54 protein-coding genes (2 of these 54 running past the window's edge) are annotated in these 57293 nt (G+C 62.0%); 31 read left to right on the top strand and 23 right to left on the bottom strand.

The genetic code is table 11. The features are described 5' to 3' along the window. From C8C89_RS05790 to C8C89_RS05745, 10 genes are all read left to right on the top strand, one after another. Positions 1 to 1420, top strand: the 3' portion of a protein-coding gene (locus C8C89_RS05790; RefSeq protein WP_133989114.1) for a DUF4080 domain-containing protein. 101 nt of this gene lie to the left of the window's left edge; the window shows 1420 of its 1521 coding nt (coding positions 102–1521); its start codon lies beyond the left edge, outside the window; its stop codon occupies positions 1418 to 1420. A gap of 57 nt (positions 1421 to 1477) precedes the next feature. Further along, positions 1478 to 2611, top strand: coding sequence for an ABC transporter permease (locus C8C89_RS05785; protein ID WP_101483110.1), 1134 nt, complete (start codon positions 1478 to 1480; stop codon positions 2609 to 2611). After that, a complete protein-coding gene (locus C8C89_RS05780) occupies positions 2611 to 3510 on the top strand; it encodes an ATP-binding cassette domain-containing protein (protein ID WP_101483111.1) in 900 nt (299 codons plus the stop codon). The genes C8C89_RS05785 and C8C89_RS05780 overlap by 1 nt, the downstream gene beginning before the upstream one ends. Then, a complete protein-coding gene (locus C8C89_RS05775) occupies positions 3510 to 4469 on the top strand; it encodes an MlaD family protein (protein WP_101483112.1) in 960 nt (319 codons plus the stop codon). The genes C8C89_RS05780 and C8C89_RS05775 overlap by 1 nt, the downstream gene beginning before the upstream one ends. Positions 4470 to 4481: 12 nt before the next feature. Continuing rightward, entirely contained in the window at positions 4482 to 5096 is a 615-nt protein-coding gene (locus C8C89_RS05770) for an ABC-type transport auxiliary lipoprotein family protein (protein WP_133989113.1), read from the top strand. A 10-nt stretch (positions 5097 to 5106) separates the two neighbouring features. Further along, positions 5107 to 6294, top strand: a complete 1188-nt coding sequence (locus tag C8C89_RS05765; RefSeq protein WP_133989112.1) for a VanZ family protein — start codon at positions 5107 to 5109, stop codon at positions 6292 to 6294. Positions 6295 to 6334: 40 nt separating this feature from the next. Continuing rightward, the gene (locus C8C89_RS05760; protein ID WP_101484774.1) at positions 6335 to 6652 is read left to right on the top strand and encodes a ferredoxin; all 318 of its coding nucleotides are present in this window, start codon (positions 6335 to 6337) and stop codon (positions 6650 to 6652) included. Positions 6653 to 6687: 35 nt separating this feature from the next. Then, entirely contained in the window at positions 6688 to 7341 is a 654-nt protein-coding gene (locus C8C89_RS05755) for an alpha/beta hydrolase (RefSeq protein ID WP_133989111.1), read from the top strand. Positions 7342 to 7454: 113 nt separating this feature from the next. Then, complete coding sequence (locus tag C8C89_RS05750; protein WP_101483115.1) at positions 7455 to 8600, top strand: D-alanyl-D-alanine carboxypeptidase family protein; 1146 nt, start codon at positions 7455 to 7457, stop codon at positions 8598 to 8600. Between the two features lie 314 nt (positions 8601 to 8914). Further along, on the top strand, positions 8915 to 9844 hold the full coding sequence (locus C8C89_RS05745; RefSeq protein ID WP_133989110.1) for an aldo/keto reductase: 930 nt from the start codon (positions 8915 to 8917) through the stop codon (positions 9842 to 9844). 3 nt (positions 9845 to 9847) lie between these two features. On the opposite strand, the gene pssA is transcribed toward C8C89_RS05745, so the two are convergent. Continuing rightward, positions 9848 to 10618, bottom strand: coding sequence for a CDP-diacylglycerol--serine O-phosphatidyltransferase (pssA, locus tag C8C89_RS05740; protein ID WP_166674855.1), 771 nt, complete (start codon positions 10616 to 10618; stop codon positions 9848 to 9850). Positions 10619 to 10856: 238 nt separating this feature from the next. On the opposite strand from pssA, the gene C8C89_RS05735 reads away from it, so the two are divergent. Next, positions 10857 to 11807, top strand: a complete 951-nt coding sequence (locus C8C89_RS05735) for a CAP domain-containing protein (RefSeq protein WP_306821371.1) — start codon at positions 10857 to 10859, stop codon at positions 11805 to 11807. 108 nt (positions 11808 to 11915) lie between these two features. Beyond that, the gene (locus tag C8C89_RS05730; RefSeq protein WP_133989109.1) at positions 11916 to 12551 is read left to right on the top strand and encodes an Hpt domain-containing protein; all 636 of its coding nucleotides are present in this window, start codon (positions 11916 to 11918) and stop codon (positions 12549 to 12551) included. 9 nt (positions 12552 to 12560) lie between these two features. Here the strand turns inward: C8C89_RS05730 and C8C89_RS05725 are convergent, their stop codons facing one another. The 7 genes from C8C89_RS05725 to rpmH form a co-directional block, all read right to left on the bottom strand. Continuing rightward, the gene (locus C8C89_RS05725; RefSeq protein WP_133989108.1) at positions 12561 to 12758 is read right to left on the bottom strand and encodes a hypothetical protein; all 198 of its coding nucleotides are present in this window, start codon (positions 12756 to 12758) and stop codon (positions 12561 to 12563) included. Between the two features lie 92 nt (positions 12759 to 12850). Beyond that, positions 12851 to 13156, bottom strand: coding sequence for a hypothetical protein (locus C8C89_RS05720; protein WP_133989107.1), 306 nt, complete (start codon positions 13154 to 13156; stop codon positions 12851 to 12853). Positions 13157 to 13165: 9 nt separating this feature from the next. Next, positions 13166 to 14545 carry a tRNA uridine-5-carboxymethylaminomethyl(34) synthesis GTPase MnmE gene (gene mnmE / locus C8C89_RS05715; protein WP_101483120.1) on the bottom strand — a complete coding sequence of 460 codons (1380 nt, stop codon included), beginning with the start codon at positions 14543 to 14545 and terminating at the stop codon, positions 13166 to 13168. Between the two features lie 163 nt (positions 14546 to 14708). Then, positions 14709 to 16445, bottom strand: coding sequence for a membrane protein insertase YidC (yidC, locus tag C8C89_RS05710; protein WP_133989106.1), 1737 nt, complete (start codon positions 16443 to 16445; stop codon positions 14709 to 14711). Positions 16446 to 16456: 11 nt separating this feature from the next. Then, a complete protein-coding gene (gene yidD, locus C8C89_RS05705; protein ID WP_101483122.1) occupies positions 16457 to 16717 on the bottom strand; it encodes a membrane protein insertion efficiency factor YidD in 261 nt (86 codons plus the stop codon). Further along, positions 16714 to 17151 carry a ribonuclease P protein component gene (rnpA, locus tag C8C89_RS05700; RefSeq protein WP_101483123.1) on the bottom strand — a complete coding sequence of 146 codons (438 nt, stop codon included), beginning with the start codon at positions 17149 to 17151 and terminating at the stop codon, positions 16714 to 16716. Before rnpA ends, yidD begins: the two co-directional genes overlap by 4 nt. 23 nt (positions 17152 to 17174) lie before the next feature. After that, positions 17175 to 17309: a 50S ribosomal protein L34 gene (gene rpmH / locus C8C89_RS05695; protein WP_010401996.1), complete on the bottom strand. Its 135-nt coding sequence runs from the start codon at positions 17307 to 17309 to the stop codon at positions 17175 to 17177. Between the two features lie 636 nt (positions 17310 to 17945). Between rpmH and dnaA the strand changes: the two genes are divergently transcribed. From dnaA to C8C89_RS05670, 5 genes are all read left to right on the top strand, one after another. Next, a complete protein-coding gene (gene dnaA, locus C8C89_RS05690; RefSeq protein WP_034781304.1) occupies positions 17946 to 19340 on the top strand; it encodes a chromosomal replication initiator protein DnaA in 1395 nt (464 codons plus the stop codon). Positions 19341 to 19489: 149 nt separating this feature from the next. Next, positions 19490 to 20596, top strand: a complete 1107-nt coding sequence (gene dnaN / locus C8C89_RS05685; RefSeq protein WP_034754341.1) for a DNA polymerase III subunit beta — start codon at positions 19490 to 19492, stop codon at positions 20594 to 20596. A 153-nt stretch (positions 20597 to 20749) separates the two neighbouring features. Beyond that, positions 20750 to 23248 (top strand): DNA topoisomerase (ATP-hydrolyzing) subunit B, encoded by a 2499-nt coding sequence (gene gyrB, locus C8C89_RS05680; RefSeq protein WP_133989105.1) that lies wholly within the window; start codon positions 20750 to 20752, stop codon positions 23246 to 23248. 145 nt (positions 23249 to 23393) lie between these two features. Then, a complete protein-coding gene (locus C8C89_RS05675) occupies positions 23394 to 24314 on the top strand; it encodes a bifunctional helix-turn-helix transcriptional regulator/GNAT family N-acetyltransferase (protein WP_133989104.1) in 921 nt (306 codons plus the stop codon). A 206-nt stretch (positions 24315 to 24520) separates the two neighbouring features. Then, positions 24521 to 25582 carry a GGDEF domain-containing protein gene (locus C8C89_RS05670; protein WP_101483140.1) on the top strand — a complete coding sequence of 354 codons (1062 nt, stop codon included), beginning with the start codon at positions 24521 to 24523 and terminating at the stop codon, positions 25580 to 25582. Here C8C89_RS05670 and C8C89_RS05665 read toward each other — a convergent pair. Beyond that, complete coding sequence (locus C8C89_RS05665; protein WP_101483141.1) at positions 25561 to 25932, bottom strand: hypothetical protein; 372 nt, start codon at positions 25930 to 25932, stop codon at positions 25561 to 25563. The two genes, C8C89_RS05670 and C8C89_RS05665, sit on opposite strands and share 22 nt — an antisense overlap. Positions 25933 to 26055: 123 nt before the next feature. Here C8C89_RS05665 and C8C89_RS05660 point away from each other — a divergent pair, with 123 nt between their 5' ends. Both C8C89_RS05660 and C8C89_RS05655 read left to right on the top strand, forming a co-directional pair. Continuing rightward, positions 26056 to 27072, top strand: a complete 1017-nt coding sequence (locus tag C8C89_RS05660) for a hypothetical protein (protein WP_133989103.1) — start codon at positions 26056 to 26058, stop codon at positions 27070 to 27072. 169 nt (positions 27073 to 27241) lie between these two features. Then, the gene (locus C8C89_RS05655) at positions 27242 to 28393 is read left to right on the top strand and encodes an AI-2E family transporter (RefSeq protein ID WP_101483143.1); all 1152 of its coding nucleotides are present in this window, start codon (positions 27242 to 27244) and stop codon (positions 28391 to 28393) included. Position 28394: 1 nt separating this feature from the next. Here the strand turns inward: C8C89_RS05655 and C8C89_RS05650 are convergent, their stop codons facing one another. The 3 genes from C8C89_RS05650 to C8C89_RS05640 all read right to left on the bottom strand — a co-directional run bounded on the left by C8C89_RS05650 (position 28395) and on the right by C8C89_RS05640 (position 33059). Next, positions 28395 to 30128: a methyl-accepting chemotaxis protein gene (locus tag C8C89_RS05650; protein ID WP_101483144.1), complete on the bottom strand. Its 1734-nt coding sequence runs from the start codon at positions 30126 to 30128 to the stop codon at positions 28395 to 28397. A 338-nt stretch (positions 30129 to 30466) separates the two neighbouring features. After that, positions 30467 to 32101, bottom strand: coding sequence for a hypothetical protein (locus tag C8C89_RS05645; RefSeq protein ID WP_166674674.1), 1635 nt, complete (start codon positions 32099 to 32101; stop codon positions 30467 to 30469). A gap of 40 nt (positions 32102 to 32141) precedes the next feature. Then, entirely contained in the window at positions 32142 to 33059 is a 918-nt protein-coding gene (locus C8C89_RS05640; RefSeq protein ID WP_101483146.1) for a DMT family transporter, read from the bottom strand. A 103-nt stretch (positions 33060 to 33162) separates the two neighbouring features. Between C8C89_RS05640 and C8C89_RS05635 the strand changes: the two genes are divergently transcribed. The 3 genes from C8C89_RS05635 (at position 33163) to C8C89_RS05625 (ending at position 35244) form a co-directional block, all read left to right on the top strand. Beyond that, the gene (locus tag C8C89_RS05635; protein ID WP_133989101.1) at positions 33163 to 33951 is read left to right on the top strand and encodes a helix-turn-helix transcriptional regulator; all 789 of its coding nucleotides are present in this window, start codon (positions 33163 to 33165) and stop codon (positions 33949 to 33951) included. A gap of 116 nt (positions 33952 to 34067) precedes the next feature. Further along, on the top strand, positions 34068 to 34667 hold the full coding sequence (locus C8C89_RS05630) for a MarC family protein (RefSeq protein ID WP_101483148.1): 600 nt from the start codon (positions 34068 to 34070) through the stop codon (positions 34665 to 34667). 31 nt (positions 34668 to 34698) lie between these two features. Continuing rightward, a complete protein-coding gene (locus C8C89_RS05625; protein WP_133989100.1) occupies positions 34699 to 35244 on the top strand; it encodes a DinB family protein in 546 nt (181 codons plus the stop codon). Here the strand turns inward: C8C89_RS05625 and C8C89_RS05620 are convergent. Both C8C89_RS05620 and C8C89_RS05615 read right to left on the bottom strand, forming a co-directional pair. Next, positions 35209 to 36399 carry an MFS transporter gene (locus C8C89_RS05620; protein ID WP_133989099.1) on the bottom strand — a complete coding sequence of 397 codons (1191 nt, stop codon included), beginning with the start codon at positions 36397 to 36399 and terminating at the stop codon, positions 35209 to 35211. The two genes, C8C89_RS05625 and C8C89_RS05620, sit on opposite strands and share 36 nt — an antisense overlap. Then, positions 36396 to 37577, bottom strand: coding sequence for a serine hydrolase domain-containing protein (locus C8C89_RS05615; RefSeq protein ID WP_133989098.1), 1182 nt, complete (start codon positions 37575 to 37577; stop codon positions 36396 to 36398). The genes C8C89_RS05620 and C8C89_RS05615 overlap by 4 nt, the downstream gene beginning before the upstream one ends. 119 nt (positions 37578 to 37696) lie before the next feature. Here C8C89_RS05615 and C8C89_RS05610 point away from each other — a divergent pair, with 119 nt between their 5' ends. Continuing rightward, positions 37697 to 38587 (top strand): LysR family transcriptional regulator, encoded by an 891-nt coding sequence (locus C8C89_RS05610; protein ID WP_101483152.1) that lies wholly within the window; start codon positions 37697 to 37699, stop codon positions 38585 to 38587. Between the two features lie 232 nt (positions 38588 to 38819). Next, a complete protein-coding gene (locus C8C89_RS05605) occupies positions 38820 to 40526 on the top strand; it encodes a methyl-accepting chemotaxis protein (protein ID WP_133989097.1) in 1707 nt (568 codons plus the stop codon). A gap of 6 nt (positions 40527 to 40532) precedes the next feature. Here the strand turns inward: C8C89_RS05605 and C8C89_RS05600 are convergent, their stop codons facing one another. Genes C8C89_RS05600 through C8C89_RS05585 form a run of 4 tightly spaced genes read right to left on the bottom strand, consistent with a single transcriptional unit; the run spans position 40533 to position 45806 of the window. After that, the gene (locus C8C89_RS05600) at positions 40533 to 42623 is read right to left on the bottom strand and encodes a prolyl oligopeptidase family serine peptidase (protein ID WP_101483154.1); all 2091 of its coding nucleotides are present in this window, start codon (positions 42621 to 42623) and stop codon (positions 40533 to 40535) included. After that, a complete protein-coding gene (locus C8C89_RS05595) occupies positions 42620 to 44449 on the bottom strand; it encodes a hypothetical protein (protein ID WP_133989096.1) in 1830 nt (609 codons plus the stop codon). The genes C8C89_RS05600 and C8C89_RS05595 overlap by 4 nt, the downstream gene beginning before the upstream one ends. 13 nt (positions 44450 to 44462) lie before the next feature. Continuing rightward, on the bottom strand, positions 44463 to 45386 hold the full coding sequence (locus C8C89_RS05590) for an ABC transporter ATP-binding protein (protein WP_101483156.1): 924 nt from the start codon (positions 45384 to 45386) through the stop codon (positions 44463 to 44465). Between the two features lie 9 nt (positions 45387 to 45395). Continuing rightward, entirely contained in the window at positions 45396 to 45806 is a 411-nt protein-coding gene (locus C8C89_RS05585; protein ID WP_208327674.1) for a GntR family transcriptional regulator, read from the bottom strand. A 213-nt stretch (positions 45807 to 46019) separates the two neighbouring features. Between C8C89_RS05585 and C8C89_RS05580 the strand changes: the two genes are divergently transcribed. Continuing rightward, on the top strand, positions 46020 to 49358 hold the full coding sequence (locus tag C8C89_RS05580) for an AAA domain-containing protein (protein WP_243857906.1): 3339 nt from the start codon (positions 46020 to 46022) through the stop codon (positions 49356 to 49358). Here the strand turns inward: C8C89_RS05580 and C8C89_RS05575 are convergent. Continuing rightward, positions 49355 to 50755: a heavy metal sensor histidine kinase gene (locus C8C89_RS05575; RefSeq protein ID WP_101483159.1), complete on the bottom strand. Its 1401-nt coding sequence runs from the start codon at positions 50753 to 50755 to the stop codon at positions 49355 to 49357. The genes C8C89_RS05580 and C8C89_RS05575 overlap by 4 nt on opposite strands. After that, positions 50752 to 51462 (bottom strand): heavy metal response regulator transcription factor, encoded by a 711-nt coding sequence (locus C8C89_RS05570; RefSeq protein WP_101483160.1) that lies wholly within the window; start codon positions 51460 to 51462, stop codon positions 50752 to 50754. Before C8C89_RS05570 ends, C8C89_RS05575 begins: the two co-directional genes overlap by 4 nt. A gap of 138 nt (positions 51463 to 51600) precedes the next feature. On the opposite strand from C8C89_RS05570, the gene C8C89_RS05565 reads away from it, so the two are divergent. Both C8C89_RS05565 and uraH read left to right on the top strand, forming a co-directional pair. Further along, a complete protein-coding gene (locus tag C8C89_RS05565; RefSeq protein ID WP_133989094.1) occupies positions 51601 to 52095 on the top strand; it encodes a heme-binding protein in 495 nt (164 codons plus the stop codon). A gap of 11 nt (positions 52096 to 52106) precedes the next feature. Then, positions 52107 to 52517, top strand: coding sequence for a hydroxyisourate hydrolase (uraH, locus tag C8C89_RS05560; RefSeq protein WP_133989093.1), 411 nt, complete (start codon positions 52107 to 52109; stop codon positions 52515 to 52517). Positions 52518 to 52531: 14 nt separating this feature from the next. On the opposite strand, the gene C8C89_RS05555 is transcribed toward uraH, so the two are convergent. Next, complete coding sequence (locus C8C89_RS05555) at positions 52532 to 53230, bottom strand: glutathione binding-like protein (protein ID WP_133989092.1); 699 nt, start codon at positions 53228 to 53230, stop codon at positions 52532 to 52534. Between the two features lie 191 nt (positions 53231 to 53421). Here C8C89_RS05555 and C8C89_RS05550 point away from each other — a divergent pair, with 191 nt between their 5' ends. Further along, positions 53422 to 53847: a hypothetical protein gene (locus C8C89_RS05550; protein WP_133989091.1), complete on the top strand. Its 426-nt coding sequence runs from the start codon at positions 53422 to 53424 to the stop codon at positions 53845 to 53847. 1 nt (position 53848) lies between these two features. On the opposite strand, the gene C8C89_RS05545 is transcribed toward C8C89_RS05550, so the two are convergent. Further along, positions 53849 to 55495 (bottom strand): methyl-accepting chemotaxis protein, encoded by a 1647-nt coding sequence (locus C8C89_RS05545; RefSeq protein ID WP_133989090.1) that lies wholly within the window; start codon positions 55493 to 55495, stop codon positions 53849 to 53851. A gap of 290 nt (positions 55496 to 55785) precedes the next feature. On the opposite strand from C8C89_RS05545, the gene C8C89_RS05540 reads away from it, so the two are divergent. Together C8C89_RS05540 and C8C89_RS05535 are read left to right on the top strand one after the other, a co-directional pair. Further along, positions 55786 to 56214, top strand: a complete 429-nt coding sequence (locus C8C89_RS05540) for an EamA family transporter (protein ID WP_133989089.1) — start codon at positions 55786 to 55788, stop codon at positions 56212 to 56214. Positions 56215 to 56287: 73 nt separating this feature from the next. After that, entirely contained in the window at positions 56288 to 56653 is a 366-nt protein-coding gene (locus C8C89_RS05535) for a hypothetical protein (protein ID WP_071075066.1), read from the top strand. A gap of 41 nt (positions 56654 to 56694) precedes the next feature. Here C8C89_RS05535 and C8C89_RS05530 read toward each other — a convergent pair whose 3' ends face one another. Beyond that, positions 56695 to 57120: a hypothetical protein gene (locus C8C89_RS05530; RefSeq protein WP_133989088.1), complete on the bottom strand. Its 426-nt coding sequence runs from the start codon at positions 57118 to 57120 to the stop codon at positions 56695 to 56697. Between the two features lie 171 nt (positions 57121 to 57291). On the opposite strand from C8C89_RS05530, the gene C8C89_RS05525 reads away from it, so the two are divergent. After that, on the top strand, positions 57292 to 57293 hold a 2-nt sliver of the coding sequence (locus C8C89_RS05525) for a helix-turn-helix transcriptional regulator (protein ID WP_133989087.1). The gene runs 835 nt beyond the window's last position; a 2-nt sliver of its 837-nt coding sequence is all that appears in the window; the start codon is cut by the window's right edge — 2 of its three bases fall inside, at positions 57292 to 57293; its stop codon lies off the right edge, out of view.

The following is a 57293-nucleotide window of genomic DNA, read 5'->3' as shown; positions in this document are numbered from 1 at the left end:
ACTGCAGGAATTCGTCATTGGCGCCAAGACTACAGAACTGGTCGAGCGCATCCTGACGAACAAGCCGCGCATCATCGGTTTTGGCGTGTATATATGGAACGTCGAGGAAACGACGAAACTGGTGGCCATGCTCAAGCGCGTGGCGCCCGAGGTCATCATCGTGCTGGGCGGGCCGGAAGTGTCGCATGAGGCGGGCGAGCAGGAAATCGTCCGGCTGGCCGATTACCTGATCACGGGCTGGGGCGACGTCACCTTCCCCAAACTGTGCGGCGAGATTCTCAACGGGCCGAAACCACTGATGAAGATCCATGCCGGCGTGCAAGCCCCGCTGGCCGAACTGCAACTGCCCTACTCCTTATATACAGACGACGATATCCGCCACCGCACGATTTACGTGGAGGCGTCGCGCGGCTGCCCGTTCAAATGCGAGTTTTGCCTGTCGGCGCTGGACAAGACGGCCTGGCCCTTCGCCCTGGAAAACTTCCTGGCCGAGATGGAATCACTGCACGCGCGCGGTGCCCGCCTGTTCAAGTTCGTCGACCGCACCTTCAACCTGAACATCAAGACCAGCTTGAAGATCATGCAGTTCTTTCTTGACAAGATCGAAGCCAATCCGGACGATCCCATCTACGCCCACTTCGAGCTGGTGCCCGACCATTTGCCCGATGCCTTGAAAGAAGGCATCAGCAAGTTCCCGCCCGGCGCCTTGCAGTTCGAAATCGGCATCCAGAGTTTCAATCCGGACGTACAATCGCTGGTCAGCCGCAAGCAGGATAATCAAAAGGCGGCCGATAACATCCGCTGGCTTTGCGAAGAATCAAACGCCCACTTGCACGTGGACTTGATTGCCGGTTTGCCGGGCGAGGATGAAGCGAGCTTTGCGGCCGGCTTCAACAAGCTGGTGGCCTTGAAACCGCATGAAATCCAGTTCGGCATCTTGAAACGGCTGCGCGGCACGCCCATCATCCGCCATACGGAAAACTACGGCATGGTGTTCGACCCGCACCCGCCCTACACTATCCTGGCAAACAAACAGCTCGACTTCATGAGCATGCAGCGCCTCGTGCGCTTCGCCCGCTACTGGGACCTGGTGGCCAACTCGGGCCGCTTCGCCAATACGGTGCAGTGGATGCTGGGCGATGCGCCATTTGACAACTTCATGGACTTTTCGAACTGGCTTTACGCCCACACGGACGCCACCCACCGCATCGCCATGGAGCGCCTGGCCAAGCTGGTGGCGCAATGGCTGCAGACGCGCGGCATGAGCGCGGTCGAGGCCAATGCCCTCGTGGCCAGCGACTATGCGGGCGGCGCGCAGGCGCCCACGCATGCCAAACCAAGCGAAGTGAGCGCTAGCAGCACCAAGGTACGCCCGGACGTAGCCTTGCCGCTGCGCCAGGCGCGCCACCTGGCGTACTGAGACGGCGGCGATTGAACATCTGTGGCGGTCCGCGCCATTCTCCCTTAAACTGGCACGATGCCGACTGTACAATCGCCGAAACTGACCCTCTCCCAGACCAGCTCCCAACAGGGAGCCCTAGTCACTGCCAGCGGCACCTGGCAGGTGCATGCGCTGGCGCATGACAATGCCATCAAGGCCATCGACGCCCAGCTCAAGCCCCTGCAGGACGACGCCAATGCGCACTGGGACCTGTCGCAGATCGACAGCATGGACCATATCGGCGCCCAGCTGTTCTGGAATGCCTGGGGCAAGCGGCGCCCCGCGCAGCTGACCCTGGCGCCATCGCTGGAAGAGTTTTTCCGGCGCATCGAAGAGACGGGCCCCCTGGAAACACCGCCATCGCGCGCCAACCGCCTCACGCCCGTGATGAAGCTGGGCATGGCCATTTTGCTGTTTTTCGAACATTTAAAGGGGTTTATTGCCCTCGTGGGCCAGGTAACGCAGGATATCGGCCGCTTTGCGCGCCATCCCATGCGTGGACCATGGCGTGAAATTTCCGCCAACATCTTCCATGCGGGCTTCCAGGCGCTGGGTATCACGGCGCTCGTGGGCTTTCTGATCGGCGTGGTGCTGTCCTATCTGTCGGCGCAGCAGCTGCGCGCCTTTGGCGGCGACATTTATCTGGTCAACCTGCTGGGCATGAGCGTCATCCGCGAACTGGGGCCCTTGTTGGCCGCCATTCTCGTGGCGGGCCGCTCGGGCTCATCCATCACGGCCCAGCTGGGCGTCATGCGCGTCACGGAAGAGCTCGACGCCATGCTGGTGATGGGCATTTCGCACGGTTTTCGCCTGATTATGCCAAAAGTGCTGGCCCTGGCCATTTCCATGCCCCTGCTCGTCATCTGGACGGACACGGCCGCGCTGATCGGCGGCATGGTGGCGGCCAAGGTGGAATTAAACTTGTCGGCGCGCTACTTCATCCAGAAGCTGCCGGATGCCGTGCCGCTGGCCAATTACATGATCGGCCTGGGCAAGGGCGTCATCTTCGGCATGCTGATCGCCCTCGTCTCATGCCATTTCGGCCTGCGCATCAAGGCCAATACGGAAAGCCTGGGGCATGGCACTACCACCGCCGTCGTCACGGCCATCACCGTGGTGATCCTGGCTGACGCCGTGTTTGCCATCGTCTTCAATGGAGTGGGATATTGATGGCGGACAACGATAACGCTTGCAAGGCGAGCGAGGGCAACGAGGGCCAGTTCAACCTGCACGGCAGCGCTCCCGTGGTGGAAATCACCAACTTGTGGACCAAGTTCGGCCGCACCGTCGTGCACCAGGACTTGAACCTGGAAATCGAACGGGGCGAAATCCTCTCCATCGTGGGCGGCTCCGGCACGGGCAAGACGGTGCTGTTGCGCCAGATGCTGGGCCTGGAACATCCAGCACGGGGATGCGTCAAAGTCTTTGGCGAGGATATCAACAAGGCCAGCTCGGACCAGCTGCAGCAATTGCGCAACCACTGGGGCATGCTGTTCCAGCAAGGCGCGTTGTATTCGGCCCTGACCGTGTTCGACAACGTGGCGCAGCCCATGCGCGAATTGCGTGTGCTGCCCGAAGCGCTGGTGCGCGACGCGGTACTATTAAAGATGAATATGGTGGGCCTGGGCCCGGAACATGCGCTGAAAATGCCATCGGATCTCTCGGGCGGCATGATCAAGCGCGTGGCCCTGGCGCGCGCCCTGGCGCTGGAACCAAAGCTGCTGTTCCTCGACGAACCGACGGCGGGCCTGGACCCGGACTTGTCGGAAAGTTTTGTATCCCTGATCCAGTCGCTGCACCGCGAACTGGGTTTGACGGTGGTGATGGTCACGCATGACCTCGATACCCTGTTTGCCCTGTCCACGCGCATCGCCGTGCTGGCGGAAAAACACGTGATTGCCATCGGTCCCACGCGCGAGGTAATCGAAGTCGACCATCCGTTCATCAAGCAATTTTTCCTCGGCGACCGCGGCAAGCGCGCACTGGCCGTCCTCGATGAAAAACAGGCGGCGGACAAGGCGGCGCAGCCAGGCGCTGACGCCGGCACAGACAAGAAAGCGGAGAAGTAATGGAAAACAGATCACATGCCCTGATGACGGGATTTTTTACACTGACCTTGCTGGTGGCCGCCATTTTGTTCGGCGTCTGGTTCAACCGCGACCGCGTGGAGCGCGTCCCCTACCTGCTCGCCACCACACTGTCCGTGCCGGGCCTCAACCCACAGGCGACCGTCCGCTACCGGGGCCTGGAGGTGGGCAAGGTCGACGCCATCGATTTCGACACGCAAAAGGCGGGACAAATCCTCGTGCACATCAGCGTGGCGCCCGACACCCCCGTCACCAACACCACCTTTGCCAGCCTGGGCTACCAGGGCGTGACGGGCATCGCCTACATCCAGCTCGACGATGAACACGTGGGTTCGACACTGCTGGGTACCAGCAAGGACAAGCCTTCGCTGATTCCCTTGCGCGCCGGCTTGCTCGACCAGCTGGAAAAGCGCGGCAAGCGCATCCTCGACCAGGCCGAGCAGATCACCAACAAGGTCAACAACCTGCTCAGCCCCGACAACCAGGCGGCCATGCTGGGCGCCTTCAATGAAGTGGGCAAGGCGGCCAAGGCCTTTGGCGCCATTCCGCAGCAACTGGAGCCGACCCTGACGCAATTGCCGCAGTTGACGGAACAAACACGCCAGACCTTGACGGCCGTCAGTACGGCTAGCAAGAACGTGTCGGACTTGACTGCCACCTGGAAAAAACTCGGTCACGACATCCAGGCGCCCGGCGGCGTGCTCGACAAGGTCAATGGCACGGTCGATCGGGTTGGCAATTCGGTGGAAACGGTGGCCAATGGCGTATCGCTGGAAGTGCTGCCGCAGGTAATCGAGTTGAGCGGCGAGGCGCGCTCCTCGATGCGCGCCCTGAAAACCACCATGAGCACGCTCAATGAACAGCCGCAGAGCATCTTGTTCGGCGCCCCAGATATCCCGCCCGGCCCGGGCGAGCCCGGTTTTTCGGCACCGGGCAAATAAGGAGAACACAGCATGCATATCCCACGCAATGTCACCGCGCTAGCCCTGGCGGCCATATTCCTGCTGGGCGGTTGCGCCAGCCGCGGCCCCGTCCCCACGTTCTACGATTTCGGCCCGGCAGCGCCGCTGGCGGCCGCGCAAGCGGCTGCGCCAGCCATCCCCGTGCTGGTGATCGCCGACGCCAACGGCCCCTCCTGGCTGGACAGCCAGCGCATGTATTACCGCTTGCTGTACGCCGATGCACAGCAATCGCGTCCGTACGCCTACAACCGCTGGAACACGCCGCCGTTGCAACTGCTGAGCCAGCGCCTGAAAACCCGCGTGGCGCAAAGCGGCGTGAAAGTGCTGTCGACCACGGACGCGGCCGCCGGCATGCCCCTGCTGCGCATCGATGTCGATGACTTTTCGCAAAACTTCGATACGCAAACGCAAAGCAGCGGCCACGTCTCGCTGCGCGCCTCGCTGTTCCGCGGCCACCGCCTGATCGACCAGAAGACCTTCAGCCGCAGCGGCCCGGCCGGCAGTGCCGACGCGCAAGGTGGCGCGCAGGCGCTGGCGGCAGCATCGGACGCCATCGCCTCCGACCTGCTGGTCTGGCTGGGCACGCTGACCATCCCGAAAGAATGACCGTAACAGAATGACCGCCTCCGCAGCCCCTGCCAGCCCGCCAGCGCCACTGCCGCCCGTACGCTCGTCGCCCGTCTCGCGCGCGACCCTGCTCGCCTACGTCTTCCTGATCGTCTACGCCAGCTGGTTCCCGTTCACGGGCTGGCACAGCAATGGCCTGTCACCCCTAACCTTCCTGGAAAACACGCGCATGCCCCGTTACTGGACGGGCTTTGACGTGGGCGTCAACGTCGTCGGCTACATCCCGCTGGGCGCCCTGATCGTGTATTCGCTGTTTCCAAGGATGACTGGTTTCTTTGCCGTCGTCATCGCCAGCCTGTGCGGCATGTTGATTTCCGGCAGCATGGAAGCCGTGCAAACCTATTTGCCCAGCCGCGTGTCGTCGAATCTCGATTTTTATACGAACTCGGCCGGCTGCCTTATCGGTTCCATCATCGGCGCCTTGACGGCGCGTAAACTGCTCGACCATAGCCATTTGCTGCGCCTGCGCCAGCGCTGGTTTGCCCAGCACGCCAGCCAGGGCCTGGTGCTGGTGGCCCTGTGGCCGCTGGCACAAATCTACCCGCAAGGCTATCTGTTCGGCCTGGGCCAGCTGCTGCCCATCCTGTCGGACTGGCTTTCCAGCCTGATGGGCATGGAGATCGACCTGGCATCCTACCTGCGTCCCGACGTGATATTGACGGTTGAGCAATATTGGCTATCGGAAACCATCATCACGGCTTGCGGCATGACGGGCGCCGTGCTCACCTTGCTGTGCCTGCTGCGCCGCGCCGCGCCCCGTGCCGTGCTGATGCTGACCCTGATCACCGCCGCATTGATCGTGCGCTCGATGGCCAGCGCGCTGCTGTTTTCGCCGGAAAACGCCTTCGTCTGGATCACGCCGGGTGCCCAGGGTGGTTTTTTGATCGGCCTGATCATGCTGGGCGGCCTGGCGTTCGCTCCCCACGTGGCGCAGCGCCGCATCGCGGCCGCCACCTTGCTGCTGAGCCTGGTGATGGTGAACACGACACCGATCAACCCGTATTTCATGTCCACATTGCAGGGCTGGGTACAAGGAAAATTCCTGAACTTTAATGGTGCGGCGCAATTCCTGGCCCTGCTGTGGCCTTTCATGGCCCTGTGGTTCCTGTGTCTGCCCTCGCACCGCCTGAACCGGCAGGACGATGCGCAGCGCCACCGTCGCGAAGACCACCCATAAGCGCTATCATGGCGCATTGATGAATCAGCAGGAGCATAGTATGAGCGACGCACCGTATTTTGAACGCCACGTTTTTTTCTGCATGAACAAACGTGAAGACGGCCGCAACAGTTGCGGCGACCATGGCGCGGAAGCGGCGCAAAAGCATTGCAAGCGCCGCATCAAGGAACTCGACATGAATGGCGCGGGCAAGATCCGCATCAACCAGGCCGGCTGCATGGACCGCTGCGAAGAAGGCCCGGTGCTGGTCATCTACCCGGAAGCGACCTGGTACACCTATGTCGACACCAGCGATATCGACGAAATCATCGATACCCACCTGGTGGGCGGCAAGATCGTCGATCGCCTCAAGATTTAATGCCAATTTAAGAGAATGCCACCAGTATGAGCATCATGAACAGAAACTCGGAAAAATTTACCCTCGCCGGCCATGCAGGCAGCATGGAAGGCTTGCTCGATTTCCCGGCAGACACCCCCCGCGGCATCGCCCTCGTTGCCCATCCGCACCCGCTGTACGGCGGCACGATGGATAACAAGGTCACGCAAACCCTGGCGCGCGCCTTTGTCGCCCTCGGTTACGTGGTGGCGCGCATCAACTTCCGCGGTGTGGGCGCATCGGAAGGCGCACACGACCATGGCGTGGGCGAAACGGACGACATGCAATTGCTGTATGAACACATGCGCAGCCTGTACCCGGGCCTGCCCGTGGCCTTGTCCGGCTTTTCCTTCGGCACCTTCGTGCAATCGAAACTGCAGGAACGCCTGGCCGCCGCCGGAACGCCCGTCGAGCGCCTGGCGCTGATCGGTAGCGCTGCCGGCAAGTGGGCCATGGCTGACATTCCCGCCGACACGATTTTGATCCACGGCGAACTGGACGACACGATTCCCCTGTCCGCCGTCTTCGACTGGGCCCGTCCACAAGACATTCCCGTGATCGTGATCCCCGGCGCAGACCACTTTTTCCACCGCAAGCTCAATCACATCAAGAGCCTCGTGATTGCCCTGTGGCATGGTGACAAACCCGCAATCGCAGCAGATGATCATTGAAGTGTGGGCTTACTACCGTCTCCACGGCTATAATTGATCCGTTTTTTCCACGCGGCCATGTGAGCAGCAACAACATGGCCCCCAGCCTTCATCTTTTTCGCAGACCAGCCTCCATGAAAAAACTCTTAGCGGCACTGGCCTCCAGTGTACTTTTCCTATCCGCCGCCTTCGCGCAAACCGTTCCAGCCCCGACCATCGCCGCCAAGTCCTGGCTGTTGCTTGACGCCACCAGTGGCCAGATCATTGCTTCGCAAGATCCGGACGCCCGCATCGAGCCGGCGTCGTTGACCAAGATCATGACGGCTTACCTGACGTTTGCCGCCATCCGCGAAAAGAAACTGGCGCTGGACCAAAAAGTGAATGTCTCCGTGCGCGCCTGGAAAGTCGATTCGAGCAGCTCGAAGATGTTCATCGACCCGGCCACGCCCGTATCGATCGACGACTTGCTGCATGGCCTGATGATTCAATCGGGTAACGACGCCGCCGTGGCGCTGGCTGAAGCCGTTGCCGGCGATGAAGGCACCTTCGTCGTGCTGATGAACCGCGAAGCGCAGCGCATGGGCCTGAAAAACACGCGTTTTGCCAATCCACATGGCTTGCCTAGCCCGGAAAACTATTCCACGGCGCAAGACCTGTCCGTGCTGGCCCAGCGCGTGATCGCCGACTATCCGGAATTCTACAAGATCGATTCCGTAAAAAGCTTTACCTACAACAAGATCACCCAGCCTAACCGCAACCGCCTGCTGTGGCTGGACCCAACCGTGGACGGCATGAAGACGGGCCACACGGAAGCGGCCGGCTATTGCATGATCGCGTCCGCCCGCCGTCCAGGCGGCACCGGCGAGCGCCGCCTGATCTCCGTGGTGCTGGGCACCACATCCGACCAGTCGCGTACGCAGGAAAGCCAGAAGCTGCTGAACTGGGGCTTCCAGAACTTCGATACGGTCAAGCTGTACTCGAAGGGCCAGGCCGTGGCCACGCCGGAAGTGTGGAAGGGCTCGAAAGGCACCGTGAAAATCGGTTTCGCCCGCGACGTGCTCGTCACCGTGCCAAAAGGCATGGCTGCCAAGATGAAACCTGTGCTGGAACGCAAGGACCCGCTGGTCGCGCCACTGGCTGAAAACGCCCCGGTCGGCAAGCTGAAAATGATGGTTGAGGACAAGGTCCTGCTGGAACTGCCTGTCGTGGCACTGGAAACCATCAACCAGGCCACGATCTTCGGCCGCGCCTGGGATTCGATGCGTCTCTGGATGAAATAAGTCATTCTCCAGCCCATGAAAAATGCCCGCAGCTTATGCGGGCATTTTTTTCGTCCATTAACTGTACGCGATGCCCGTCGGCTTCAGGAGCAGGCTTGATGCGCTCCGAACGCAAGCCATACCGAGTGGGCGCCCGTGCAAGGCGAGCGTGGAGCAGCAGATGCGCTACCGGCGCTGGCGTACCGGTTGCAACTGAGCGGCCAGCTCGACCTTGCCCTGCAGGAGCGTTGCGGTCGCTTCATCCGCAGCATGCTATAGATTAGCTGGCTATAATCGTGGCGAGTCCTTCAACGCCACCATCAGAAAGTCAGCCCATGAGCCAAGTTTTTTCCCCCGCCAGCATGCAAGCACCGCGCAGCCGTTTAAGCAGCAACGGTCCCGAACTGTCGCGCATCGTCGCCGGCATGTGGCGCATCGGCGAGTGGAATATGTCGGCGCAGCAGCGCCTGACCTTCATCGAGCAATGCCTGGACCTGGGCGTGTCGAGTTTCGACCACGCCGATATCTATGGCGATTACAGCGCCGAAGGCTTGTTTGGCGAGGCGCTGGCCCTGCAGCCAGGCTTGCGTGACAAAATGGAGCTGGTCAGCAAGTGCGGCATCAAGCTGCTCTCGCCGCATCGTCCCGGTCACGCCATCCAGCATTACGACACGAGCGCGGCCCACATCACCAGTTCCGTGGAACACAGCTTGCGCCAGTTGCAGACGGACCGCCTGGACTTGCTGCTGATCCACCGTCCCGATCCGCTGATGGATTTCGACGAGATCGCCGGCGCGTTCACCCAGCTACGGCAGGCAGGCAAGGTGCTGCACTTTGGCGTGTCGAACTTCAGCCGCCACCAGTTCGAGTGCCTGCACCGGCGCTTCCCGCTGGTGACGAACCAGGTGGAATTTTCACCGCTGCACGTGGCGCCCCTGTTCGACGAAACATTCGATGGCTTGCAGGACGTGGGAGTGGCGCCGATGATCTGGTCGCCGCTGGCCGGCGGGCGTTTGTTCCAGAGTGGCGATGCGAATGTGGAGAACTTGCGCAATGTCATCAAGCAGATCGCCGACCAGCTGCAGCGTCCGTTTGCCAGCGTGGTGTTTGCCTGGATCATGCAACTGCCATGCCGCCCCCTGCCGCTGACGGGCTCGGGCCGCATCGAAGCCGTGGGCGTGGCCGTGGAAGGCACGCAGTTCACGCTCAGCCGCAGCGACTGGTTCGCCATCCTGCGTGCCGCGCGCGGGCACGAGGTTGCCTAAAATTTAGTCAATTTCATCGGGATCATTAAAGACTTGCGGCAACGCAATGCCGCGCCAGCCCAAGTACCACCCCAGGTTCAGGGCCAGGGTGGCGGCGATGTAGACGGCGAAGAACAGCGCGAAGAAGCTGGTCTTCAGCCACACCAGCAGGGCGACGGCGACGATCAGCACCAGCAGCGCGGCCAGGCTTTTCTTTTGCTTGGAGCTGGGGAAACGCAAGGTCGACACCATCAGGCTGCCCACGCCCACCAGCAGCAGCATCAGCAGATAGCTGTGCAGCATGGAATCGATGGGTGCCGGCCAGGCCACCACCACGGCCGCCACGCAGGCGGCACCGGCCGTGATCGGCATGCCGACAAAATACAGGGGGTCGGTACGCCCGACATTCACATTGAAGCGCGCCAGGCGCATGGCCCCGCAGGCAACAAAGAAGAAGCTGGCCATGCCGCCAAAGCGCAGCAGCAGCGGGTCGTGCACGCCCATCTGCACAAAGCCATAGCAGTACAACAAGACGGCCGGGGCGCAGCCGAAATTCATCACGTCTGCGATGGAATCGAGCTGCACGCCAAACTGCGAACTGGTGTTCGTCAGGCGCGCCACATAGCCGTCGAGGGCATCAAACACGCCGGCCAGCACCAGCAGCGCCGCAGCCAGGCGGTAGGCATCCGCGTCGCCCACCGGGGCGTTATCGACGGAAATGACGATGCTGGCAAAGCCGCAGGCTATCGACAGCAAAGTCACCATGCTGGGCAAGGCGTATTTGGCGCGCTGCAGGCGCGACTTGGGCAAGGTGTTCAAATTATGGGCAATCAAAGTAGCGGGAATGAGGCAATGCAGCGGCAAACGCTGCGCTGCGCTCATTCTACCCTGCGCAGCCGCGGGAGCGTCCCCGCACGAGCGCGCGACATATCTTTTCATGGATGCTCTACGGCGTATCAAAATGCCTTAGAATCGTTTCACAGGGCAGCACGCCGGCCCCCACCTCTATCCGCCTACCTATACAGGAGTCAACTTGATTGTCTCGTCACTGCGTTGGAAACACTGGATACCCGCCCTGCTGAGCGCAGCCCTGTTGAGCGCCTGCGGCGGAGGCGATAGCGGCGGAAATACGTCGCTGAGCACCTCGACCGCCGCCGGACAGCTGGTACAGGAGCCGGGCGCTCCCGCCCTCAGCAACAATATTGCCACCGATGGCTTCAACTGGTTCAACTACCGGCGCAGCCAGATCGGCCTGTCACCACTGGTGCGCAATGGCTTGATCGACAGCGCCGCCCAGGGCCATTCCAACTATCTCAATCTCAACAATACAGTGGCGCACGAGCAAGTGCAGGGCAAGCCCGGCTTTACCGGCGTCACACTGGGCAATCGCCTGGCCAAGGCTGGCTACGTCGTCACGTTGCTGCAGGGCGAAGTCATCGCTGGCGCGAGCAACACGTCCGGGTTTTATCTGGCCGAAGAACTGGTGACGGCCATCTATCACCGCTTCGTCATTTTCGAACCGCTCTTCCGGGAAGGCGGCGCGGGTGCGGCTGTCAGTGGCGCCGGTTACGCGTATTTCACCACCGACCTGGCAAGCAACCGCAACTATGGTGCCGGGCTGGCGGCGACGCAAATCGTCACCTATCCATTTGACCGGCAGCAAAAGGTGGCCGTCAGTTTTTCCAGCGATAACGAGGAGCCCGATCCCGTACCGAACCAGGATGTGGTCGGCTACCCGATCAGCGTGCACGCCAATTACGGCACGCCCGTCAGCGTGACGGCGTTCAGCGTGCGCCAGCGCGGTGCCGGCACGGACCTGGCGGTGCGCCAGCTCACGAGCGGCAGCGACGCGCATACACCGGTCTCGGCCGCATCCATCATTCCGCTGGCACCCTTGGCCGGGAACACCACCTATGACGTGAGTTTCATCGGCAAAGTCAATGGCGCGGACGTCACGTACAACTGGTCATTCAGCACGCGCTAGCCTGGCATCGCATGGCAAGCGGGCGCAGTGTTGAGCACGGCAGGATGTAAAATAGCGGCTCCTGCTCTACTGACAGTGAATAGTTTTAGGGCTCTCTGCACACCAGGCATGCTGAAACCACACGCCACTTGCGATGATGATGCCGCCGTAGCGGCATCCGACATGGTTCGTATTCTCGACGTCGAGAACGGACTGGGTCGCATCATGGGCGACCGCATCCTGTATCTGAAAATCCTGCGCCGCTTCCTGCATGACCACGGCACCACGCCGTGCCAGATCCGCGCCGAATTCGAGACCGGAAACTATGCCTCCGCGCGCCTGAAGGCGCATACCCTGAAAGGCGCCGCCGGCATGATCGGTGCGCGCCACGTGCACGGCCTGGCGACAACCCTGGAGTCGGCACTACGTGCCCAGGCGCCCGACCTGGCCCAGCAGATGCAGCAGCTGGAACTGGCGCAGGATCAATTGCTCGGTGCCGTCAGCAGCATGCTGGGCACGCCGGAGACAACCCACACGGCGGCGCAGGACGTGGCGCCCGACCCGGCCGCGCCCGCCATCCAGCTGCTGCTGGCGCGCCTGGCCAGCCATCTGCGCGAAGGCGATGGCGCGGCCATCGACATCCTGGAAAACTCGGCCAGCCTGCTGGCTGCCAGCCTGGGCGTGCACGTCTATCAGGAAGTGGCGGCCGCTGCGCATGAGTTCGACTTCGATGGCGCCCTGGCGGCGCTGCTGCGGCGCCGCTAGCCTCCACGCTCAAGGGTGGCATTGCGCCTCTTCCGCGTAAGCCATGCCGCAATGCTTGCCGCAAAAGCGGCGCACGGCATCGATCGGCTTGTCGCAGTACCAGCAAGCGCCTTTTGGCGGCAAGGTGGCGATCAATTCCGGCATGGCAGGTAACGCCACCATCACCTCCCCCTCGCGTTCCACGACCTCCGGCTGTGTGCTGTCCATGGCGCTTCCTTTCCTGGCGGCACTTCAAGGCCGCTCAGCAAGATTACGTCAGCGCAGTTTGGACTTCATGATAATTCTCAACGGGGCAGATGCTAGCTAGACTTTCGGAAACTGCGCACCGCGTCATTGGCATTGTCGGCAATGACTTTTTGCAGCTTCGGCTGTCCCGCATACTTGGCAGACAGCCGTTTCCACTGTCGCTGCGCCTGGCCGCACGATTGCTCGATGGCTTGGGTGATCTCGCGTTGGCGCGCCTTGTCGTTATCATCCCATTCGCCGGCAAAGTGCTCGCACATCTGGGCGTTCTCGACGAACTGCGCCACGTCCTTCGGCAACTTTTCCTGCGCACCAGCCAGCAGGGGCAGACAACTGAACAGCAGAACCAGCACCAGCTTCATCGAACCTCCTTATTTGCCGATGCAGAAACGGCTGAAGATCACGCCCAGCAAATCGTCAGGTGAAAACTCGCCCGTGATGCTCGACAGCTGCACCTGCGCCAGGCGCAGCTCTTCGGCAAACAAATCCAGCGACTGGTCATCCTGCGCCGCGTGCGCGGCAGCGATGTTCAAGTGCTTGCCGGCCGACTTGAGCGCGATCAAATGGCGTTCACGCGCCAGATACAGCGATTCGCCCGTCTGCTGCCAGCCGGCGATGCGCAGCAGCTCGGCGCGCAGCAAGTCGATACCGATGTGTTCGTGTGCCGACAGATACACGTGCGTGGCATCCGGCAAGGCATCGACGCTGGGCTTGTGGCCGGACAGGTCAATCTTGTTCCACACGCGCACCACGGGCACGCCTTCGGGGAAGGCGGCGACGATGGTTTCATCTGCCTGGGTGGGGCCGTGATCTGCGTCCAGCAGGTGCAAAATCACGTCGGCCTTGCCGATCTCGCCCCAGGTGCGCTCGATGCCGATGCGCTCGACGGCGTCGATGGTGTCGCCCGCGCTGCGGATGCCGGCCGTGTCGATGATGTTGAGCGGAATGCCTTCGATCTGGATGGTTTCGCTGACCTTGTCGCGCGTGGTGCCGGCAATCGGCGTCACAATCGCCACGTCGGCGCCCGCCAGCGCGTTCAACAGCGATGACTTGCCCACGTTGGGCTGGCCCGCCAGCACGACATTGAGACCTTCGCGCAGCAGCGCGCCCTGCGCCGCCTGCGCAAACACTTTATTCAGCGCTTCGATGACGGCTTTCAACTGACCGCGCGCATTCGATTTTTCCAGGAAATCGATCTCTTCTTCCGGGAAATCCAGGGTCGCCTCGACCAGCATGCGCAAGCCCGTCACCTGTTCTACCAGCGCGTGTATCGTATTCGAGAATGCGCCCGACAGCGATTGCGAGGCGGACTTGGCGGCCGCTTCCGTGGAAGCGTCGATCAGGTCGGCCACGGCTTCGGCTTGCGCCAGATCAAGCTTGTCATTCAAAAAGGCACGGCGCGTGAATTCGCCGGGTTCGGCCAGGCGCAAGCCGTTGTCCCGGCCCGCCTCCAGCACGCGCGCCAGCAGCAGCTGCAACACGATTGGACCGCCATGGCCCTGCAATTCCAGCACATCTTCGCCCGTGTAGGAGTGCGGGCCCTTGAAGTGGATGGCGATGCCCTGGTCAATGATGCTGCCGTCGCTTTCCGTAAATGGCAGGTAGGTGGCATGGCGCGGTTTCAGTTGCTGCGCACCGAACAGGGCCGTCATCAAAGGAGCGAGGTTTTTGCCGGAGGCGCGTACCACGCCGATGCCGCCGCGTCCTGGTGCGGTGGCGATGGCGGCGATAGGGGAAGAGTCAAGTTTCATGGGGATATTGTAGATTATTCGGGGAAGCTGTACGCAAAGGAATAATGGCGAAGCGACGACGCTTGTGGCGCCGATTCCTCAGCGGAAGGCTGGGGTCAGACCCAAAGGGTCTGACCCCAAAAAAAAGCCCGCGCGAGGCGGGCTTTCTGTTCGCTGGCCGGGATTACTTGGCGGCAGGCGCGTATTTCTTGGTGATCACCCATTGCTGGCCAATCGACAGGACGTTGTTGACGACCCAGTAGAGTACCAAGCCCGACGGGAAGAAGAAGAACATCACCGAGAATGCCAGTGGCATGAACAGCATCATCTTCGCTTGCATCGGATCGGCCGGCGCCGGGTTCAGCTTGGTCGTGATGAACATCGAGATCGCGTACAGCACGGGCAGGATGCACCATGGGTCATGCTGGGCCAGGTCGGTGATCCAGCCTATCCATGGCGCGCCGCGGATTTCCACGGACGCGTTCAGTACCCAGTACAGAGCGATAAAGACGGGCATCTGGATCAGGATCGGCAGGCAGCCGCCCAGCGGATTGATTTTTTCCGTCTTGTACAGCTCCATCGTGGCCTGGTTCATCTTTTGCGGATCGCCTTTGAAGCGTTCGCGGATGGCTTGCATCTTCGGCGTGACCAGTTTCATCTTCGCCATGCTGCGATAGCCGGCAGCCGACAGCGGGAAGAACAGCAGCTTGATCAGGATCGTGAAGGCGATGATGGTCCAGCCCCAGTTGCCCAGCACGCTGTGGATCTGTTCCATGACCCAGAACATCGGCTTGGCGATGATGGTCAGCCAGCCGTAATCCTTGACCAGTTCCAGGCCAGGCGAGACGTTTTCCAGCAGGTGCGCGATTTGCGGACCCGAGTACAGCTTGCTGTCCATGCTGGCCGAAGCGCCTGGCGCCAGGGTAGGCAGTGGCAGTACATTGCCGATGGCGTACAGGTTGGTGCCGACCTTCTTCGTGAAGATGTCGCGCTTGGCGTTCTCAGGCGGAACGAAAGCGGACACGAAGAAGTGTTGCGAAATCGCAAACCAGCCGCCAGTCGCCGTGGCCGGATGCAGGCCCTTCATGGCATTGTCGTTGCCCTTCTTCTCGTCTTCCACGGCCGCTTTTTCGATTTTCTCGAACGTCAGCTTCTGGTACTTGTCTTGCGGCGTGTACAGGGTCGGACCCGTGAAGCTGCTGTTGAAGAACGAGTCACCGACCGGCTTGTTGCCGTCATGCGTCAGTTGCAGATACAGCTGCGGCGTGACAGGTGCCGCGCCCACGTTGGACACGTCGTGGCGCACGTCGATGACGTATTCGCCGCGCTTGAAGGTAAACGTCTTGGTCAGCTTGACGCCGCCTTCGACCGCTTCCATTACCAGTTGCACTTGCTTGCCGTCACCGATGGTGCGCACGCCAGGCTGCACGGTGAAACCGCTCGCATGGGTAGGGAAAGGACCGCCGACCAGGCCCGATTGCGCCAGGTAGGTATGGTTCGCGCCTTCGTCGAACAGCACTTCGTTTTGCTTGCCGTCATCGGGCTGGCACCATTTGAACAGGCCGAAGCAGCCGCCAAACCAGCCCGGATTGCCCGCGCCCTTGAATTTCAGCAATTCCAGACGCTTGACCTGGCCGCCCAGGGTGTCGATGTCGACCTTGATGACGTCGGTGGTGATGCTAATCACTTCGCGCTTGAACGCGGCGGGATCGACAGCCTCACCCGACAGGGCAGGCACGCCTGCGGCAGCCGATGCAGCCAGGGCATCCGTCTTGGCAGGGGTCGCAGGCGCCTTGGCGGTTTGTTCCGTGTTCGCGGAGAACATCGACGGCTTGCCGTTCGAGATCATCCATTCGTTCCAGAGAATTACCAGCGAGACGGAAAACACGATCCACAGGATGGTACGTTTATTGATATCCATTAGGGTATTTGTCAGGAGTGGTTGCAACCGCAAGCGGTCGTTGAAGATTGTTTGCAATCGGCCGGCGGCACCGGGTCGACGCCCCCATCATTCCAGGGGTGGCAACGGCACAGGCGCTTGGCAGCCAGCAGGCTGCCCTTGGCCGTACCGTGCACGCGCAGCGCTTCCATCGCGTAATGCGAACAACTTGGATAGAAACGGCAATTCTGTCCCAGCATGGGGCTGATCAGCAACTGATAAGCGCGCAGCAGGAACAGCAGCAGGGTTTTCATGGCGCGGATGGTGGTGGCGCAGCAACAGAACGGGCCTGGGCGGCGATTTGCGCCGCAAACAGGCGGCTCAATTCCTCACGCAGCTCAGCTTTGAGCTGGCTCGTGGTGGCCGGGCCATCCTTGCTGTTGACGGCGCGCGACAAACGCACCACGCAGTCGACCGGCGGCATCGCGCTGTTGCGAAACAGCTCGCGCGTGACGCGCTTGATCGTGTTGCGGGTCGCCGCGCGCGGCGCGAAACGCTTCGCCACAACGACGCCCAGCCGCGCATGCGGCAATTGATTGTGTCGGGTGTACAGCACAAAATGCGCTGTTTTTTGCGAAGGGCGCAAACGAAAAACGGATGAAAATTCATCCGTTTTAACGATACGCCGAAAGCGCGCGAAGTCGTGTGAACCTTCGCGTTGATTGCCGACTGGAGTACAGCTAGCCACGCGATCAGCTGTCAACGACAAGCCTAGACGGCCAGACGTTTGCGGCCCTTTGCGCGACGTGCGTTGAGCACATCACGGCCACCACGGGTAGCCATACGAGCGCGGAAGCCGTGCGTACGCTTGCGGCGAACGACGGAAGGTTGGTAAGTACGTTTCATGTTGGTCTCGCTAAAAACAAAAAAAATGCAAAATCGGGTCTGACGTCCCGTCAGTTTTTGGTGCCAATGACAATCGCGCACTTATGCCAAGGCACAAGCTGGCCAATCTCATCGCCCGCTTGAACGCGCACCAAATCTACTACGCGGAGCGATTTGCGGCCTCCGGTGCTCACTGTGCCTTCGCACAGTTGCGCGCCTCAGCCACAACTCATCACCGCTCGCTACGATTTGGTACTGCGTCGTTAATCCACGCTTAGTCCATATTGTCGTTCCAAATGAATAAACACGGAATACGGGCGGGGAACCCTGAATTATTCAGCATATGCCCCCCTCTTGTCAAGGATTGCCGTGATCGCCCGAAAATTTACGCGCCGCGCCCCATCTTCCGGCAAGGCCCCGCCACAGGCCGCGCCAGCACTGCCTGAGACGGGATAACCGGGGGATAAGTCGCCTCTTATACACACGGCGCCCCACCCCGCCACAGAAAAATAACAGCCGTGCCTGTGGATAACTTTGGCAGTCGGGAGTAGAATAGCGCGTTACGTGTGGCGAGCCCTCGCGCGACGCCGGCCTTGCAACACGGTGAACGCAGGGCAGAATCGATACGCCCTCCCACACCTTTTCACATAGACATACATGGATAATTTCTGGCAGGCCTGTTCCGCGCAGTTGGAACTGGAGCTGACACCGCAACAATTCAGTGCGTGGATCAAACCGCTTATCCCTCTCGATTACGAAGAGGGCAAGCTGCGCATTGCTGCGCCCAATCGCTTCAAGCTCGATTGGGTCAAGACCCAGTTCGCCAGCCGCATCACTGCGCTGGCCATACAGTACTTCGAAGCGCCCACGGAAGTGCAGTTCGTGCTGGACCCGCGCCTGGCCCTGCCGAAGAAGCCCGTCACCGCCAGCACTCCGGCCAGCGATCCGAATGGCGGCGCGCCCAGCGCGCGCGCCGCGGAGCCGCAGCCCAGCGTGCCGGAACTGAGCATCGGCGCGGCACCGCGCCGCGAGCAGAGCCGCATCAACACCGACCTGACCTTCGACAGCTTCGTGACCGGCAAGGCCAACCAGTTGGCGCGCGCCGCCGCCATCCAGGTGGCGAACAATCCGGGCGTGTCCTATAACCCGCTGTTCTTCTACGGCGGCGTCGGTCTGGGTAAAACCCACTTGATCCACGCTATCGGCAACCAGGTGATGGCCGACAATCCTGGCGCGAAGATACGCTACATCCACGCGGAACAGTACGTTCGCGACGTAGTGACCGCTTACCAGCGCAAAGGTTTCGACGACTTCAAGCACTACTATCACTCGCTCGACATGCTGCTGATCGATGATATTCAATTCTTTGGCGGCAAGAGCCGCACGCAGGAAGAGTTTTTCTATGCGTTCGAGGCATTAATTGCCGCAAAGAAACAGATCATCATCACCTCGGATACCTATCCGAAGGAAATCACGGGCATGGACGACCGCCTGATCTCGCGCTTCGACTCGGGCCTGACGGTGGCTATCGAACCGCCGGAACTGGAAATGCGCGTGGCGATTTTGCTGAAAAAAGCCAAGCAGGAAGGCGTGACCTTCTCCGACGACGTGGCCTTCTTTGTCGCCAAGCACCTGCGCTCGAACGTGCGCGAGCTCGAAGGCGCGCTGCGCAAAATTCTTGCGTACTCGCGTTTCCATGGCAAGGACATCACGATCGATATCGTCAAGGAAGCCCTGAAGGACTTGCTGTCGGTGCAGAACCGCCAGATTTCCGTGGAAAACATCCAGAAAACAGTGGCCGACTTCTTCAATATCAAGGTCGCCGACATGTATTCGAAGCGCCGGCCCGCAAATATCGCCCGGCCGCGCCAGATCGCCATGTACCTGGCCAAGGAATTGACACAGAAGAGCCTGCCGGAAATCGGCGAACTGTTCGGCGGCCGCGACCACACCACGGTGCTGCATGCCGTGCGCAAGATCGCGCTGGACCGCACCAAAAACCCGGAATGCAACCACGAATTGCATGTGCTGGAGCAAACGTTGAAGGGCTAAGCACCATTTGGCAAGACTGGCTCAAAACGTGCTTTACCCTTATTATCTGGGAGGGCACCGCAGCCGGTCTGTCGGGGCTCCTTATGGCAACAATTGTTAAATTAATACGTTAAACGTCGTACTGTTCAACCTATACATTGAGGATAAATATGCAATTGGTCAAAACCACCCGAGATACCCTTCTCCGGCCACTGCAGATCGTGAGCGGTATTGTCGAGCGTCGGCACACTATGCCGATTCTGGCCAATATCCTCATCCGCAAAGACGGTGAAAATGTCTCCTTCCTGTCGACCGACACCGAAGTGCAGATCACTACGCACGCGGAAATCGGTTCCGGTGCGGACGTTACCGGCACCACTGTGGCCGCGCGCAAGCTGCTGGACATTTTGCGCGCCCTGCCCGAATCGGGCGACGTCACGATGACCCTGCTGAACAAGCGCCTGACCGTGCAAACGGGCAAGTCGCGCTTCGCCCTGCAAACCCTGGCGGCGGAAGAGTTTCCAACCGTGCAACAGGCGGAAAGCTATAACGCCTCCGTCACCCTGCCCCAGAAAACGCTGAAGCACCTGTTCAATATGGTGCATTTCTCGATGGCGCAGCAAGACATCCGCTATTACCTGAACGGCTTGCTGCTGGTTCTGGATGGCAATAATGTCATCGCCGTCGCCACCGATGGCCACCGCCTGGCGTTTTGCCAGGTCGCCACCGAGCAGACGTTTGCGCGCCAGGAAGTGATTATTCCGCGCAAGACCATCATCGAACTGCAGCGCCTGCTGGAAGAGAACGATGAGCCGGTGCAGCTGGACATCGCCGCCAACCAGGTGAAACTGACCTTTGCCGACATCGAGCTGATCTCGAAGCTGGTGGAAGGCAAGTTCCCCGACTACACGCGCGTGATTCCAAAAGGCTACAAAAACGACTTCACCATCGGCCGCGATGAACTGCTGCGTTCGCTGCAGCGTGCCGCCATCATGACCAGCGACAAGTTCAAGGGCGTGCGCTGCATCATCACCCCGGGCAGCATGAAGATCAGCTCGACCAATGCGGACCAGGAAGAAGCCGTCGAAGAGCTGGAAATCGACTACGGCGGCGACTCCGTCGACATCGGCTTCAACGTGACGTACCTGCTGGACGTGTTGAACAACCTGAAATGCGAATACGTCAACATCGCGCTGGGCGACTCGAACTCGTCCGCCCTGATCTCCATCCCGGACAATGCCGACTTCAAGTATGTCGTCATGCCGATGCGGATCTAAAGACCACAGCCGTGACGTAGGTCGGATTAGCGCAGCGTAATCCGACATGCTGAATCGCCGTCTGTCGGGTTACGCCGTTCCGGCTAACCCGACCTACGGTCATCAGCCAGCAGCCCCGAATCAATCAGCAATCGTTATTTGAGAAAGCAGTCCATGTCCGAGAATCCACAAGACACCCCGATCCAGGCCAAAACGGAAGAATACGGCGCCTCCTCCATCCAGATCCTGGAAGGCCTGGAAGCCGTGCGCAAACGCCCGGGCATGTACATTGGCGACACCTCGGACGGCACCGGCTTGCACCATCTGGTATTCGAAGTGCTGGACAACTCCATCGATGAATCGCTGGCCGGCCACTGCACGGATATCCACGTCACCATCCACAGCGACAATTCGATCTCGATCACCGACAATGGCCGCGGCGTGCCGACCGGCCTGAAAATGGACGACAAGCACGATCCGAAGCGTTCGGCGGCGGAAATCGTCATGACCGAGCTGCACGCGGGCGGCAAGTTCGACCAGAACTCGTACAAAGTCTCGGGCGGCTTGCACGGCGTGGGCGTATCTTGCGTCAATGGCCTGTCGAAACTGCTGAAACTGACCATCCGCCGCGATGGCAAAGTGCATCACATGGAATTCGTGCGCGGCGTGCCGCAAGACCGCCAGATCGTCATGGTGGGCGACATCGCCACCTCGCCGATCAAGGTCATCGGCGAAACGGACAAGCGCGGCACCGACGTGCATTTCTGGGCCGACGAAGAGATTTTCACGCACGTGGAATTCCACTATGAAATCCTGGCCAAGCGCATCCGCGAACTGTCCTTCCTGAACAATGGCGTCAAGATCAAATTGTCGGACCAGCGCACGGGCAAGGAAGAAATCTTCGCCTTCGAAGGCGGCACGCGCGGTTTCGTCGAGTACATCAACAAGGCCAAATCGGTCTTGCACCCGACCATTTTCCAGGCCACGGGCGAGCGTTTGTCGGACCAGGGCACGAACATTTCGGTCGACGTATCGATGCAGTGGAACGATGCCTACAACGAACAAGTGCTGTGCTTTACGAATAACATCCCGCAACGCGACGGCGGTACCCACCTGACGGGCTTGCGCGCGGCCATGACCCGCGTGATCAACAAATACATCGATGAACACGAGTTCGCCAAAAAGGCGAAAGTGGAAATCAGCGGCGACGACATGCGCGAAGGCCTGACCTGCGTCTTGTCCGTGAAAGTACCGGAACCGAAATTCTCGTCGCAGACGAAAGACAAGCTGGTATCAAGCGAAGTGCGCGGCCCCGTCGAAGAAATCGTCGCCAAGACCCTGGCCGACTACCTGCAAGAAAAACCGAACGACGCCAAGATCATTTGCGGCAAGATCGTCGAAGCAGCGCGCGCCCGCGAAGCGGCCCGCAAGGCCCGCGACTTGACGCGCCGCAAAGGCATCATGGACGGCCTGGGCCTGTCGGCCAAGCTGGCCGACTGCCAGGAAAAAGACCCCGCCCTGTGCGAACTGTACATCGTCGAGGGTGACTCGGCAGGTGGCTCGGCAAAACAAGGACGCGACCGCAAGTTCCAGGCCATTTTGCCGCTGCGCGGTAAAGTGCTGAACGTGGAAAAAGCCCGTTTCGAGAAAATGCTGTCGTCCGAGCAGATCACCACCCTGATCGCCACGCTCGGCACCTCGATCGGACCGGACGAATTCAACGTCGAAAAACTGCGCTACCACCGCATCATCATCATGACCGATGCGGACGTCGACGGCGCCCACATCCGTACCCTGCTGCTGACCCTGTTCTACCGCCAGATGCCGCAACTGGTCGAACGCGGCCACATCTACATCGCGCAACCGCCGCTGTACAAAGTGAAATCGGGCCGCGACGAGCGCTATCTGAAAGATGACGCCGAAGAAGCGAGCTACATGATGACGGTGGCGCTGAACACGGCCGTGCTGGTGCCGCGCACTGGCGCGGATGGCATTTCCGGCGAGACGCTGACGGAACTGGTGCGCAAGTTCAACCTGTCGAACACCATCATGACGCGTCTGACGCGCGTCATCGACCGTGCCGCCCTGACGGCCATCATGACGGGCGTGCAGCTGGACCTGTCGACCCTGGACCTGGCGGAAACTTCCGCACTGGCCCTGCAGACGGCCATCAACGATAGCGCAGTGAAAGTGCACGTGCGTTCCGACGACTTGTCGGAAAAACACATGCTGCGCATCGAGCGCATGCACCACGGCAACGTCAAAGTCAGCGCCATCGACGCCGACTTCGTGCAAGGCCCGGACTACGCCGTACTGAGCAGCGGCGCCGCCACCTTCGAAGGCTTGATCGGCGAAGGCGCTTTTGTCCGCCGCGGCGAAGGCGAGCGCGTCAAGGAAATCGCCGTGGTCGACTTCCACCAAGCCATGCAATGGCTGCGCGACGAAGCCGAACGCACCGTCTCGAAACAGCGCTACAAGGGTCTGGGCGAAATGAATCCTGACCAGCTGTGGGAAACCACGATGGACCCAACCGTGCGCCGCCTGCTGAAAGTGCAGATCGAAGACGCGATTGCTGCGGATCAGATCTTCACGACCTTGATGGGCGACGACGTGGAACCACGCCGCGCCTTCATCGAAAACAACGCGCTGCGCGCGGGCAATATCGACGTGTAAGCCAGCTTGCCTGGTTTCCGTGACTGCCAAGGCGGCCCCTTTCAGGGCCGCTTTTTTTATGCGCGCCAGCATCCTGCCGCCACATTGACATACTTGCTAAAAGCAAGCAATAATCTGCCATAAGCAAGAAAATGGGAGGTGTCACATGCAGGCGGATCAACTCAGCGAGCGCACGGAGATGGTGCGTCGTTTCAACCGTTTCTATACACGCCAGATTGGCGTACTGCATGAACACTTGCTGGACAGCGCGTTTTCGCTGACGGAGGTGCGCATCCTGTATGAACTGGCGCATCGTGAGCAACTGACCAGCGCGGACTTGTGCCGCGAGCTGGGCTTGAACGCCGGCTATCTGAGCCGGGTCATTGCCGGATTCGAAAAGCAGGGGCTGATCGCCAAGACGCGCTCGCCCACGGATGCGCGTGCGGTGCAATTACAGCTGACCGAACAGGGGCAACACACGCTCGCGCCCCTGGTCGATGCCTCGCGGCGCGAAGTGGCCGCCATGCTGGAACGCTTGCCAGCGACGGCACAGCAGGAGCTGGTCGCTGCCATGGTACAAATCCAGGGCTTGCTGGGGGAGCCATCGCCCGCTTATATCCTGCGCAATCCCCAGCCGGGCGACATGGGCTGGATCATCCACCGGCAAGCCGTGCTCTATGCGCAGGAATATGGCTGGAACAACGAGTACGAGGCACTCGCCGCCGACATCGTCGCAAAATTCGTGCGGGAATTCGACCCGGCCCATGAACGCTGCTGGATCGCCGAGAAGGACGGCAAGGTGATCGGTTCCGTCTTCATCGTGCGCCAGGACGACACGACTGCCAAGCTGCGCCTGCTGTACGTCGATCCCTGCGCGCGCGGTCTGGGCATCGGCAGCCGCCTGGTCGATGAATGCCTGCGCTTCAGCCGCCAAGCGGGCTACACGCACATGGTGTTGTGGACCAACAGCATCCTCACCGGTGCGCGGCGCATCTACGACAAGGCTGGCTTCCAGTTGCTCGAAGAAGAGGCGCATCACAGCTTTGGCAAGGATTTGCTCGGCCAGGTGCTGGCGCGCGAGTTGTAAGCAGGCGCTTGCCGGCCCTTTGCATGAAAGCAACTGTGGCGGCGCCAGGACAGTGGCTGCCAATTTCATCGCCCGTATCACCAATCCCCCCAAGAAAACAGTACACTAGTTCCTGAGCGTAACTACTTTTGTACGCGCTCCAAGCCGCCTGCCGTTGCCGGGAGGCGTCCCTGCCGCAAGGCGTGTTGTCTGCCTGGACAAATGCAATGTTCACTTCGCGCAGCCTGTCTCCTGCCTTCTATTACCTGTTCTTTTCAGGAGAACCGGAGCAGCAGCAGCGCTTTTTCAAGGAACTGCATTTCATTTCGATAGCCATCCTGACGTTTGGCCTGGCTTGCTGGCTGGTCACGTTCAGCCTGACCTTGCCGCGCGCTTCGCTCGATCATGCGCAAGCGGCGCTGGGCGTGACGGGCATGGTGATCGGGCTGGTGTTGACCAAGTATGCGAAGTCGCTGCAAGCGATCATCGTCAGCGGCACCATCAGCGTGCTATTCATCGCTTTCAGCTTTCGCGTGCTGATGCTGGGTACGGAAGATCCCGCTTTCTGGGTATTGCCGCTGGGCGTGATGATCACCCTGACGACGGCGCCCATCTTCAGCGGCATCGCGTATTACCTGGGCGTGTCGCTGTGCGTGTGGGCCATCCTGGGGCTTGGACAGTTTCCCGTGCATGCGGGCCAGGCCGACCAGCATTGGCCGGTGCTGGCCGTCACCATCAGCGTGATCATCGGCCTGGCGCTGAATATTTATTTTCTCGTCTTGCGCATTCACAACTACCGTTCCCAGCGCGAGCTGGCGACGATGGCCTACAAGGATGGATTGACCGGGCTCAACAACCGGCGCATGTTTACGCAAAGCGCCCGCGTCCTGCAGCGCACGGCGCACACGCCCGCGTATTTCCTGATGATCGACATCGACGACTTCAAGCAAATCAACGACGTGTACGGCCATGACGTGGGCGACGAGGTGCTGAAAAAGATCGCCGATGTCATCGCCGGGCTGTCTGGCGAGCACCTGTGCGGCCGCCTGGGCGGCGAGGAATTCGCCATTATTTACCTGGGCGAAAAAAGCGCGGCCTGCGCCTTTGCCGCGCAACTGGTCGACAGCGTCGAGGTGGCTTTCGTGCCGGAACGCAAGGTGTCCGTCAGCATCGGCATGGCGGAACTGATCAAGGAAGCGGACTTGTCGCACAGCTACCGGCGTGCCGATGAATCTTTATACCAGGCCAAGAAAAGCGGCAAGAACCGCTACGTGCTCAACGCCGCCTGATTGTGCGGGGCTGACGGCCTTGCATCGAGCAGCGCCAGCAAAGCTTGTGGCGAAATCTTCCAGGGGTCGCGCTGCTCGGGGTCTACCTCATCCCAGCTGTCCTGGGCGCCGATCTTTAGGATGGTCAAGGGAATGTCCTTGCTTTCAAAGAAGGCCAGCATGCGCCGCATCAAACGGCTCACCTTGGCGTGGTCGTCCATATACAAGGAGCAGGTATAGAAACAGCCCTTCTCTCCCATGCTCAATTTCCTGGCCGCGCCGACACGGGAGTGGAGCACGTACTTGTGCAGGAACTCGGTCACTACCTCATCGTCGACGGGAATACTGCAGGAAATGGTGAGCTTGGCCATGATAAGGGGGACAGTGATTCAATAGCCAAGCTTAGCAGAAAGCGTTTCATTCCTGAAATGCTAAGATCGCGGCGCGCGCATGCCGGCAAGTGGTCCGGCATGGCGTCTCGACAAGGATTGCCATTGAATACCCCAGGAAAAATCACTTTCCGCATGCTGTCGCTGTGCGCCGCCCTGTGCCTGCCGCTTTCCAGCATGGCACAAGCCATTTCTGCCGAGGATGCCGCCTTCGTGGCCGCCACCGTGCCTGTTTCCGTGCCGTCGCCGCCGTTAAGCCTGAACGAGCATCCACAAATCCGCGCCGACGTCTTCAGGCTGCTCGGCTATGCGCGTGGCGACTATACGCAAGGCGATACCTTGATCGCGCTCCAGGTACTCGACAGCATGCGTTCGCTGCATGACATCCAGCGCACCATGCTGCCCGACGGGCGCTCGGTGCTGGCCTCCATCGATGCCAGCACGCACGGTGCATGGCGCGCCGCCATGCTGTTCGACCCGCAACGCAAGCTGTTGGCGCTGGGCCTCGTCAACGGTCATTGCCAGGCCGCCATTGGCGACGCCGCCCCCGCCTGCCTGCCGTCCACGCATGCCGTGCTGACGGTGTTTTTGCCACCGGGCGCGGAGGACGAGATGGCCGCGCCGCTGCTCGTCTGGGCGCGGCAGCTGCCGCCCATGCTGGCAAAGACCACGCCGGAGCAGCGGCAAAGCATTGCTGCGGTGGAATACATCACTACCCGCCCCGACCAGCCCGGCTGGGAACAGCGCGATGTGCCTCCCGGCTTTCCCGCCAGCTTGCTGCATCTGCTGCTGCCGAATGCGGAATTGAACAGCAGTTCCAGCGGCGGCAAACTCATCGCACCGGCAGGCCTGGCCGGTTTGCCCATGCGCACGCCCACGGAAGCGGCGGAGGCGGGCGACGAGCCCATGCCCGATGCCAGCATCACCCTGCGCAGCTATGCCGATTTCCACTGGGTGCTCAACACCTACGCCAAACTGGCCAAGGGCGCGCAAGTGAAGGGGCATGACGACAAGGTGGTGTTGACCGGCAGCGATACGAGCGGCCGCTACACGGTGACCTTGCGCGAACAGGGCAAGAAGGACAGTGTGTTCATCACCGTGGCCAGCTGGCGGGAACAATAGGCCTGAGAGGACTCCGAACAGGGGAAAACATTGCCATCACGCACAGGAGCATGGCATTTTGGCATTTTGCGGTATGATTTCCGGCCGTGCGGCCCGGCCCGGTCCCTGCCTTGCCCACCAGCCCTTCAAGCCAGCCACGCTTGCGTAGCATCCTGCCCTAAGGAGTCATATGTTCGGTTTTAACTTGCGCGTTGCCAAGATGGTGTGGACGGCGTTCCTGATCGCCTTCCTGCTCTTCCTCACCTACAAGGTCTCGTCGACCCTGATCGTGGTGGTCTTTGCCATTTTCTTCAGCTATCTCGTGTATCCGCTGATCGGACTGCTGGAGCGGCATGGGCCGAAGCGCCTGCCACGCACGGCCAATATCGGCATCGTCTTCCTGGTGGTGATCTTGCTGGTGGCGGTGCTGGGGTCGATCTTTGGGGCGCGGATCGAGGAAGAGGCGATCAAGCTCAGCGACCAGTTGCCAACACTACTCAAAGGCAACAATTTTGCCGAGCGCATCCCCTTGCCGGAATTCATGGAACCCTTGCGCGCGCGCCTGCTGTCGTTCATGCAGACGCAGCTGAGCAGCGGTACGGGACAAGCCATGCCGCTGGCGAAAGAGCTGGGCTTGACCGTCATGCATGCAGCCAGCAACCTGATCTATCTGGTGCTGGTGCCCGTGCTGAGCTTTTTGCTGATCAAGGAAGGGCCGGACATGCGCGACGGTTTGCTGTCCTTGCTGAACCGCCCGAACAAGAAACTCTGGGGCGCCATCATCGATGACCTCGACATCTTGCTGTCGCGCTATGTGCGCGCCCTGCTGCTGTTGTCGATCGCCACTTTTGTGTCCTACAGCATTGCCTTCTCCCTGATGGGCGTACCGTACAGCCTGCTGCTGGCCGGCGCCGCCGCCTTGCTGGAATTCATCCCGTTTGCCGGCCCGCTGGCGGCGGCCGTCATCGCCGTGGTCGTGGCCGGCTTCAGCGGCTTCGAGCACGTGTTCTGGCTGATCGGCTTTATTGCCGCCTACCGTTTGTTCCAGGATTACGTGGTCAATCCGTACTTGATGAGCGAAGGCGTGGAAGTGAGTCCGCTGATGGTCATCGTCGGCTTGCTGGCCGGCGACCAGCTCGGTGGCGTGGTGGGCATCTTCCTGTCCGTGCCCGTGATGGCGGCCATCAAGATCGTCTTCGTGCGCGCCAGGGCGGCCTTGCAGGCGCGCCACGATGCACTGGAGAAAGCGGAACAGGCAGCAGAGGAAGCGCGCGCCCAGGCCTTGGCCGAGGCGGCGCTGCTGCAGGAACAGGGCAGCAAGGCCACCCTGCCAGCGCAGTAATTTAAAACTCTTCCCACTCGCCGCTGCTGTCCGCGGCAGGTTTGGCCGGACGCGGTTTTGCGGCAGCGACAGGTCCTGCTGCGGCGCGGGCGGGCGCCAGGCGCAAGGCCGGGCGTTTCAAGGCCGTGCTGGCGGCGGCCACGACAGGCTTGCGCAAGGCAGGCTTGGCGGCGGCAGGGCCGCTGTGGGCGGCGTCGAGTTTAAAGATGCTGACCATCTCGGCCAGCGCCGCTGCCTGCTCCTGCATCGATTCCGAAGCGGCTGCCGCTTCTTCCACCAGTGCCGCATTTTGTTGTGTCACGGTATCCATTTCCGCCACGGCTTGATTGATCTGGCCGATGCCCAGTTCCTGCTCGTGGCCGGCGGCGCTGATTTCGCCCATGATGTCCGTCACGCGGCGGATGCTGGACACGATCTCGTCCATCGTTGTGCCCGTCTGGCTGACCAGTGCGCTGCCGGCGCCCACGTTCTGCACCGACGCTTCGATGAGCACCTTGATATCCTTGGCGGCGCTGGCCGAACGGTGCGCCAGGTTGCGCACTTCCGTGGCGACGACGGCAAAACCACGGCCCTGTTCGCCTGCGCGCGCCGCTTCCACGGCCGCGTTCAGGGCCAGGATGTTGGTCTGGAAAGCGATGCCATCGATGACGCCGATGATGTCGGCGATCTTTTTCGACGATTCGCTGATGGTGCCCATGGTATCGACCACTTGCGCCACCAGCGCGCCGCCCTTGACGGCCACGTCCGATGCGGACACGGCCAGCTGGTTCGCCTGGCGCGCATTGTCGGAATTCTGCTTGACGGTCGAGGTCAGCTCTTCCAGCGAGGACGCCGTTTCTTCCAGGCTGGAGGCTTGCTGCTCCGTGCGGCTCGACAAATCCAGATTGCCCGAAGCGATTTCATTGCTGGCCGTGGCGATGGCGCCGCTGCCGTCGCGCACGCCGCGCACGGTGGTCGACAAGCGTTCCTGCATCTGCTGCAAGCCCGTCAGCAAGGCACCCATTTCATCCTGGCGCGTGATGACGATGTCGTTGGCCAGGTTGCCGTCCGAAATGGCGCCAAAATGGCGCAGGGCCTGGTCCAGCGGGCCAAAGATGGCGCGCAGCAGCAAAATGCTGGAAATAATCGTCATCAAGGCGCCTACTACCATGCCGATGATGGCCATGGTCACTTGCGTGTGGTAGCTGGCCTGGCTATCCGCATACATCGCGGCGGCCGAGGTGGACTGATATTGCGTCAATGTTTCGGCTGCCTGGTCCAGGGTGCGGTAAAGGGGCGACAAGCCCGTCATCATCAGCTTGTCCGCCTGCTCGATATTGTTTTCGCGCAAAGCCTTGCCCATGGCCAGCACGCCATTATTGATATAGTCGCTGCGCTTCTTGTCCATGTCGTCGGACAGGCGCTTTTCTTCCGCGCTTTGCGGCAAGCCCAGGTACACCTTCCAGGACTTGTTGGATGCTTCCATGAATTGTTCGGAGCGTGCCAGGGTCTCCTTGGCATCCGGCGCATCCGGGTGCACCATCACGCGGTCCATCGTGAAACGGGCGCGGCCCAGGGCGATTTGCGATTCGCCGATGGCTTGCGTCGATGCCAGCTGATTGCTGTAGACCTCATTGAGACTGTTATTCGCCGATTTCAGGCTGATGATACTCATGACGCCCAGCACGGCGATCAGCAAGCCCAGCACACTCATAGTGGCGATCAGGCGCATTTTTATTGTTATGTTCGACAGCATGCAGTTTCCTTGGTAGGGGCGTAACCATGCCTGCGCTGGCCAGATGGGATAGCAGCAAGCGCCAGATGGGCGGGTCACGTGAATTGTTCAGGACAGATCGATACGGCGTGTGCGGCAGCAGGGGGGAAGGCGGCCCGCGCATATCGTCAGGAGTGAAATACAGGGCAACAGGGTTGAGGTTTCCTGTACTTTTAATTTCCTGATCGCAAGATACAGGGAAAGATTACTGGTAGCAATATGCAGCTGGGATTTTCACGCTTTGTAACAAGCGGATGATGTTTTTTGCGCAGAACTGGCATTCCGCTGCCGTGCGCCCTCGCGTCGGAATGCCAGGTATGTTAATAGACGGTTTCTTCGATGAGCTGGCCATCATCGCGGAAAGACTGAAACCGGCCCGTTTTCTTGCCCATGTGATAACTGCCAATCTGCTTCGGTTTCCCATTCTGGAAATGTTCGATGTTGACACCATGCAGCACGCCCTTGTGCCAGTTGCGGTGAAATTGCGGCACTTCGCCATCGGGATAAAACAGGGTTTCCGCACCATCGCGCTTGCCGTCGGCAAAGCTGCCCTCGTAACGCCGCTTGCCATCCGGATAAAAGCTTTGCATCGGCCCCTCAAGCACGCCCAGGCGGTAATGTTCGACCAGTTGCAGCTGGCCATCGGCCGCATATTGTTCGAGCTTGCCTTCCGGTTCGCCATTGAGCATGGTCAACACTTGCCAGCCGCCGTCTGGCGTCGCCTTTTTCCACGGCCCCTGCTTGATGTCATCGACGTAGTTGCCGCCACCGCCAGGTTCCACCCACTGGCCCTGTTTCTTGCCATTCACATAATTTCCCTGCCATTGCACCACGCCATCGACGCGGCGCTCGCTAAGACCGTTCAAGCGGTCTTTCACAAAATGGTCGTAGCCGGTGAAGCTATGCATGTCCGCTTCGCGCCATTCAGCCACGCCCGGACTCACTTCCCAACGGCCCGTGCGCTGGCCCCGCTGCATCATGCCTTTCGTGGTTTCGTCGCCGCTTTCATACGTCCACGGCCCCTCGGCCTTGTCGTCGACAAAGGCGCCAAACGAACGAATGGTGTTCGGCTCTTCGAAGTGCCATAGGCCGGTGCGCTTGCCCAGCGCATACAGGCCGTGGGCAAACACGCTGCCCACGCAGCAGTTCACGTCGTATTCGATGAACAGCCCATCCTGGCTGGCGGCAAAGCGCTGTGGCTGTGTTTCCCACGTGATCCACTTGACGTGGTAACTGGGCGCGCGCCCCCCTTCCCACCCTTTGCCCAGCAGATACGTGACGGTCAGATAATGGCCATCCTTTTCCTGGAAGGTTTTCTTATAGGCAAACGCCGGGGCGTCCGCAGGTTTGGCTGGCAGTAACTCGCCGTCGATATTGAAATAGCCAATCAGGGTGCCATGCGCATGCTCGATGGCATCGAACTCGGTCACGCCCGAGGGCGCGTAAGCGATGCTGTAATCAATCAGCTGCAGGGAGGCCAGCGCCGCGCGCACCCGCGCCTCATCCATGACCCTGGCGCCGCGCACGATGGCGTCCAGTGCGGGCTGCAAGGTGGCCACCTTGAACATCCTGCCGCCGCTGCGTTCGTAGCGGTAGGCATGCAAGCCATAGGGGTTATCACTGCGGTTGTCACTGCGAGCGCCACTGCGGCTGAGCACGAACGTGGTTTCGCCTTCACTGTCGAGGTCCAGCTGGAACACGGCCTCGATGCTGGCCTGGCCATACTTGTCCAGGTTCATGCGCTTGTCGCTGCCGTCATTGCACTGGCAATAGTAGCCGTTGACTTCGCCGTTTTCCCGCAGGAAAGCCAGCACCACGCCGCCATCGCGGCGCTCGACGGCACTGGCATAGGCCATGGGCTGGCCTGCGTAAAAACGCGCCGCTGCCTGTGCCGGCGCCAAGGTGCCCAGCGCCATCAGCGCCACCATCGTGCTCATCCAAAATGTTTGCCGCATGCCAACCCCACTGCCCAAAACCGCCATTATGCATGGCCATTCAGGCAATGCCGGACACCCCAGGACGGTAGCGGCCAAACAGGGGACGCTGCACCGTCTGCGCCAGCAGCACGCCCAGTAGCGAGATACCGCCGCCGACCAGGTGATACAGATGCATGCTTTCATGCAGCCAGACGATGGCCAGCAAGGCCGTCAGCAAAGGCAGCAGGTTGACGTAGATGCTGCAGCGGTTCGGCCCCAGCAGTTTGACACCTTCGATCCACAGGTAGGACAGGACGATGGACGAGCCGATGCCCGCATAAGCGATCAGGGGCAAGGTGGTGGCGTCCAGCCTCGCGCTGCCGGGCGGCAGCAGCAGGAACAGTGGCAGCATGCAAGCCAGGGCCGCCAGCGCCTGGCAATAAATGGCTTGCCAGGCGGGAATGGACAAGCGCCAGCGGCGCAGCAGCACGCCGTACAGGGCAAAGCTCAGGCAGGCCAGCAGCATCAGCGCGTCGCCCGCATGCACGCCCTGCTGCAGCAGGCCCAACATATCGCCCCGCCCTACCAGATACAGCAAGCCGCCAAACGACAGTACGCCGCCGGCCGCCATGCCCACCGTCAATCGCTCGCCCAGCAGCAGCACGCTGAGCAGGGCCGTCATCAGGGGTGCCAGCGCCGTGACGATGGCCATATTCGTCGCCGTCGTCGATTCGGCGGCGCGGTAGGACAGGCTCTGGAACAGCGCCATCGACATCACGCCGCACAGCGCCAGCTGCCACCACTGGCGGCGGATGGCGGCGCGGTTGCGCCACAGGGGGCGGGCGATAAACGGCGTCATCACCAGCAAGACCAGGACCAGGCGGTAAAAGGTAATGGCCGTGGGGGCGATGCTGGACGCGGCCAGCTTGGACACGACGACATTGCCGGCCCACAGCAGCATGGCCAGGAAGGGATACAGATAGGCGCGCACAGGCATGCGTAGCTCCAGGAATAGTTGCGGGGGAACCATCATGCCGCAGGCGCGCTACGCTTTCTCGCGCTAATATGTCTACACCTATCGCAAAACTGACCTTATTTGTATGGATTGCACCTCCCCCGCCTTTCAGGAATTGCTGCCCGTCACGGCGCGCGCCATGGCGCTGGCCGTCGACTACGCGCATGGCCACGTGATTTCGGTGCACCGCCACACGCATGCGCAATTGCTGTATGCCATCGAGGGCGTGATGACCATCGAGGCGCAGGGCGGGCGCTGGGTGGTGCCGCCCACGCGCGGCGTGTGGCTGCAGCCCGGCATCGCGCACCAGGTGCGCATGAGCGGCGCCGTCAAGATGCGCACCGTCTTCATCGATTGCGCCAGCTCACCGCTGCTGCCGCGCCACAGTTGTGTGCTCGACATCAGTCCCCTGCTGCGGCAATTGATCGTGGCGGCCGTCGACATCGCGCCCGATTTCACGGAAGGCAGCCGCGACTGGCATCTGCTGCAATTGCTGTTGCACGAGCTCGATAGCCTGCCTGTACTGCCCCTGTATCTGCCGCTGCCCTTTGATGCGCGCCTGCGCGGCATTTGCGCGCGACTGATGGAACAGCCAGGCGAACAGCAGACGGTGGCGCACTGGGCACAGGAACTGGCGATCACCGAGCGCAGCCTGCACCGATTGTTCCAGAAACAAACGGGCATGCGCTTTGGCCAGTGGCGCCAGCAGGCACGCCTGCTGCGTGCGCTGGAACAACTGGCGCGCGGCAGCAAGGTCATCGACGTGGCCATGGACAATGGCTACACGAGCCAGAGCGCATTTACCGCCATGTTCAAGAAGCATTTCGGCACCACGCCAACCGCGTTTTACCAGGCAAAAGTCATCGCGGCTTAAAAAAAATGCTGCTATGCATCAATAATCATGGGCGATAAGCGCCGCTCTTGTTATCATCGCAAGCCTTATCGCACCGCGCCCATCCTGGCAGCGGTGTTGACCTTAATCACGCCACCATGACACAGAATTTCTTCCAGACTTTTATCCTGCTCCTGCTCGTCACCGACCCGTTCGGCAACGTTTCCCTGTTCGTCAATGCCCTGAAACGGGTACCGGTCGAGCGGCGCTGGAAAGTCGTGGTGCGCGAGTGCATGATCGCCTTCGGCATCTTGCTGCTGTTCATGTTCTTCGGCCGCCATTTCCTGAACGCCTTGCAATTGTCGGAAGTGGCGCTGCGCATCGGCGGCGGCGTGATCCTGTTCCTGATCGCCATGCGCATGGTGTTTCCGCAGCCCAATGCGGGCAATAGCGACCACGAGATGGGCGGCGAACCGTTCATCGTGCCGCTGGCCATCCCCGCGCTGGCCGGCCCGTCGGCGCTGGCCACGGTGCTGCTGTTTTCCTCGCATGAAATGAACGACGTCATCGCCCACGTGGCGGGGCTGACGGCCGTGGCCGTCGTCTGGCTGGCCGTCTTCCTGTGCGCCGAACGCTTGCAGCGGGCGCTCGGTCCTAGGGTCATGACAGCGTTCGAGCGCCTGATGGGCTTGATTTTGACGGCGATGGCCATTGAAATGTTACTCGCCGGCATACGCGCGTTTTTGAAATCCGTTTAACATTGTCATTCATCCACTGAAGGAGTCCAGCATGAGCCGTTGCGCCCACCTTTGCCTGATGGCCGATTACAACCAGTGGATGAACGCCAAGGTCTATGCAGCGGCCGCCAGCCTTCCTCCCGGCGAGCTGGAGCGCGAGCGGGGCGCCTTTTTCGGCTCCCTGCTGGCCACCCTGAACCACGTGATGGTGGGCGATACCCTGTGGCTGCAGCGCTACGCCCAGCACCCGGCCGGCTTTCCCCTGCTCGCCCCCATCCGCGCCATCACGCCGCCCGCCTCGCTCACGCACCCGCTGTTCGCGGCCGACGATTTTTCCGCCATGCACGCACACCGGCTGTGGCTGGACCAGCTCATCGTCGACTGGGTCGCCTCCATCACGGAAGCCGACCTGGACCATTTGCTCGACTACCGCAACAGCAAGGGACCGAACCGGCGCGAGTTTTTCAGCCTGCTCATGCATTTCTTTAATCACCAGACGCATCACCGGGGCCAGGCCAGCACCCTGCTGTCGCAGGCGGGCGTAGACATCGGCGACACGGATTTACTGTTTCGCATCCCCAACCATATCGAGGACTGACAACGGGCGGTACAGCCACGCCTTGAACAAAATCAAGGCCAGCGCCAAGGCACCCAGCAGCGCACCGCACGCCAGCGCGCCCTGCATGCCATAGCAGGCGATGGCCATGCCGCCGGCCAGCGCGCCCACTGTCACGCCCAGGTTGATGGCGGCGATGTACACGCCGATGGCAAACGCAGGCGCCTCGCGCGCTTCGCTGCTGAGCCACACTTGCGTGACGATCAGCCCGCTCGTGTGCGCCGCCCCCCAGAACAGCAACAGTACCGCCAGGGCCACCCAGCCGGTACCAGCGCCCGCATACTGGTACAGCAGCCAGTACGCCAGCCCCAGCAGTACGGGCTGCAGCAAGACCGTGCGCAGCACATGCGTGCCCAGCTGGCGCCCCGCGAACAGATTGCCCGCCACGCCGCCGACGCCAAACACCACCAGCGCCAGCCCCGTCTGGCGCGCCGACAGGCCCGCTTCCTGCTGCAGATACGCGGCCGCATACGCATACACGGCAAACATGGCGGCAAAGACAAATACGGCGGCGGCAATCGTCAGCCACAGCGCGGGCTTGCGCAGCACGGCCAATTGGCGGCCATACGCCATCGGCGCTTGCTGCGGCGTGTCCGGCAAGAACAGGTACAAACCCAGGGCGGCCAGGGCATTGACCAGTGCGCAGGCAAGGAACGATGCCTCGTAGCCATACTGGGCGGCGATCCACGTCGTCAACGGGATACCCAGCACCATGCCCATGCTGGTGCCCGTGAACGCATGCGCGCCGGCCCGCGCCGATTGCTGCGGCGGATACAGGGCGGCGGCGGCCACCATGGCCAGCGAGAAATACACAGGGTGGAACAGGGCCGGCACGATGCGCAACGCCAGTAGCACCTCGAAGCGGGGCGCATACGCCGACACCACGCTGGCCAGCGCGAACACCAGTAGGGAAACCACCAGCACGCGCTTGCGGCGCCAGCGCGTGGCCAGCAGCACGAGGAAAGGCCCGCCCACGGCGATCACCAGGGCGAACAGACTCACCAGCGATCCCGCCTGCGCGGCTGTCACGCCGTAGCGCTGCATGATCATTGGCAAGATGCCCACCACGCCAAACTCGATGCAATACACGCCAAACAGGCCCAGCGCAAGGAAGACGATCGGGTGCGGGCGCGTCATGGCATTTCCTTGGCGCCATACACTGCCTGGCATAGTTCCATCACGAACGGCCCCGCCATGCCCTCCAATGCCGTATTCGTGAACGCCACCACGGACAGTTCTTGCGCAGGGTCAACAAACCATGAGTGGCCATACGTGCCGCCCATGCGCCAGCTGCCCACGGACTCCGGCGTGGCGGCGGCAAGCGGATCCGTCAGTACCGTAAATCCCAGGCCGAAGCCACGACCGGGCCAGAACGGCAAGTCGAAGCCGCCCGTCTGGCTTTCGCCCATCTGGCGCGCCAGCGCCGGTGGCAACAGCGGTGCGCCACCCAGCCGCAAGGTTTCCAGCAGGCGCATGAAGTCAGGGGCAGAACCGACCATGCCGGCGCCACCGGATGGGTAGGCTTGCGCATCGCGGGCGCGGGCAGGCGACAAGGTAAAACCTGCCATGCCATCGAGAAACGGCAGATGGTCCTCCCCTTCGTCCAGCAAACGGCGCGGCCGGGATTCTCCCGCTGCGCGGTCCGCATAGGCCACGGCCAGGCGCGCCGGATCGGTAGCCAAAAATCCCGTATCGCGCATGGCCAGCGGCGCCGTCACCAGGTGTTCCACGGCTTGCGCCAGCGGCAAACCAGTCACCGCTTCGATCACGGCGCCCAGCACGTCGGTGGCGATCGAATACGCCCAGCGCTCGCCCGGCGCATACGCCAGCGGCACGGTGGCCAGGCGGCGCAGATTGTCTGCCAGGCTCATGCGGGAAGCATCCATGCCGTCCGACACGCCCGCCTGCGCATACGCGCCGCCGGGCGGCTGGAAAAAGCCATAGTCGAGCCCGGCCGTGTGCGTGAGCAAATGCCGCACGGTCATCGCCGCCACGGCGCCGTCCGGCTGGCGCGGCGCAAAATACGGTAGCCAGCGCGCCACCGGGTCGTCCAGCCCCAGGCGATCCTGTCCCACCAGCGCCAGCGCGGCTGTGGAGACGATGGGTTTGCTGACGGACGCCAGGCGAAAGACGGCATCCTCGCGCATGGGCGCGCCCGCTTCGCGGTCCAGGTAGCCGGCCGCGCGGCGATACACATCCTGGCCACGCTGGCGCACCAGCACCACGGCGCCCACCAGGCGCTGCTGGCGCAAAACAAAGTCCAGCAGAGGATCGATGCGTGCGGACAATGCCGCGGGAGAAAAGGGAGAAGTCATGGCTAGCCTTTCAAATGGTCAAGCTGCCAAGGTAAGGCAGGCGCGATCAAAGAAAAATGGGCTATAGTTTCTGTCTGTGCGGACGCTGACATCCGCAATCAATGGTGACAAGGGACGACATGGATAACCTGGCGGGATTCACGGCCTTCGTGCAGGCAGCGGAAACGCGCAGTTTCGTGGCGGCAGGCAGGGTGCTTGGCATTTCCGCCTCGGCCGTGGGCAAGAGCATCGCGCGGCTGGAAGAGCGGCTGGGCGTGCGCCTGTTTCACCGCAGCACGCGCAGCATCGCGCTGACCAGCGAAGGCACTGTGTTTCTCGAACGCTGCCGGCGCATCCTGGGCGAGATCGAAGCGGCGGAGCTGGAGTTATCCAATAGCAAGAGCGCGCCGCAAGGCCGGCTGCGCGTCAGCCTGCCTTTGGTCGGCAGCTTGCTCAACCCTGTGCTGGCCGCGTTCGCATGCGCCTATCCGCAGGTGGAACTCGACCTCGATTTCAGCGACCGCCGGGTCGATGTGATCGAAGAAGGCTACGACGCCGTGGTGCGCGCGGGAGAGAGCGCCGACAGCCGTTTGATGAGCCGCCAGCTGGGCCAGTTCCAGCTCCAGCTGGTGGCCGCGCCCGCCTATCTGGCGCAGCACGGCACGCCGGAGCTGCCGGCCGACCTGCTGCTCCATACTTGCCTGCTGTACAAATTTCCCAGTAGTGGCAAGGTCGAGGCCTGGCCCTTGCCCGAGTGGCCAGCCCTGCACGCGGCGGGCTTGCCCGCTGTGCTGAACTGCAACAATGTGGACACCTTGCTGCACTTTGCCGAAAGCGGCCTGGGCATCGCCGCCCTGCCCGACTTTGCCGTGCGCGCGGCACTGAGTACGGGCCGCTTGCAGCCGGTGCTGGACGCGCACCGCCAGCACGACGGTACCTTCCGCATCCTGTGGCCCAGCAGCCGCCACCTGACGCCGAAGCTGCGCGCCTTCATCGATTTCATGGCCACGCACGTGTTTCCCGAACGCTAATGTTTCCTGACGACGGCGCGCTCGTTGTTTCCACACGACAACTTATTTAATTTGCTGCCGATTATTTAACTTTTCGGGGACTTGATACAAGTTTTTGTATTGCAGTGCGGAATTTTGAGGAACAATTACAGGCAGGCCGCCCTTACGTACTAACCCGTAGTGGCAAGGCATGACCGTGTCTGGTGCCTGGCCTGTCGACGTTCTCCCTCACTTCCGCACTACGAAAGCAATCATGTCACTCACACAATTCAAAATCGGCACCCGTCTCGGAATCGGGTTTGCTGTCGTCCTCGGCCTGCTGGTAGCCGTCTTGCTTGTCGGCCTGTATTCCATGGGGCAACTGAGCGCACGCACCCACGACATCGTGACCGACAAGAACGTCAAGATGGCCGCAGCCAACACCATGAGCGACAACGTGCGCAACATTACCCTGGCGATCACCAGCGTGGTGGTGGCACCAACGGAAGCGCTGGTACAGGCGGAACTGGCAAAGATCGGTGAAGCGCGCAAGAAATACGGCGCCGCCAAGGAAACCTTGCAAAACAAAATCTCGACAGACAAGGAAAAGGCGCTGATGGCCGAACTGGACGCTGCCCTGAAATCGGGCGCGCCGCTGAACAACAAGGTCATCGAGCTGCGCAATGCGGGCCAGACGGAAGAAGCGATCGCCTTTTTGACGCAGCAGGCGGCACCAAGTCTGAAGCGCGTGCTGGGCGCACTCGACAGCCTGGTCGCGTATGAAGGCGAGCAAGCGGCGCAAGCGGCAACGGAAGCCGAAACGCTGAGCACCAGCGCGCGCGCCTCCATGATTATCCTGGGCAGCGTGGCCGTGCTGCTGGGCGCCTTTGTTGCCTGGATCATCACGCGCTCGATCACCCACCCCATCAATGCAGCAGTCAGCGTGGCCGAAACCGTGGCGTCCGGCGACTTGTCTTCGCACATCGTCGTCAATTCCAGCGATGAAACGGGCCGCCTGCTGGGCGCCCTGAAAGCCATGAACGACAGTCTGTTGGGCGTAGTGGCGCAAGTGCGCCATGGCACGGATGCGATTTCCACGGCGTCGAGCGAAATTGCCGCCGGCAACCTCGACCTGTCGTCCCGCACGGAAGAGCAAGCCAGTTCGCTGGAAGAGACGGCGTCGGCCATGGAAGAACTGACTTCCACCGTGAAACAGAATGCGGACAACGCACGCCAGGCGAACCAACTGGCGAAAAGCGCGTCGGAAGTGGCCGTGCGCGGCGGCAGCATCGTCTCGCAAGTGGTCGACACCATGGGCACCATCAACGAATCGTCGAAGAAAATCGTCGACATTATCGGCGTCATCGATGGCATCGCCTTCCAGACCAACATTCTTGCCTTGAACGCGGCCGTGGAAGCGGCGCGCGCAGGCGAACAGGGCCGTGGCTTCGCCGTGGTGGCAACAGAGGTGCGCAACCTGGCGCACCGCTCGGCCTCGGCCGCCAAGGAAATCAAGGAACTCATCGCCGCCTCCGTCGCCAACGTGGACACGGGTTCGCGCCTCGTCAACGAGGCGGGCCAGACCATGGGCGACATCGTCGACAGCATCGTGCGCGTGACCGACATCATGGGCGAAATCACGTCCGCCACGCACGAGCAAACCATCGGCATCGAGCAGATCAACATGGCCATTGCGCAGATGGATGAAGTGACGCAGCAAAACGCAGCCCTGGTGGAAGAAGCGGCAGCCGCCTCGCAAAGCATGCAGGAGCAGGCAGGCGAACTGGCGCACGTGGTGGGCTTCTTCAAGACGGGCAACCAAGTCACCAGCACAGCCAAGCTGACGCCTGTGCGCGCGACGCCGGCAGCGCCAGCCATCGCACGCCCCGTGGCCCGCAAGGCACCCGTGCGCCAGGCCGTGGGCGCCGCACCGGCGCGCCGCAGCAATGCCGCTGCAGAGAGCGAATGGGAAGAGTTTTAAGGGGTTTTAAGGGGTATTAAGGGCTGCGTCCGCCCCCGGCACGGCGAACAGCGCTGGCAAAGCCCGGTTCGCTTTCAGCGTTTGGCGCAAGTAGGCGTCCAATTGCGCTCCCGGTGCAGCTGGCGCCGGCCCGCCCAGATGCTGCTGCAGCAATTGTTCCAGCAGATACGCCGCAGCCTGGCGGTACAGGGGATGGCGCGGATTATGCCCTTCCTCGGGATCGACCAGCAGGCTGACTGGCTTGCCGGACAACTGTAACCGGGCCACATAATCCGTCACCGATGCGATCTGCACCGTGCTGTCTCTGGCGCCAGCCATGATCAGCAGCGGCTTGCCAACCTGGTCCGTGTGGCGTACGGGGGCGCCAGCCTCCAGCGTCCGCATGGCGACGCCATCCTGCAAGTCCACACCCATATCCTGTAGACGCAGCGGCAATGCCTGGTCGCCGCCCGGCCCGCTGGCCATGGTGCGCAGGGTACGCGCGAAGTCGGGCGACGGTGCGATGGCCATGCCGAACTGAAACAGACTGGGCGTGTGTGTCAGCGCCAGCAGGGTCGCATAGCCGCCAAAGGAATGGCCGGCAATGGCCAGGCGTTGCCGGTCGCCCACACCCTGCCGCAGCAGCCAGCGCACGCCATCAACGATGTCGGCCTGTACGCGGCCGTTGCCCAGGTCGCCACCGGCCGCCGTCATGTAATGCAGGCCATAACCGACGGAAGCGCGGAAATTCGGCTGGAACACGGCGACACCGCGGTTCGCCAGCAATTGCACTAGTGGCGCGTAAGCGGCGTTGACCCGTTCCCACGGCCCGCCATGGACCAGCGTCAGCAGCGGCATCGACGCCGCTACCTTTCCGGGCGGCAAGGTCAGATATCCATGGACCAGCACGCCATCCGAGGCACGGTAGTGGATGGGGCTAGTCTGCGCCAGCTGGCCCGGCGGCAAAGGCTGGCCAGCCGCGCGCTGCACCTGCAGGATTTCGCGCGTGCTGCGACGGGCACTGTCGTACAGCCAGTAACGGTCATGGTTCAGGCGTGATCCGCTCTCGATCAGCAACAGTGTCGCCCCGCCTCGTGCCGCTTCGATGAAGACGCCTCCGTGCCCAAATTGCCGGTCAATATCAGCCACGGCACGGCGCGCCAACTGTGTCAGCCCGGCATGGTGCAGCATGGGCGATTCGAACAGGGCAAACAGCGGCGTACGCTGGTCCGCATCGCTGATCACCCGGCGGATATCTGCCAGGCCGGCGCGGTCGGCATGCACAACGCGACGCGTGCCTTGCACCAGATCAATCTCCATCAGCGCGCTGCGGTCGCCATGCTGCGCCATGAGCATGCTCAGCCGGGAAGCATCAGGCGCGGCAGCCACCAGCGTGCAGTCATCGACGCGCTGGCAACGCAGCACCTCTTGCCAGCCCGCAGCCTGGCGACGCTGGATGCTACGCATGCCATCACTGGCGACGGTCATGGCAAAGCCCGGCCGACCCGTTGCGTCCAGCAGGAAACCGGAAAGCTGTTCGCCCTGGTACAACAGCTCGCGTTGGCCTTGCGTGTCCATGCGCTCCAGGCGATAGATACCGCTGGCCGCAGCGTAGCTTGCCATCAGCACATGGCGCGCGTGAGCGGCATCTGCGGGAAACAAGCGATGCTCGGCCCTGCCGTCAAAGGCGGCCAGCTTGTAGCTGCTGCCGTCGGCAACGGATACCACCGACACGCCGTCCGGCATGGCCAGGAACAGCGTGCTGCTGTCGCCGGACCAGAACAAGGCCACCTGCCCAGGCAAGGCCAGCAGGCGCCTGGCCACTTGCGTGCGGGTGTCGAGCACATGCAGGCTGGCTTTTGCCCCCTCGCCATCCAGATACGCTACCGACGCCCCGTCCGGCGACAGGTGTACCGCATGCAGACGCGGGCGACGCTCGAAGGCAGCACTGGGAATGCGCGGCGCTGGCGGCAGAGCGGCATTGCGAGCCAGCAATGGCGCCAACGTCAAGGTCGCCGTCACGGCAGCGGGTGCCGCCAGAGCCTGCGCCAGAGTCAAGCCAGCCGCCAGGGCCAGGACAGCGTGCCAGAGACAGTGCCGGTAGCCCAGGCCCATCATGTGGCCAACGCAGCAGCAAGCGGGCGCGCCTGCGGTACTGGCGAGCGTGGATGCAGGATCAGCAGCGTCAGCAGGCAGGGAGGCCCCAGCAGCGCGCAGGCCAGCAGCCAGATGCGCGGCACATCGCCGGCCTGCCGCCGCCAGTACCACGCGCCCATGACGCTGAGCAAAGCGGCCAACAGTGCGGCACTCCAGACGGCAGCCGGACGGGCGACAGGCCGGGCATTGTCGTCAGTCAGATCCGGCACGGCGCCATCGGCATACATCCGCTGCGGCAGATTGACGAGCGCATGCAGCGCAGGTGAGAGCCACCAGTCGGCGTGTTCGAACAGCAGCGGAAAATCGTGGTCGATGGCGCGCGTGGCGACCGGCTGCGCGCGGCCGCTGGCGTCGACGAACAGCAACGCTTGCGTACTGCCTGATACGCCTGACTGCATGGCGCGCCCCCCCGTGATGGAAACCAGCGTACCGTCGAGCAATGGCGCGATATCAACCCGCTCCAGATTGCTCAGCGGTACAGGCAATGGCAGGCGGAACACTTCCGTATCGGCAGCACCGGGCTGCGCCGCTGCGGCAGGCGCATAGACGAGCAGGTGGCCGTTGCTGAGCACATACACGCGTTCGCTGATTTTCTTCGGTGCTGCTACCGCTTGCTCCCCGGCTGGCAAGAGTGCCTGCAACCGTAGCGCATGACCAGCCGGTTCGAATGCCAGCACCATGTTTCCGGTGAGCACATTACCGGCAAGTACGGGTACGCCGGGAAACGCTTGCAAGTCCCCCAGTCCATGCAGCCCCATCTGATTGATGAGCGCACCCGTGCGCATGTCGTGCACGTCGAAACGCATGCTGCCGTGATTGAAGGTCAGGCGCTGCTGCAGATCGCTCAGCTCAGCCTGCGGCGGCGCATTCTGGTTCGACAATTGCTGTCGCACGGCATAGCGCGTGATCGTCGATTGCAAGGTCCCCACTTCGAGCAAAGGCAACTGGCGCCGCCACAGTGGCGCACGCTCATCCTGGGCGCCGGCCAGTCCGGCAAGCATCAGGCTGCGGCCATCGGCGCGGCTCACATCCGCGTAGCCGCCAGCCGGCGGCATGGCCATCGTCTGCGGATGCTGGCCCAAGCCGATCAGGGCGATGTGAAAGACAGCCAACGTACCCCACAGCAACAGACAATACATGCCCACCACCAGTGGCACCGCCTGTGCCAGCGTGGCGGTGCGGCCGCTGGCGAGCGGCATGCGGCTGGGCGTGAAACTGGCGTGCACGTTCCACATCAACAACGCTGCGCAGGGCAGCGTCGCCACCAGCAGGCTGAGCGCGCCGGCCGCGTGCAACAGCATCACATAGGGCAGCAGAATAAGCAGGAAGGCACAGCGCAGGCGGCTGACCATGATGGCGGCGCCGCACAACCAGGCGATCAGCGTCATCATCACCAGGTAAGGCACGGCCAGGTAGTGGCGCATGTCGACCGTGCGCGGCGACAGAAAATCAGTGCCCAGCACGGTCAGCAGCAGCGGCAGGCCGATGGCCAGGGCAATCAGCGTGGCCGACGCCAGCATCAAGCCTCCCAGGATGGCGCCGGGAGCCAGCGGCCGGTGCAGCAGCCACAGCCAGCGGCTGGGCTGGCGATAGCTGCCGATCTGATGCAGCGCAAGGCCCAGACCTGCCAGCATGCACACGGCCAGGATGAGCAGTTGCATGGGCCAGCCTTGCTGGAAGATGCTGCCTAAGCGGGCCAGGAAGAGTTGCACCAGTATATGGACGGCAGCAAAGATCAGGGTGGCCCGCAGGTAGCGGCGGCACTCGCTCAGGTACAGGTCGCGCATGAAGAAATCTTTCTCAGGCCGCGTGCAGCGCGGGGTTAGCAGAGGAAATATGCCCGCGCGCCAGCAAGGCATTGATGGCGCGGTCGAGGCTGACGGGCATGTTGTGCACGCTGCGCGCACCCAGCAGGCGCAGGCGTGCGGCAAATTCCGGTCCCTGGTCCAGCACCATGAAGTGGCTCAGACCATCAATATGTTCGGTATGCAAGATACCGGGCAGCGCTCTCGTATCGGGTGGCAGGAAGGGAAATTCGGCCACCCACAGCAGTACCCGCTCGCACAGGACGTCCGGCGCGCAAGCCTGCAACAAACGCCCGCGCTCAAGAATGATCAGCTGGTCGGCCACGCGCTCGATTTCCTCCATTTGGTGCGAGCAATAGATAATGGTCATGTCATCGCTATAGCTGCTTTCCATCATGGCCCCCAGGAACAGGCGCTTGGCAACCACATCGAGGCCTAGCGTGGGTTCGTCGAGGATCAACAGTTCCGGACTCTGCCCCAGCGCCAGCGCCAGATTCACGCCGGCACGTTCGCCACGCGACAGCTGCGCGATGCGCTGCCCTGGCAATACATTGAAGTTGCGCAACACACTGCAATAGCGTTCCTCATTCCATCCCGTATACAGGCGGCGTTGCATGGCGGTCAGTTCACCGATCGTCAGCCACAGGGGCAAGGTGTGCTCCTCGTTGACATAGCCGATGCGTCCACGCAAGTCCGGCGTCAGCCGGGCGCAGTCACAACCGAGGATACGGGCGCTGCCTTCGGTCGCCGCCTCGAAGCCCAGCAGCACGCGGAACAGCGAAGACTTGCCAGCGCCATTCGCGCCGACGATGGCATGGATGCCGCCGCGCGCCACGCGCAGGCTAAGCTGGTCAAGCGCATGCTTGTCCTTGAAGCGCAGCGACAACTTGTCGGTCTGCAAGATGGGTTCATTCGTCATCGGATACTCTCAGCCAGTCTTCTTGGGAAGGCACAAGGCCAGTTCGCCCGCTACGCGTTCCAGCACCACGCCAGCGGGATAGTCGAGCGCGATGACGTCGCCGACGAAGCGGGTCAACGCTTCGTCCAGACGCCGTGCGCGTTCCTCGTCGGACAGGCGCTGGCGCGGCGCAGCCACGAACAGGCCCAGGCCGGCGCGCGCATCGAGCCAGCCCTCCGCCGTCAGTTCGCTATAAGCCTTGGCGACCGTGTTCGGATTAATGCCCAACTGCAAGGCCAGGCCACGGACACTGGGCAAGTTCGCGCCCAGCGTCAACTCGCCGCTGGCGATCAGGCGCCGTACACCGTCAACGATCTGGCGATGGATGGGGCGCGGATCGCCTGTAGCGATCTGCAGCATCAAGGGACTTCGAAGGTTCATGGCATGACTCCACTGTACTATTACAGACAGTACAGTAGCAGTAACAATAACAAGCTGTCAACGACAAAGAGGCGTTCGAAGTTGCCGTCCGGCTTCTTTCCACTGACAGGCCAACTTTTTTTGCGGCAAAGCCCGCGCAATAGGCGAAAGTGCAAAACACGCGCCGCGCATACGCTTTACAATCCTCGCTCGCTTTACAAAATATTGGTCATCATGAATCAGGCAGAACAGCAGCGCCTCCTGGCTATCCTGGAGTATTGGCACAAGATCGAATTCTTTATCCCGTTTGACCTGAATCAAATCACGGACGTTGAAGACCAGTCCACCGTGCGTATCCTGCAGCGCGAACAGCTGGCGCAATTGCCGCTGCAGTTCGCCACGCAATGGCAAGTACCGTCCGACCGCGAGATCGACGGCTTTTCGCTGTTCCTCGGCGTCTTCGACAAGGCCGAAATCAACAAGGCTTGCCCACCGGCCAACGGCCCGGAAAACATTGCCGAAACAGAAAAAACAGAACTGCTGGGACGCTCGTGCTTTGCCCGCCTGAACCTCAATGTGCTGGGCGAGCCGCAGTTCGACCCCGTGTCCGTGTCGACCTTGCCATGGGCGCTGGGCCGCGTGCGCACGCCGGACTGGTCGGGCCTGAGCCTGGACGCCTTCAGCGACAGCCAGCTGGCGCTGCAAGACAGCTTGCGTAACTTCGCCGCCGCCCGTGCCCCGCAGCAAGTGACGGACGAGGCGGGCAATGTCTCATTTCCCCTCTCCGGCATGGAAATCGCGGCCCTGGCCGACCTGCTGCGGGACTGGGCCGGTTTCCACCCGTCCGCGGGCCAGCCGCTGGCCGTGCTGGAATTGCGCACGCGCAAGAAGCGCGCCGCAGTCTCGGAAACCGACCTGGCTGAGACCAGCCAGAACCGCAGCCTGGACTTTGGCAACGCGGTGGAACCATCGATAGATATCCTCAACAGTTTTTACCTCGATGACCTGGAACAGATCATCCGCGCCTTGCGCGGCGGCAAGTTGCCCGCGACTGTCGCCGCCTACCTGACGCCGCTGGCGCAAGATGAGCGCATCGACCTGTACAGCCCGGCCGGACGCCAGGCGCTGGCCGCCATGCTCAATCCGGGCAATATGAACCGCGGACACTGGCTGGAAGACGCCAGCTACGCCATGAGCCTGATGCAGCAATTCGCCATCCACGGCGCGCGCACGGGCTTGAGCGAGCGGGGCATCTTTTCCGTCAACGGCCCGCCGGGCACGGGCAAGACGACCTTGTTGCGCGAATTGTTCGCCGACAACATCGTGCGCCGCGCGGCCGTGCTGTCCTGCCTGGACCGCGCCGGCGACGCCTTCATCGGCAAGGTGGCCGTGGCCTTCGAAGGCGTGCGCGACCCCATCACCATCGCCCGTTTGCGCCCGGAACTGACGGGCTTTGAAATGGTCGTCGCCTCGTCGAACAATGCGGCGGTGGAAAACATTTCCGGCGATTTGCCAAAACCGAAACAGCTGGGCAAGGAATGGGCGCGCACGCGCTATTTTGAAAGCGTGGCGCGCCGGGTCGTGGCCGACGGCAATGGCGCCAACCGCGCTCTGGACGAAACCGAGGCGCCATGGGGCTTGATGTCTTGTGCGCTGGGCAATAGCGCGAACCGCCGCCGCTTCGTCAGCAATTTCTATGACGACGACTGGGACAAGAGCACAGCGCGCAAGACGCCGAACGCGCAGAATATCCGCCAATGGCTGGCCAGCTACCAGGGCGTCAGCTTCGCCCAGGCGGCGCGCGAGTTTCGCGAGACGGAACACGTGGTGGAAAAGGCCCTGGCCGAGCACGCTCAATACGCGGCCTTGTGGCAAGCCGTGGGCACGTGCACGGAAGCGGACTTCATCCAGGCCAGCCAGCAAGCGCTGATTGCTGCAGAACAAGAGATGGATGCGGCGAATGGCGCCCTGTCCGGCGCGTTGGCGCAGCAGGACACCTTGCTTGCCAGCAAGAAGGAATTGCTGGAAGAAGAACGCCTGGTGGCGCTGACGCAACCGGGTTTCTTTGCCCGTTTGTTCCGCACGGCACCGGCGCGTGCCTACGAGGAGGCCGTCGTCGCCAACGCCGAGGCGCAGCGCCAGGCCGCGCGCGACGTGTCCGCCATCAAGCTGCTGCTGAAAGGCGAATTGGAACCGCGCTGCGAGCGCGCCCGCAACAGCCTGCACATCGCCCTGCGCACGGCGCAGTCGCGTCAGCGCGAATGGGATGACAGCACGGAATTGCTGCGCCGCGCGCGCATGCGCTTTCCCACCATCATCGCCCCGGCGACCCTGGACGAGCTGGACGGCGACGCCCTGCAAATTGGCGGCCTGTGGCATGAACCGGCCCTGGCGCGCCTGCGCTCGCGCCTGTTCGCCAAGGCCCTGGCCCTGCATGAAGCATGGCTGGCCGAAGTGGCGAAAAAGGGGGGACCCGGCTTTGGCGGCAACTTGCTGGCCGTGTCAAAATTGCTGAAAAACAAGCGTGCCTACGACCAGTCACACATCGCCATGGTGTGGCACAGCCTGTTCATGGTGGTGCCTGTCGTCTCGACCACGTTCGCCTCGTTCGCGCGCCAGTTCCAGGGCATGGGCCCCGAATCGCTGGGCTGGCTATTCATCGATGAAGCGGGCCAGGCCGTGCCGCAAGCGGCGCTGGGCAGCCTGTGGCGCGCCAAGCGTGCCGTCGTCGTGGGCGACCCGCTGCAGATCGAACCCGTGTTCACGGTGCCGGGCCGCCTCGTGCAAACCTTGTCCGCCCTGTCGCCGCACACGCAGGATGGCAGTTACGCGCCGACCTCCGTTTCCGTGCAGACACTGGCCGACAAGGCCAACCGTTATGGCGCGCATATCGGCGCCAACAGCGCCCAGCCGCTGTGGATAGGCAGTCCCTTGCGCGTGCACCGGCGCTGCGTGGAACCGATGTTTTCACTGGCGAACAGCATCGCCTATGAAGACAAGATGGTCTACGGTTTGAGCGAACGCACGCCGCCGGCCGGCGCGCCCGGCCTCACGCGGGGTCCGAGCCGCTGGATCGATGCCGTCGGCCCCGTCAGCTACAAGCAGGTGGTGCCCGTGCAACTCGATTTCGTGCTGGAAGTGCTGCTGAAACTGTATCGCCGCGACGGCAAGCTGCCCGATATGTATGTGATTACGCCATTCAAGGCCGTGCGCACCGAACTGCGCTCGCGCATCGTCGACATGGACTGGGACCGCCGCCTCGGCTATGGCAAGGCGCCGACCGCGCGCGAATTGCGCCAATGGAGCAGTCAGATGGTGGGCACCGTGCACACTTTCCAGGGCAAGGAACAAAGCGTGGTTATGCTGGTCCTCGGGGCCGACGACAGCACGGCGGGCGCCGCGCAGTGGGCGGCCAGTACGCCGAACCTGCTCAACGTGGCCCTGACGCGCGCGCAACATTACGTGTACATCGTCGGCAACCCGCTGCTGTGGGGGCAGTTGCCGCACTTTGCGCCGGCCTGCGCGCAACTGCCGCATACGGGCATGCATGAGTTCCTTGTAGAAATGACCTAAGCAGGGAAGGCCAAAGTAAACGTCGTGGCGGCCGCGTCGGATGCGACCGTTGCGCTACCGCCATGCAACTGCATGATGGCCGTGACGATGGCCAGCCCCAGGCCCGTGGAGGCGGCCGAATCGCTGCGGGCCGGGTCGGCGCGGTAGAAGCGCTCGAACAGGTGGGGCAAGTGACGCGCTGGGATGGCGGGACCGAGGTTGCTCACGCTTAACGCCACGCCCCCGTTCGTCGCGTGCGAACGCAATAGAATAGTGCTGCCCGGTGCCGCGTGGCGGATTGCATTCGACAGCAGGTTACCGAGCGCACGGCGCAACAGCTGCGGCTCGGCCGTTACCGTGCCGCTGCCATGGCAAGCCAGCGCCAGGTCGCGCTCTTCGGCCAGGCCTTCAAAGAAATCGGCCAGCCTTAAAAACTCGTCCTGTACGGGCAAGGTCTGCTTGACGATCACCATCTCTTCCTGCTGCGCGCGTGCCAGAAACAGCATGCTGTCGATCATGCGCGACAGCCGTTCCAGCTCTTCCACATTCGAGGACACCAACTGTTCATAGTCTTGCGCACTGCGGGGGCGGGCCAGCATCACCTGGCTTTGCCCCAGCAGATTGGTAACGGGCGTGCGGAATTCATGCGCCAGGTCGGCGGAAAATTGCGACAGCCGCGCATACCCTTCCTGCAGCCGCGCCAGCATGGCGTTCAGGGCCTGGATCAGGGGCAGCAATTCCGTGGGCGCATCGCGTGCCTCCAGCTGCTGCTCCAGCTTGCCGGGCCGCACGAGGGCCGCATGGGCGGCGATATTGCGCAATGGCCGCAATCCCCGCAGCAGCATCACGCTGGCCAGTATCGCCGCCACCAGCGCGCTGACAGCCACGGATACGACGATCTGCCAGCGGTAGGCGGCAAACATCGCCGTGCGGTCGCCGTAGACGCGGGCCACGGAAATGTCGGCCATTTGCGCGGGATCGCCGATGCGCGCGCTGGCCGCCACGACCCTGGCCGGATAGCCGTCGCGGCTGGTCCAGCTGGCGATGTCGTTGTTTGTCACGGTCGCATCGACGGCCACGGGAACCGCATGCACGACGTTCTCGCCATGTGGATTGACATCGATCAAACGCGTGCCATCGGCGCGCACGATGCGGACCAGGGAATTCTCTTGCCCGCTCATGGTGTCACGGAAATACTGGGGCCGCTCGCGGATGATATCCAGGGTGCCCGCATTGCCCAGCAACTGCTGGATTTGCCGCAGTTTTCCCAATAATAAAATGTCGTCGCGGCGCTCGATTTCCGCCACGAACGAGCGGTACAGATGCATGCCCAGCCCGGCCGACACGAGCGCCACGATCAGCACGAAGACGAGCGTCACGCGCAGGGTCAGCGAACGGCGCAGTTCCGCCAGCTTCATGTGGCGGCACCATCGTCGGGAGCCGTGGGCGCACGCAATTCGCAGACATAGCCCATGCCCCGCAAGGTGTGGATCAGCTTGGGTTCGAACGGATCGTCGAGCTTGCTGCGCAGGCGGCGGATGGCCGCGTCAATGACGTTGGTGTCGCTCTCGAAATTGATGTCCCACACTTGCGATGCGATGATGGAGCGTGACAACACCTCGCCCTGGCGCCGCGCCAACAAATGCAGCAAGCCGAATTCCTTGGCCGTCAGGGTGATGCGCTGGCCTTGCCGGCTGACCTTGCGTTTCATCACATCGATTTCCATGTCGCCGATGCGGATGACGTCGTCTTCACGCGGTGGCCCGCGCCGCAGCAGAGTGCGTATGCGCGCCACCAGTTCGGCAAAGGCGAATGGTTTGACCAGGTAATCGTCGGCGCCCAGTTCCAGCCCTTTGACGCGGTCCTGCACTTCATCGCGCGCCGTGAGAAAAATCACGGGCACGTCCGCGCCGCCTTCCTGCAGCCGCAAAGCGCGCAAGACTTGCCAGCCATCCATGATGGGCAGCATGACGTCGAGCACGATCAAATCGGGGGCTTCTGTGCCGGCCATGTGCAGGCCGTCGCGGCCATTGCGCGCCAGGCTCACCGTAAAACCGGACTCGGCCAGGCCGCGCAGCAAATAGTCGCCCGTCTTCGGTTCGTCTTCTATGACCAGGATGCGCATGGCGGCTTTCTAATGAGAATATAAAACCATTTTACGCCCCACGCCACGCGCTGCGGATGATAAAAATGTCATGCGGCGATCATCTTCTCGTAGGGCAACACTGGCCATACTGGCGCCACTTTATTCCATGGATGCCAGATGAAAACCCTGTTACTCGGCAGTACCCTGCTGTGCCTGCTGGCCGGCCCCGCACATGCGCAATTGCGCAGCATTGATGACCTGTCGCTGGCGGCGGCAAGCAAGCTTGCCAATGCGGCCATGGCCGCGTGCCAGGCGCAAGGCCGGCATATCGTCGTCACCTTATTGGACCGTGGCGGCAACATCGTCGCCGTGCAACGCGCCGATGGCGTCGGGCCGCACAACACGGAGGCGAGCCGGCGCAAGGCATACACGGCCTTGTCCACCAAGAGCGACACCTACACGCTGTCCCTGGCAGCCAGCAACAATCCGGACATGCGCAATTTGACCAGCATGCCGGAGTTGCTGCTGCTGGGCGGCGGCCTGCCGTTGATTGCCCAGGGCCAGGTGGTGGGCGCCATCGGCGTCGCCGGCGGCGGTGGCGCCCTGCCAGACCGCGCCTGCGCCCGGGCTGCGCTGGCCCTTGTTCCCGAACTCGATCTCCCCCCAACCTGAAAGTAACGACGATGACCTATCTGAAAAAAATCACTGCCGCCCTGGCCTTCGCCAGCCTGTCCAGCATGGCCCTGGCCGCCACCAATCCCTTGAGCGTGCACATCCTCGACCTGCAGAGCGGCCAGCCGACGGCGGGCGTGACGGTCACGCTGGAGCAAAAGAAAGGGGAAGGCTGGCAACAGCTGGCCAGTGCCGTGACGAATGCGCAAGGGCGCATCGCAGCCATGTATCCGGCCGAGACACCCATGCAGGCGGGCGACTACCGCATCGTGTTTAAAACAGGCGAGCACTATGCGCGCCTGAAACAGGAAACATTCTTCCCCGAAATCCCCGTGCAATTTCACGTGGAAAAGACGGACCAGCACTATCACATACCGCTGCTGCTCAGTCCTTTCGGCTTTTCCACGTATCGGGGTAACTGAGGGGGAAATTAAACTCAGCCGAGCGTTTTCGCCGTCTGGCCGAACAGCACGCTTTTCGCGTCGCCGCTGACGGTGGGCTGCACGTTGATCTCGGCCGCGCGCGCATACGCGCGCACGGTGGCGGGACGGGCGGCAATGGCCGCGAACCAGCGCGCCAGGTGCGGGAAATCTTCCAGCTTCTGGCGCTGGCGCGTGTGCGGCACGATCCACGGATAAATCGCCATGTCGGCGATGGAATACGTGTCGCCGGCAACGAATTCGCGGTCGGCCAGGCGCTTGTTCAGCACGCCGTACAAGCGGTTCGTTTCATTCACGTAGCGCGTGATGGCGTAGTCGATGGGTTCGGGCGCATATTGCACGAAATGGTGGTTTTGCCCGGCCATGGGACCCAGTCCGCCCATTTGCCAGAACAGCCATTGCATCACCTCGGCGCGGCCGCGCACGTCTGCCGGCAGGAATTGCCCGCTTTTCTCGGCCAGGTATTGCAGAATGGCCCCCGACTCGAACAGGGACAGGGGCGCGCCGCCATCTTCCGGCGCCTGGTCGACGATGGCGGGGATGCGATTGTTCGGTGCGATGGCGAGAAATTCGGGCTTGAATTGCTCGCCCTTGCCGATATGTACGGGAATAATGTTGTAGGGGATGCCCGCTTCTTCCAGAAACATCGTCACCTTGTGCCCATTGGGCGTGGTCCAGTAATACAAGTCGATCATCGTCGTCTTTCAGCTCGTTGGCATAGGGTGGGCGTAACTATTGTCGCGCTGCAACTGGTGTGCATGGATATAATGCCACGTCAGCGAAAAACACGGCGGCGCGTGCCCCGTTTGCCTTATCAGCAAGCGCCCACACTCGCTGCAGCATTTATTTTTCTGCCATTCCTGAGTCCCATCAAAGAAAGCCGACCATGCGCAAACTCCTGATCGTCATGCTCTCCGTCCTGCTGTCAGGCTGTGTCCAGGACTTCGCCATCTATCTGTTCGATGGCCAGGACCATTCCCTGACCGTGCGCCGCCAGCAACGTTATTTTTGGCAAGATACCGTGGAAGTACAGCTGATGGCCACCAATTTGCCGCAATGCCAGCGTCTGCATACCTTGTCGACCGATGCACCCGCCGACATCAAGGTGGAGCTGTTTGCGGCCGGCGATGGCCTGTGGAATATCCGCATGGGCAAGCAGTTGTGGCAGGCGGAAACGACTACCTGCAATGCGCTGACGGAAATGGAAAACGACCCAAAAGCCGACCTGGGCCAGCCGGTCGGGCAATTCGTGGTCGTCGATGACAAGCTGGAATTCGAGCCGGCACCGCCAGCGGCGGCGCCAGCCCAGTAAATCAGCGCGCCGCCAGGCTGCGCTGCGGCTTTTTCGCCACGGCGCGTGGCGCGCCAGCCGAGCTTGCCGCGATGCGCGGCGCCGTCCCAGGCTCCTGCGCCGACAGCTTGAAGCGCGCCACCAGTTGCGCCAGCACGGCCGCCTGGTCCTGCATGCTGGACGCCGCTGCCGCCGCCTCCTCCACCAGTGCCGCATTTTGCTGCGTCACGCTATCCATTTCCGTGATCGCCTGGTTGACGTGGCCAATACCCGTGCTTTGCTCATGCGAGGCGGCCGTGATGTCGGCCATGATGTCGGTCACGCGCGAGACGCTGGCGACGACCTGATCCATGGTCGTGCCCGCCTGGGCGACGAGCGTGCTGCCGGCCGCGATACTGTCGACGGAAGCGCCGATGAGTTCCTTGATTTCCTTCGCTGCGCCAGCGGATCTTTGGGCCAGATTGCGCACTTCCGACGCCACCACGGCAAAGCCGCGGCCCTGCTCGCCCGCGCGCGCCGCTTCCACCGCCGCGTTCAGCGCCAGGATATTCGTCTGGAAGGCGATGCCATCGATGACGCCGATGATGTCGACGATTTTGCGCGACGAGGCGTTGATGGTGTCCATGGTGCCGATCACTTGCGCCACCACGGCGCCACCCTGGCGCGCCACTGCCGAGGCGGACTGCGCCAGCTCATTCGCCTGCACGGCGTTGCCCGCGTTTTGTGTCACGGTCGAGGTCAACTCCTCCATCGAGGCCGCCGTTTCTTCCAGCGAACTGGCCTGCATTTCCGTGCGCGCCGACAAGTCCATATTGCCGCTGGCAATCTCACTCGATGCCGTGGCAATCGTTTCGGCGCTGTGGCGAATTTCGCTGATCGCGTCGACCAGGTTGGCCTGCATGGTTTTCATCGCATACAGCACGCTGTGGCGGTCGTTGGCATGCGTGCGCACGTTGCCGCTCAAGTCGTTGTTGGCAATCTTTTCCGCCACTTCGGCTGCATACTCGGGATCGCCGCCCAGCGCATGGCGCAGGCTGCGGTTGATCGCCACGACGACGGCGGCCAGCAGCGCACACACCAGCAACAGCACGCCCAGCGAGGTGAGCAGCGACTGGCGGAAGGCCGCGTCGATATCGTCCATGTACACGCCCACCACCAGGGTCCAGGCCCACGGCTTGTAGGCCACCACGCGGCTCATCTTCGGCTCAGGATTTTTCTGGCCCGGACGGGGGAAATAATAGTGGACGAAACCCTTGCCCGCATCGCTCTTGCCGACGGCAACGATGTCGCGGTAGAGATAGGTGCCGTTGGCATCCTTGAAGTCCGCCATGTTCTTGCCGTTGGTTTGCGGCGCGGCGGGATTCATCACGACAACGGCATCGAGGTTAATAATGGACAAATAGCCGGTCTCGCCAAAACGCATGCTCTTGATGACGGCGGTCGCCTGCTTTTGCGCCTCTTCCTGCGTCAAGGCGCCGCTGGCGGCCAGGTCGCCGAACATCTTGACGGCGCCCAGACCCAGGTCGGCGGCATTGCTCAGGTCAGCGCTGCGCTCTTCGATGCGGATCTTGCGAATTTCCAGGGCGTTGTAGACAAAAATAACGGTGATGCACAACAGGCTGCAAATCAGGGGGATCCATAACTTCTGCTGGAACGTCAATTTCTTCATGCTATGTCTCCAACTCTCTATTGTCCGGGGAAGGGGGCGTGGCCTGCTTCCAGCTCTGCAGGCCAGGAATGCGGCGGCGACGGTGCTCTGGCGGCACCGTTCAGACGTCTCCAGCATACGCTTGAACTACCGATATTTACAATGCTGGGAAGCAATGTTTTTTGCCCGGTGTTGTTAATGGGCTGCGACAATGGATGAGAATTGATGTTGCGTTGCAATAAAAATGTGGGCAGCGGCCGTCATTCTTTTACGCTACAGTCACTGCAATTGCTCACCGTGCAGGGAGTCCCATGTCAAGCACCTTTACCTGGCAAGGCTTTGCCATCCTGTCTGCCGTGTTTGCGGCCATGACAGCCATCCTGGGCAAGCTGGGCGTGGCCCATCTGAACAGCAACATGGCCACCCTGATACGCACGGGCGTCATCCTGCTGGTGACGGCGGCCATCATCTCGCTGCGCGCGGAATGGCAACGCCCCAGCGGCGGCAACTGGGTGGGCTGGACTTGCCTGATCGCTTCGGGCGTGGCCACGGGACTGTCGTGGCTATGCTATTTCCGCGCGCTGCAACTGGGTCCCGTCTCGCTGGTGGCACCCGTCGACAAGCTCAGCGTGGCGCTGGTGATGCTGGCCGGCTGGCTGGTCCTGGGCGAGCCGTTCACCCTGAAAGCGGCGGCCGGTGGCAGCTTGATCGTGCTCGGCTCGCTGATTTTGCTGCTGTAAAACATTCCACGGCACGCGGCGGCGCGCCTGTGTCAGAATGCACGCCGCATAGATCGATACACGAAAGAACAGCATGACCAAGAATGAAGCCATGAAACGCATCAACGACCGCCTGGGCAAACCTACCCTGACGGACAAGAACACGCATTTTGCCAGCGTCGCCAGCTATGGCACGGACGAAGGGTGGTGGTTGAAGATTCCCTTCCTGACCTTCAAGCAGGAATTGCACTTCATCCTCAACAATGAAAAGACGAAAAGCTTCCAGCACCTGAAAATCGGCGCCAACCAGATCCTCAGCCCCGGCATGAGGTTCCGCAGCACGGGCGGGGCGGCCGACGCCTTTATGTCGGCCTCGGCGCCGAAACGCCTGGTCGACTTGCTCGACGGCGGCAGCAAGTACAACTTCACCAAGCACTTCGTCAACGACTACCGCTACTGAAACATCTGAGCAAACCTGCTGCGCGGCGCGCTACGGTTTTGTCAGGTGCTCCTGCCATTGTTACCTTCCCTTGGCGGCAGCCAGGCCCTGATCAAATGCTGGGCGATGTCGAGCGCGTCGTCGCGGCTGGTGCCGAAATGCAGGGGATAGCCCCAGAACTGGCCGAACATGACGGCAAAGGTCTTGCCCGCCAAACGCTTGGCCGCGCTCGGTTCGACCAGTACCATGCCCTGGATATACGCGCGCAGGGCGGCCTTGTGCCGCTTCATCCACAGCACGGCGCGCTTGCGCTCTTCCTGCGGATGCGCATGCCCATCCTCGTCCAGGCCTTCTTCGCTGAGAATGACAAACGCCTGCTGGCGCGCCAGCAGAGCCTCGAACTGGGCGAACAAGGCATCGTCGTGGCTGCTTGCCGTACTGTCGCGGTGCAGCCAGACGAGAGGGAAATCAGTAATATCGAGTTGCATGAGGGACTCCTTCAAAGGGGGGGATGCCGTTCCTCCTGGCCTTCATCAGAACACGGGCGGCGGCGGTTGCCGTTGAAGCGGGGCTGCGGATGCCCATACGATACCGTTGGCGGCATTGCGCGTCATTGCATAAAATAGCCACAATATTATTCAATCCAGCCAAAGTTCCCCAT

Origin of the sequence: Janthinobacterium sp. 75 (genome assembly GCF_004365495.1) — a bacterium.
Taxonomy (GTDB): domain Bacteria; phylum Pseudomonadota; class Gammaproteobacteria; order Burkholderiales; family Burkholderiaceae_D; genus Janthinobacterium.
The sequence above is the reverse complement of the archived record's forward strand: the minus strand, read 5'-3'. Positions and strand labels throughout refer to the sequence as shown.

Coding starts and splice junctions, on each gene's coding strand:
- C8C89_RS05530 (WP_133989088.1), bottom strand. CDS start 57,120: ATGCAACTCGATATTACTGATTTCCCTCTCGTCTGGCTGCACCGCGAC.
- C8C89_RS05780 (WP_101483111.1), top strand. CDS start 2,611: ATGGCGGACAACGATAACGCTTGCAAGGCGAGCGAGGGCAACGAGGGC.
- C8C89_RS05625 (WP_133989100.1), top strand. CDS start 34,699: ATGAGCCGTTGCGCCCACCTTTGCCTGATGGCCGATTACAACCAGTGG.
- C8C89_RS05605 (WP_133989097.1), top strand. CDS start 38,820: ATGTCACTCACACAATTCAAAATCGGCACCCGTCTCGGAATCGGGTTT.
- C8C89_RS05580 (WP_243857906.1), top strand. CDS start 46,020: ATGAATCAGGCAGAACAGCAGCGCCTCCTGGCTATCCTGGAGTATTGG.
- C8C89_RS05620 (WP_133989099.1), bottom strand. CDS start 36,399: ATGACGCGCCCGCACCCGATCGTCTTCCTTGCGCTGGGCCTGTTTGGC.
- C8C89_RS05635 (WP_133989101.1), top strand. CDS start 33,163: ATGGATTGCACCTCCCCCGCCTTTCAGGAATTGCTGCCCGTCACGGCG.
- C8C89_RS05630 (WP_101483148.1), top strand. CDS start 34,068: ATGACACAGAATTTCTTCCAGACTTTTATCCTGCTCCTGCTCGTCACC.
- C8C89_RS05770 (WP_133989113.1), top strand. CDS start 4,482: ATGCATATCCCACGCAATGTCACCGCGCTAGCCCTGGCGGCCATATTC.
- uraH (WP_133989093.1), top strand. CDS start 52,107: ATGACCTATCTGAAAAAAATCACTGCCGCCCTGGCCTTCGCCAGCCTG.
- C8C89_RS05645 (WP_166674674.1), bottom strand. CDS start 32,101: ATGCGGCAAACATTTTGGATGAGCACGATGGTGGCGCTGATGGCGCTG.
- C8C89_RS05540 (WP_133989089.1), top strand. CDS start 55,786: ATGTCAAGCACCTTTACCTGGCAAGGCTTTGCCATCCTGTCTGCCGTG.
- C8C89_RS05775 (WP_101483112.1), top strand. CDS start 3,510: ATGGAAAACAGATCACATGCCCTGATGACGGGATTTTTTACACTGACC.
- dnaA (WP_034781304.1), top strand. CDS start 17,946: ATGGATAATTTCTGGCAGGCCTGTTCCGCGCAGTTGGAACTGGAGCTG.
- C8C89_RS05550 (WP_133989091.1), top strand. CDS start 53,422: ATGCGCAAACTCCTGATCGTCATGCTCTCCGTCCTGCTGTCAGGCTGT.
- C8C89_RS05595 (WP_133989096.1), bottom strand. CDS start 44,449: ATGCGCGACCTGTACCTGAGCGAGTGCCGCCGCTACCTGCGGGCCACC.
- C8C89_RS05585 (WP_208327674.1), bottom strand. CDS start 45,806: ATGAACCTTCGAAGTCCCTTGATGCTGCAGATCGCTACAGGCGATCCG.
- C8C89_RS05745 (WP_133989110.1), top strand. CDS start 8,915: ATGAGCCAAGTTTTTTCCCCCGCCAGCATGCAAGCACCGCGCAGCCGT.
- C8C89_RS05655 (WP_101483143.1), top strand. CDS start 27,242: ATGTTCGGTTTTAACTTGCGCGTTGCCAAGATGGTGTGGACGGCGTTC.
- C8C89_RS05615 (WP_133989098.1), bottom strand. CDS start 37,577: ATGACTTCTCCCTTTTCTCCCGCGGCATTGTCCGCACGCATCGATCCT.
- C8C89_RS05720 (WP_133989107.1), bottom strand. CDS start 13,156: ATGAAGCTGGTGCTGGTTCTGCTGTTCAGTTGTCTGCCCCTGCTGGCT.
- C8C89_RS05555 (WP_133989092.1), bottom strand. CDS start 53,230: ATGATCGACTTGTATTACTGGACCACGCCCAATGGGCACAAGGTGACG.
- rpmH (WP_010401996.1), bottom strand. CDS start 17,309: ATGAAACGTACTTACCAACCTTCCGTCGTTCGCCGCAAGCGTACGCAC.
- C8C89_RS05650 (WP_101483144.1), bottom strand. CDS start 30,128: ATGCTGTCGAACATAACAATAAAAATGCGCCTGATCGCCACTATGAGT.
- C8C89_RS05765 (WP_133989112.1), top strand. CDS start 5,107: ATGACCGCCTCCGCAGCCCCTGCCAGCCCGCCAGCGCCACTGCCGCCC.
- C8C89_RS05535 (WP_071075066.1), top strand. CDS start 56,288: ATGACCAAGAATGAAGCCATGAAACGCATCAACGACCGCCTGGGCAAA.
- C8C89_RS05570 (WP_101483160.1), bottom strand. CDS start 51,462: ATGCGCATCCTGGTCATAGAAGACGAACCGAAGACGGGCGACTATTTG.
- C8C89_RS05730 (WP_133989109.1), top strand. CDS start 11,916: ATGCTGAAACCACACGCCACTTGCGATGATGATGCCGCCGTAGCGGCA.
- C8C89_RS05670 (WP_101483140.1), top strand. CDS start 24,521: ATGTTCACTTCGCGCAGCCTGTCTCCTGCCTTCTATTACCTGTTCTTT.
- C8C89_RS05600 (WP_101483154.1), bottom strand. CDS start 42,623: ATGATGGGCCTGGGCTACCGGCACTGTCTCTGGCACGCTGTCCTGGCC.
- C8C89_RS05785 (WP_101483110.1), top strand. CDS start 1,478: ATGCCGACTGTACAATCGCCGAAACTGACCCTCTCCCAGACCAGCTCC.
- C8C89_RS05665 (WP_101483141.1), bottom strand. CDS start 25,932: ATGGCCAAGCTCACCATTTCCTGCAGTATTCCCGTCGACGATGAGGTA.
- C8C89_RS05675 (WP_133989104.1), top strand. CDS start 23,394: ATGCAGGCGGATCAACTCAGCGAGCGCACGGAGATGGTGCGTCGTTTC.
- gyrB (WP_133989105.1), top strand. CDS start 20,750: ATGTCCGAGAATCCACAAGACACCCCGATCCAGGCCAAAACGGAAGAA.
- C8C89_RS05640 (WP_101483146.1), bottom strand. CDS start 33,059: ATGCCTGTGCGCGCCTATCTGTATCCCTTCCTGGCCATGCTGCTGTGG.
- C8C89_RS05545 (WP_133989090.1), bottom strand. CDS start 55,495: ATGAAGAAATTGACGTTCCAGCAGAAGTTATGGATCCCCCTGATTTGC.
- C8C89_RS05725 (WP_133989108.1), bottom strand. CDS start 12,758: ATGGACAGCACACAGCCGGAGGTCGTGGAACGCGAGGGGGAGGTGATG.
- C8C89_RS05575 (WP_101483159.1), bottom strand. CDS start 50,755: ATGAAGCTGGCGGAACTGCGCCGTTCGCTGACCCTGCGCGTGACGCTC.
- C8C89_RS05565 (WP_133989094.1), top strand. CDS start 51,601: ATGAAAACCCTGTTACTCGGCAGTACCCTGCTGTGCCTGCTGGCCGGC.
- dnaN (WP_034754341.1), top strand. CDS start 19,490: ATGCAATTGGTCAAAACCACCCGAGATACCCTTCTCCGGCCACTGCAG.
- C8C89_RS05610 (WP_101483152.1), top strand. CDS start 37,697: ATGGATAACCTGGCGGGATTCACGGCCTTCGTGCAGGCAGCGGAAACG.
- C8C89_RS05760 (WP_101484774.1), top strand. CDS start 6,335: ATGAGCGACGCACCGTATTTTGAACGCCACGTTTTTTTCTGCATGAAC.
- yidD (WP_101483122.1), bottom strand. CDS start 16,717: ATGAAAACCCTGCTGCTGTTCCTGCTGCGCGCTTATCAGTTGCTGATC.
- mnmE (WP_101483120.1), bottom strand. CDS start 14,545: ATGAAACTTGACTCTTCCCCTATCGCCGCCATCGCCACCGCACCAGGA.
- C8C89_RS05590 (WP_101483156.1), bottom strand. CDS start 45,386: ATGACGAATGAACCCATCTTGCAGACCGACAAGTTGTCGCTGCGCTTC.
- C8C89_RS05755 (WP_133989111.1), top strand. CDS start 6,688: ATGAACAGAAACTCGGAAAAATTTACCCTCGCCGGCCATGCAGGCAGC.
- yidC (WP_133989106.1), bottom strand. CDS start 16,445: ATGGATATCAATAAACGTACCATCCTGTGGATCGTGTTTTCCGTCTCG.
- C8C89_RS05750 (WP_101483115.1), top strand. CDS start 7,455: ATGAAAAAACTCTTAGCGGCACTGGCCTCCAGTGTACTTTTCCTATCC.